We start from the raw sequence: 56,533 nt of genomic DNA on the forward strand, positions 1-56,533 counted from the left end.
TGGATGGGACTTCAAAATCAGCGGGTTGCAATGGCCAGCCTGGCTGCTGGCCTTAAGTACTTACCTATGTCATTGAAATACTAATGGATATCATATCCATATGACCGGGCGGCAATTAGCATCGGTGGTGACATCAATCAACCGAGCAGGTAACAACGATGCCGTTGTCACGTATTTCTCTGTGTGCAGGCACGACCAGAGCTTATCGTCAGGCGATCTGCGACAGCGTGAACGATGCACTGTCGGCCACCTTCGACGTGCCGGCGGACGATAAGTTCACACTGGTCCACGAGCACGAGGCCGAGAACTTTCATTACAGCGGGGATTATCTCGGCGTCAGCAGGAGCGGTGCGCTTGTGGTGATCCAGGTGATTGCAAACAACACACGGCCCCTGGATCAGAAGAAGAGGTTGTACAGACGCATTACGGAATTACTCGGGGAAAATCCCGGTGTTAGACCGGAAGACGTCTTCATCAATTTGATCGAGGTACCTCGAGAAAACTGGTCTCTCGGGTACGGCCTCGCGCAGTATGCTTGAGGCGGCGGGTTCGTGGCGAGATACCATCGAGCCACACGGCGCCGCCGCGAATGGGGCATTTATGCGCCCGCGCGGCGGGCGGCTGTGAATGGCGAGGCCCTGGTCCTGGTGCGGCGAGGCCAGGAAAAGCCCCGGTCGATCGGCCGGGGCTTGATGGCGTTGCGGGATTCTGACGGCGATCAGGCGAGCTTGCGGTGCTTGGCCTTGGCCGAGCCTTCGGAGGCGCTGCCGAGTCGACGCTTGCGATCGGCTTCGTAGTCCTGATAGTTGCCTTCCAGGAACACCACGTCGTCTTCCTCGAACGCCAGGATGTGGGTGGCGATGCGGTCCAGGAACCAGCGGTCATGGGAGATGACCAGCACCGCGCCCGGGAATTCCAGCAGCGCTTCTTCCAGCGCGCGCAGGGTCTCGACGTCCAGATCGTTGGTCGGCTCGTCGAGCAGCAGGGTGTTGCCGCCTTTCTGCAGCAGCTTGGCCAGCTGCAGCCGGTTGCGCTCGCCGCCCGAGAGCTCGGACACGCGTTTCTGCTGATCGGAGCCCTTGAAGTTGAAGCGGCCGATGTAGGCCCGGGACGGGATCTCGTAGTTGCCGATGGTCAGGATGTCCTGTTCGTTGGAGACTTCCTGCCAGACGGTCTTGTCCGAGTTCAGTTCCTCGCGCGACTGGGTGACATAGGCCAGATCGACCGTGTCGCCGACGCGGATCTCGCCGGAATCCGGTTCCTCTTCGCCGTTGAGCATGCGGAACAGGGTGGTCTTGCCGGCGCCGTTGGGGCCGACGATGCCCACGATGGCGCCCTGGGGCACCTTGAGCGAGACGTTTTCATACAGCGTGCGATCACCGTACGACTTGGTGACGTCGTTCATCTCGAACACGAGATCGCCCAGGCGTGGGCCCGGCGGGATGTAGATCTCGTTGGTCTCGCTGCGCTTCTGGTATTCGCGCGATTGCAGTTCCTCGAACTGGCGCAGGCGGGCCTTGGACTTGGACTGTCGGCCCTTGGCGTTGCTGCGTACCCATTCCAGCTCCGACTTGATCGCCTTCTGGTGCGCGTCCTCGGATTTTTGTTCCTGCTCAAGCCGTTTTTCCTTCTGCTCCAGCCAGGAGGAATAGTTGCCCTGCCAGGGGATGCCGTGGCCGCGGTCGAGTTCGAGGATCCAGCCGGCGACATTATCCAGGAAGTAGCGATCATGGGTCACCGCCACCACGGTGCCGTCGAAGTCCTTCAAAAAGCGTTCCAGCCAGGCCACCGATTCGGCGTCCAGATGGTTGGTCGGCTCGTCGAGCAGCAGCATGTCGGGCTTGGACAACAGCAGGCGGCACAGCGCCACGCGCCGGCGCTCGCCGCCGGAGAGATTGTCGACGTGCGCATCCCAGGGCGGCAGGTTGAGGGCTTCGCCGGCGCGATCCAGCGTGTTGTTGATCTCCCAGCCGTCGGCGGCGTCGATCGCTTCCTGCAGCTCGGCCTGTTCGGCCAACAGGGCTTCGAAGTCGGCATCCGGGTCCGCGAAGGCTTCGCTGATTTCGTTGAAGCGCTTGAGTTTTCCCGCGATGTCGCCGAGGCCTTCCATGACGTTGCCGCGCACGTCCTTGGCCGAATCCAGCTCCGGCTCCTGCGGCAGATAGCCGATATGGATACCGGGCATGGGGCGGGCTTCGCCTTCGTATTCCTTGTCGACCCCGGCCATGATGCGCAGCAGCGTCGACTTGCCCGCGCCGTTGTAGCCCAGCACGCCGATCTTGGCGCCGGGGAAGAACGACAGCGAAATGTCGCGCAGGATGTGCTTTTTCGGCGGGACGACCTTGCCCACGCCGTTCATGGTGTAGATGTACTGGGCCATAGGAAGCGCGTGCACTCGATAGAAGTAGACCCCCAAGTGTAGCCAAGTTTGCAGCCCGATACACGGGGCGGCGCATGCACGCGGGCGCGATGCTAAGAATATAACTAAACGATATTGAAAAGGCCCTTCAAAATAACCGAATAGATCTTAAAATCGGCGCCAAGCCATTCGAGACCGAGTGATCGGCTCGCTCTTCTCCAAGTGAGGTTTTGTCTTATGGACATCGATACCGCCCAAGCCAACGCCGAACTCGCCGGCCGGCACCCGCAGGAGATCGTGAACTGGGCCGCCGAGCTCGACGGTCGCACGATCGTGACCACCAACTTCGGCCCCTACGAGGCCGTGATCCTGCACATGGCCGTGCGCGCCCAGCCGGACATGGATGTTGTGTGGATCGATTCCGGCTACGCCACGCGCAAGACCTATCTGTTCGCCGAGAAGCTGATCGCAGAGCTCGGCCTGAACATCCACGTATTCAATCCGCTGATGTCGGCGGCGCGGCGTGACGCCATCATGGGTATTCCCGATGTGGATGACCCGCAGCACGAGGAATTCACCCGTCAGGTGAAGCTCGAGCCGTTCGGCCGCGCCATGCGCGAAATGAGCCCGGATGTCTGGTTGACCGCAGTGCGTCGTGACCAGACCGCGTTCCGCCAGGGCATGGAGACCGTGTCGCAGGACAAGCCCGGTGGCGTGGTCAAGGTCGCCCCGGTGCTGGAATGGACCGAGATCGATATGGAGCGCTACCTGATCGAGCACGGTCTGCCGAACGAAAACAATTATTACGATCCGACCAAGGTGCTGGGCAACCGCGAATGCGGTCTGCATAACCGTTTCTCGGCCTGATCCGGCCCAGTCTCGCACGCATAGAGCGCATGGACCGCATGCGCTTTTTTTGTCCGACGCGCATTGAGCTCCCGGCGCCCGGGGCGTGGCGTACTGGACTCGCGATACCCGTGGTTTCGGGGCGCCGCAGGACTTCTTTCTCCGTTCCTTTAAGGCATTTGTCCGCAGATCGACGCAGATTAACGCGAATTAACGCGAATTAACGCGAATTAACGCGGATGGCGGTTAATTGTTGGACGTGCCAGGTCTGATCGTGCCGCGAATCGCCTTTGACTCTTCGTTCCCAAGGAGCCTTCGAGTTCGGCGTTCCGGTCGACTCCGTCTCCGGTTAGCGCCTCGAGCCCGCTACGCCGCGAGAGCAGAGCCGCATCTGCGTGTATCTGCGTTGATCTGCGGACAGTTTTCTTCGCTGAACGAAGCCCGAAAAGCACAACGGCGCCGCTCATCCGTCCGGTCGAAATGCCAGTCCGCCATTGGCGTACTTCGCCTTCATTTGCGGACCGGATTTTGCGACATCCATGGCTTCGGGGCGCCGCGTGACCTGTCACTTCGTTCCTTAAAGCATCTATCCGCAGATCGACGCAGATTCACGCAGATGGCGGTTAGTCGTTAGGGACGCTAGCTCGATCTGGGCGCGAACGGCTGCCTGCGCTTTGTTCCCAAGGATGGCCTTCGAGTTCGGCGTACTGGCCGACGCCGTCGTCGGTTCGCGCCTCGAATCTGCTATGCCGCGAAAGTACAACCGCATCTGCGTGAATCGGCGTTGATCTGCGGACAGTTTTCTTCGCTGAACGAAGCCCGAAAAGCACAACGGCGCCGCTCATCCGTCCGGTCGAAATGCCAGTCCGCCATTGGCGTACTTCGCCTTCATTTGCGGACCGGATTTTGTGACATTCGTAGCTTCGGGGCGCCGCTTGACCTTTCGCTCCGTTCCTTAAGGCATTTGTCCGCAGATCGACACAGATTTACGCAGATGGCGGTTAGTCGTTAGGGGTGATCATTCGATCGTGGCGCGAATCGCCGTCGACGCTTCGTTCGCAAAGAGAGCCTTCGAGTGAGGCGTCCTGTCCGACTCTGTCGCTCGTTCGCGCCTCGAATCTGCTATGCCGCGAAAGTACAACCGCATCTGCGTGAATCGGCGTTGATCTGCGGACAGTTTTCTTCGCTGAGCGAAGTCCGAAAAGCACAACGGCGCCGCTCATCCGTCAGGTCGAAATGCCAGTCCGCCATTGGCGTACTCCGCGTTCATTGGCGGACTGGGTTGGCGACCGACCTGGTTTCGGGCGCCGGGTGACCTGTCTCTTCGTTCCTTAAGGCATTTATCCGCAGATCGACGCCGATACACGCAGATGGCGGTTGGTCGTTGGAGGCCTTGGTTCGATCGTGGCGCGAATGACCGCCTGCCCGTTGTTCTGCGCCGGGTTTGTTGACTTGGCGTCTGTTCGCGCCTCGAATCCGCCATGCCGCGAAAGCAGAACCGCATCTGCGTCGATCTGCGTGAATCTGCGGATCGTTTTCTTCAAGGAGCCGCGTCCGGGGCCTGGCAGTCACGATGCGGTCCTCCGCGCCTTGCCGGACGAAGCTTTCAAGCGCCAGAAACCGTTATCAGAAAGCGGGTGACGTGATGCTGATATCCGGCGGCGTGTTCTTGTCGTCGCCCTGGTCCGCGCCGCTGGCCGAGGGTTGTTCATCCAGTGCCGCCGGTTTGTGCTGACGCTTTTTGTCGCTGGTCATCCACCTCAGGATGTCGTAGTAGGCGCGAATGTCGCTGACGTAGGCGACGGCCTCCTTGCCCTGGGCATAACCGTAGCGGGTGTGCTGGAGATAGCGCTTTTCCGACAGCCAGCCCAGCGCATCGCGCAGATTCACCCAGGCGTTCGGATTGCGCCCGGCCCGCTTGAGCAGGTGCCGGGCGTCGAGCACATGACCGAGCCCGAGGTTATAGGCGGCCAGCGCAAACCAGGTGCGATCCGGCGGCTTTACGGCCTTGGGCAGGCGTTTGCGCAGTTGCAGCAGATAACGGGTACCGCCGTCGATCGATTGCTGCGGGTTACTGCGGTTGTCGACGTTCATGCGCTGCGCGGTATTCCGGGTCAGCATCATGATGCCGCGAACGTGGGTCGGGCTGGCGGCCTTCGCGTTCCAGCGCGATTCCTGATATCCGATGGCCGCCAGCAGCCGCCAGTCCACGCCGTATTCCCGGCCGGCTTTCTTGAAATAGTGCTTCCAGCGCGGCAGCCGTTTTTTGACCTGGCGCGCGAACTCGGCGCCGCCGACGAATCCCAGGCGCGCGGCATGACCGAAGTAGCGGTTGTGCAGGATCTTGATTCGGCCCTTGGATCGCGCCTGTACGAGGTAGGCGATCGCCTTGTTGTAGAGCCCCTCCCGCCGGTGGCCAAGCGCGGTGCCGGCGAACGCCCAGGCCATCTGCTGGCGCACGCCTTTCAATGTGAACCCAACGCGTAACTTCGGGTAATAGCGCTGGTTCATGGCCACCAGGTCGGCGTTGGCCACGGTGGCATCGATATCGCCATGGGCGATCCGGGCCATGAGTTCCTCGGTGTTCGCGGTCCGGTCGACGGTAAATTGCAGGTCGGGATGGCGCCGGCGCAGCCAGGCCGCCAGCGCGGTGTTATCCGGCAGCACGAGCCGTCCCGACAGGTCGGCGAGCTTGGTGGGCTTGCTCGCGTGCTGGCGATAGACCGCGTCCAGCGGGGTGCTGAGATAGGGCGGGGTGAAGCGCACGCGGGCATCGCGGCCGGGGCTGATCGCCAGCCCCGCACCGATCTGTGCCCGACCGCTGTTCACCGCCTGGATGATGGCGGCGCGATCCGGCACGATGATCATCTGGAGCTTTACGCCCAGTGATTGGGCGAAGCCGCGCGCCAGATCGTATTCGAAACCCTTGGGGCCGTGCGGGCCGAGATAATAAGTGCGGGCTGAATTGATCGTGGCCACGCGCAACACGCCGCTGCGCTGGACCTGGGTCAGGGCATCGGGACGATGGACGCAGGTGGTCAACAACGCGCCGGCCCCGATCAATACGATCAGCGCGAACAGCGGGCCGAAGCGGCGTCCTGGAAATAGTGTCGAGGCCCTGCGCCGCGAACCGGCACCCGGCCCGCGGATTGTATCGGGCACGTTTATGTAAGAATTATCGAATCAAGTGTTGGGAAAGCGATCCGTATCGTTTAAGATACGCGACTTCGCAGCCGGGGTCAGTCGCGATCTGCAGCTGCGGACAAGCAACGGAGAGGTACCGAAGCGGTCATAACGGCACCGACTCGAAATCGGTTGGGGGCTAACCGCCCCACGTGGGTTCGAATCCCACCCTCTCCGCCATTTCTCTACCCGATCATCGATCGAATCGCCCCATGGCCAACGCCGATTCCCATCGCAGGTTGTATCGCGTGGCGTTCTACAATCAGGGCGAAGTCTACGAAGTCTATGCGCGCTCGGTCGCCCAGGGTGGCCTGTTCGGTTTCGTCGAGATCGAGGAACTGGTCTTCGGCGAGCGCACCACGCTCGTGATCGACCCGGCCGAGGAGAAGCTCGCCGACGAGTTCGCCGAGGTCAAGCGCAGTTACATCCCCATGCACGTGATCATCCGCATCGACGAGGTCGAGCGGCGCGGTACGGCGAAGATCACGCCGGCCGATGGCGAATCCAAGGTGCGTCCGTTTCCGGTCTACACCCGACAGGGGCCCGGCTCGGGGGGCCACGGCTCCGGCAGCCACTCCTGAGCATGACGGCCATGCGCTTCGCCCTGTTGGGCAGCGGCAGCAAGGGCAACGCGCTGGTGGTCGAGCAGGGCGCCACGCGGCTTCTGGTCGATTGCGGTTTTTCCGCCCGCGAGACCGAGAAACGCCTGGCACGGCTGGCACTCGTGCCCGCCGATATCGATGCCCTCGTGATTACCCACGAACACGACGACCACTGGAAGGGCGTATCGCGCTTCTCGCGTGCGCATGACCTGCCGGTCTGGCTTACGCCGGGCACACACGCGGCGACGCTCGGCAGCGAGCTCGCGGCCACCGAGTTGTATTCCCCGCACGAACCCTTCGCCATCGGCGATCTCGAATTATTCCCGTATCCGGTGCCGCATGACGCGCGCGAACCCGCGCAGCTTGTCATCGGCAACGGCGCGCAGCGGCTGGGCGTGTTGTCGGATATCGGCCACGTGACGCCGCATGTCCGGGCCATGGTCGATGCCTGCGACGCACTCATCATCGAATCCAATCATGATCCCGACATGCTGGCGGGCGGGCCGTATCCGGCCAGCCTCAAGGCCCGCGTGGCCGGCCGGCTCGGCCACCTGAGCAACGCCGACGCCGCCGCACTGGTAGCGGATATCGATACCCGGGCGCTGCAGCATGTCGTGGTCGCGCATCTGTCCGAATCCAACAATCGCCCGGAACTGGCCCGGGCCGCGCTGGCACAAGCGCTGGCCTGCACGTCGGACTGGGTGCATGTCGCCAACCAAAACGAGGGTCTGTCGTGGCGAAGTCTGGTGAATCGATAACGACGGTCGAAATCTATGCCGGCGAGACCGCGCTGGCCGATTTCGAGCGTGAGCGTCTGGTGGCCGGCCTGGCCCGGGCCGGGCTTGGGGTCGACAGGATCGCCGTGCAGGCAATCTATATCGCTGCGTTTTCCGCCGAGCCGGACGATGCCACGCAAGAGCGCTTGCATCGTCTGCTGGCGGTCGACGGCGATGCGCCGCGGGCGCAGGGCGTGGTTGTCGTGCCGCGCCTGGGTACGGTCTCGGCCTGGTCGACCAAGGCCCAGGACATCGCCCGCAACAGCGGCGTGAAGACGCTGGTCCGGCTTGAGCGCGCGCTGGTCTATCGTTTCGGCGACAACGCGCCGAGCGCGGCGGCGCTGGCTGCTTCCGGGACACTGCACGATCCGATGACCGAATCGATCGTCGACGATTGGGCACTGCTGAACACATTGTTCACCGTACCGGAGCGGCGCCGGCTGCGGCGTGTTCCCCTCGCCCGCAAGGGTATGGAAGCCCTGCGCACGGCCAACCGCGACTGGGGGCTGGCGCTGGCCGACGAGGAGCTGGAATATCTCGCCGAGCAGTATGCGGCGCTCGACCGCGATCCGACCGATGTCGAGCTCATGATGTTCGGCCAGATCAATTCCGAGCACTGTCGCCACAAGATTTTCAACGCCGAATTCACCCTCGATGGCGAGCCGCGGGCGGCCTCGCTGTTCGACATGATCCGCAGTTCGTACCGGGCCGCGCCCGAGGGCGTGCTATCGGCCTATCGCGACAATGCCGCGGTGGTCGCCGGCCCGGCCGCGAGCCGGATGACGGTGGATCGTGATCGCGTCTATCGCCTGGTCGACGAAGACGTGCATCTGTTGATGAAAGTGGAAACGCACAACCACCCGACTGCGATCGCCCCGGCGCCGGGCGCGGCCACCGGCGCCGGCGGCGAGATCCGCGACGAGGCCGCCACCGGCCGCGGCGGCAAGCCCAAGGCCGGGTTGGCCGGTTTCTCGGTCGCCGATCTGCGCATCCCCGGCGCGCTGCAGCCCTGGGAAACCGATGCCGATGCGCCGGCGCATCTGGCCAGTGCGCTGGATATCATGCTCGAAGGCCCGATCGGGGCGGCGCGCTACAACAACGAGTTCGGCCGGCCGGCGCTGGGCGGCTATTTCCGGACCTTCCAGTATGAATCGGCGGCCACGGGCCTGCGCGGTTTCGCCAAGCCGATCATGATCGCCGGCGGCATGGGCAATGTGCGCCCGGGTCACGTCGAAAAGCACGAAGTGCCGGTCGAGGCCTGCCTGATCGTGTTGGGCGGCCCGGCCATGCTGATCGGCCTGGGTGGGGGCGCGGCCTCGTCCATGGCCAGCGGCTCGGCGTCCGCCGAGCTCGATTTCGCCTCGGTCCAGCGGGCCAACCCGGAAATGCAGCGGCGCGCCCAGGAAGTGATCGAGGGCTGCATTGCACTGGGCGAGAGCAACCCCATCGCCTCGATTCATGACGTGGGGGCGGGCGGTTTGTCCAACGCGCTGCCCGAGATCATCGATGCCGATGGTCGGGGCGGCTCGATCCGCCTGCGGGACATCCAGTCGGCCGATCCGAGTCTGTCGCCGATGGAAATCTGGTGCAACGAATCGCAGGAGCGCTATGTCGTGGCGATTCCGGCGGATGCGCTGGATGTGTTCGAGGCCCTCGCCGAGCGCGAGCGTTGCCCCTATGCCGTGGTGGGCCGGGCGACCGCCGAGCCGAACCTGGTGGTCGAGGACGGCGAAGCCGCCACCGCCGAGACCGCACGCCCGGTCGACATGCCGATGGACGTGCTGCTGGGCCGGACGCCGCGCATGCAGCGCGAGGCCGCGCACGCTAAGAGCGAGCTGCCGGCCTGGGATCGCGACGGCATCGATATCGCCGACGCCTTCGAGCGCGTGCTCGGGCTGCCGACGGTCGCCAGCAAGTCGTTTTTGATCACCATCGGCGATCGCAGCGTCGGCGGCATGACCGCGCGCGATCAGATGGTGGGACCGTGGCAGGTGCCGGTGGCCGACGTGGCGGTGACCACGACCGCCTTCACCGGCGATACCGGGGAGGCGATGGCCATGGGCGAGCGCAGCCCGGTCGCGCTGATCGATGCGCCGGCGTCCGGCCGTATGGCGGTCGGCGAGGCCATCACCAATCTGGCGGCGGCGCGCATCGACCGGCTGGCCGACGTGCGGCTGTCCGCGAACTGGATGGCCGCCTGCGGCGATCCGGCGGAGGACGCACGGCTGTACGACACCGTGCGTGCCGTGGGCGAACAACTCTGCAGCACGCTCGGGCTGGCGATCCCGGTCGGCAAGGACTCATTGTCGATGCGGGCGAGCTGGGCGGGCGCGGCCGGCGCGCGCACGATGAGTGCGCCGGTGTCGCTGGTGGTTTCGGCGTTTGCGCCGACGGTATCGGCGCGCGCTACGCTGACACCGCAGCTGGTGCCGCCGGAAGCGACCGAAAGCCGCCTGATTCTGGCGGATCTGGGCGCCGGCCGTAATCGTCTGGGCGGATCGGCCGTGGCCCAGGTCTACGGCGCGCTGGGCAACCGGGCGCCCGATCTCGATGCGCCGGCCACGCTGGGCGGTTTCTTCGCGGCGGTGCAGGCCCTGGCCGCGGATGGCCGGATTCTGGCCTATCACGATCGCAGCGACGGTGGCCTGGCCGCGTGCCTGGCCGAGATGTGCTTTGCCGCGCGGCTGGGCGTGGATGTGACGCTGGATGAGCTCGATGGTGATCCGCTGGCGGCGTTGTTCGCCGAGGAACTGGGCGCGGTGATCCAGGTCGCGGCGGCCGATGTCGAGACCGCGCTCGCAACGCTGCGCGATGCCGGCGTGGCGGCCACCGATATCGGTGGCGTCAACACGACCGATCGCATCGTGGCGCGCCACGGCGGGGCCGAGGTGTTGTCGGTTGCACGCCTGGCGGCCCAGCGTATTTGGGCCGCGACCAGTCATGCCATGGCCGCGCTGCGCGACGATCCGGCCTGCGCCGACGCCGAGTACGATGCGCTGCTGGATACCAGCGACCCGGGCCTGCCGGCCGAACCGGTCTTCGATCCGGCGGTGGATGTGGCCGCGCCGTACGTCAACACCGAGCGGCCGAAGGTCGCGATCCTGCGCGAGCAGGGCGTCAATGGCCATAACGAGATGGCGTTCGCCTTCACGCGCGCCGGTTTCGACGCCATCGACGTGCACATGTCGGAAGTGGTCTCCGGCAAGGTCCGGTTCACCGACATGCAGGGCGTGGCGGCCTGTGGCGGGTTTTCCTACGGCGACGTGCTGGGTGCGGGCCAGGGCTGGGCCAAGTCGATCCTGTTCAATCGCAACGCGCGCAAGGCGTTCGCCGATTTCTTCGCGCGCGACGACACGTTCGCGCTGGGCGTATGCAACGGCTGCCAGATGCTGTCGGCCCTGTCGGAACTCATCCCGGGCACCGAGGGCTGGCCGGAATTCGTGGCCAATGCGTCGCGCCAGTTCGAAGCCCGTACCAGCGCGGTGGAAATCCTGGAATCGAACGCGATACTGCTGGACGGCATGGCCGGCTCGCGGATGCCGATCGCGGTCGCGCACGGCGAGGGCTATGCCCGTTTCGCCCGGGCCGAGGATATCGAGCGTCTGGGCGCGGCCGGACAGATCGGCATGCGCTATACCGCGAACGCCGGCGGTGCGGCCGAATCCTATCCGGCCAACCCGAACGGGTCGCCGCAGGGGGTGACCGGCCTGTCCAATGCCGACGGGCGCGTATTCATCTGCATGCCGCACCCGGAGCGCGTCACGCGTACGGTCAATCTATCGTGGGCACCGGATTCCTGGGGCGAGGCCAGCCCCTGGGCGCGGCTGTTCGCCAACGCGCGGCGATTCGTCGGCTGACCCCGGCCGCGGGCGGCATGAACGCTGATCGCGCGGGCCGGGCTGACGTCGGCGTGGGACGCCGATGCCGGGTCCTTGATAATCTGAGTGCCCAATCCAAATGGCGGACCGCGGCAATGGGCGGACAATCGATGGGCTATCGGCTGGGATGGATTATCGTGACGGTGCTCGCGTTGATCGGCAGCGCTCAGGCCGAGGCGGCGCTGGCGATCCAATCCCCGGCCTTCGACAACGGCCAGCCCATCCCCGAGCGTTTCAGTTGCAGCGGCGGCAACACCTCGCCGCCACTGACCTTTTCTGGTGTGCCCGCGCGCGCGAAAAGCCTGGCCTTGATCGTGGACGACCCGGATGCGCCCGGTGGGCTGTTCACGCACTGGGTGTTGTACAACCTGGCGACGGATGTCGTGGTACTGGCGCCGGGCGCCAGCGACCAGCCGCTACCGGGCCCGGCGGCTACAGCTGACAACAGCACCCATCACGCGGATTACCATGGTATGTGCCCGCCGCCGGGCGACGGCGTGCATCATTATCATTTCCAGCTCTTCGCGCTGGATGAGCGGCTGCCGTCGCACCTGACGGATCGCGCCGCGGTGATGAAGGCGATGAAGGGCCATGTGATCGCGCATGCGCAACTGGTGGGAACCTATCAGCGGAAATAGCGCGCCGAGCCGCCCCGTCGCAGGGCGATTGTCCGGCTGCCCCGGGTGCCGGTGTATTGTTTCCGCATATTCGATTTTGTGAGTGCCTGCATGAGCGTTGATCCTGAACACCCGATTGTTTACCAGCCGTCGCGCGAAGCGATCGAGGGCAGTCGCCTGGCCGATTACCTGCGCTGGCTGGCCCGGCGCGAGGGCGGACGTGAGTTTGCCGTTGACGATTATGCGGCGCTGCACCGGTGGTCGATCGATGAGCCGGATTCGTTCTGGTCCAGTCTCTGGGATTATTTCGGTTTCATCGGCGATCGCGGCGCCGGCGCGGTGCTCGATACGCTGGAGATGCCCGGCGCGCGTTGGTTCACCGGGGCGCGTTTCAATTTCGCCGAGAATCTGCTGCGTGAGGCTATCGAGGGCGATGCCGGCCGCCGGGCCGTCACCGCGCTATCCGAGGCGCGCGAGCCGATAACACTGACCTACGGTGAGCTGTATCGTCAGGTCGGCGCCTTCGAGGCATTTCTGCGTTCGGTGGGCGTACAAGCCGGTGACCGCGTCGCGGGCGTGGTGGCTCATACGCACGAGCCGATCGTGGCGCTGCTGGCCTGTGCCAGCCTGGGGGCGATCTGGTCGTCGGCGTCGCCGGATTTCGGCGTGTCCGGCATCGTCGATCGCTTCGCTCAGATCGAGCCGCGCGTGCTCGTCACCGTCGATGGCTACCGGTATGGCGGCAAGTCATTCGATCGACTCGACCGCATCGCGGCGTTGCGTGAGCGGATTCCGTCGCTCGAGCATGTCGTGGTCACGGACAATACGGGCGCGGCGCAGCCGTTGCCCGACGACCGCGGGATGACGCCGTGGTCCGTTGCCCTGGCCGACCACGACGGCACACCGCCGAGCTTCGAGCGCGGGGCGTTCGATCGACCGGTCTATATCCTGTTTTCCTCGGGCACGACCGGCGTGCCCAAGTGCATCGTACACGGGGCCGGCGGGGCGTTGATCCAGCACGTCAAGGAACAGGTGCTGCACGGCGATCTCAAGCGCGACGATGTGTTTTTCTACTTCACCACCTGTGGCTGGATGATGTGGAACTGGCACGTCTCCGGCCTGTTTGCCGGGGCCGAGCTGATCACCTACGACGGCAACCCGGCTTATCCCGATCTCGACGCGCTCTGGGCGATGGCCGCCGCGCGTGGCGTGACGCATTTCGGTACCAGCGCCAAGTGGATCGGTGCCTGCCGCAATGCCGGGCTTACGCCCGGAACGGCCCATGATCTCGCCGCGCTGCGGGTGATCTTCTCGACCGGCTCGCCGCTGCTGGATGCCGATTACGATTGGGTCTACGAGCAGGTCAAGGCCGAGGTATTGCTGGGCTCGATCTCCGGCGGCACCGATATCGTGTCCTGCTTCGTCGGTTGCTGCCCGACGCTGCCCGTGCGCCGCGGCGAAATCCAGTGCCGGCTGCTGGGGGTGGCCGCCGCGGCGTTCAACGAAGCCGGTGACGCGGTGCTCGATGAATGCGGCGAGCTGGTCTGCACCCAGCCGATTCCGTCCATGCCGGTCGCGTTCTGGAGCGACCCGGATGGTGCGCGCTATCGCGCGGCGTATTTCGAGCGGTTTCCCGGCGTGTGGGCGCACGGCGATTTCATTTCCTTCAGCAGCACCTCGGGCGGGGCGGTGATCCACGGACGCAGCGATGCCACGCTCAACGTGGGCGGCGTGCGTATCGGCACGGCGGAGATTTATCGTCAGATCGAGCCGATGCCGGAGATCGCGGACTGCCTGGTCGCCGCCCAATCGACCGGAGAAGACGACCGCATCGTCATGCTGGTGGTGCCGGCCGCGGGCTACGCGGTAGACGATGCGCTGCGTGACGCGATCCGGCGTCGCCTGCGCGAACAGGCCAGCCCGCGGCACGTGCCGAAAGTGATCGTCGGCGTCGAGGCACTGCCGTACACACGCAGCGGCAAGAAGGTGGAAGTGGCGGTCGCGCGGCTGCTCAACGGGCGTGAGGTCGAGCAGTCCAGCGCCATCGCCAACCCCGAGTCGTTGGCGGCGATCGCCGAGCATCCCGCGCTGCGCCGGTCGTAACGCGTGACCGGGCCGGCGCGAAGTCGGCCCGGCGCCGGGGGGGGGCAGGCGCGCGGTCTGCGCCGCGCGCTCAACGCATGGGAATCACGTCGTTGAGCGCGCAGAAGTCGATGATCGCGCGCATCTGCGCCGGCGCATTGGCGAAATGCAGCGTGGCCCCGGCCTTGTCCGCCTCGCGGGTCCATTCCAGTAGCAGGGCGACGCCGGCACTATCGGCCCGGGTCACGCCGCCCAGGTCGACCACCGTCTCGCGCCCGGGATTGAACCATGCCGCCGACTTGCGCAGGCGGGCGGGCACGTTGTCGACATCGAGTTCACCGTCGACCCGCACGGTGTGAACATCGGCGTTGCCGGCAGGGCTCACCGGGGCGTCCTAGGCGTTGCCGCTGTAGCGTTTTTCCAGCTGCTCGATGAAATGATCGAGCCCCTCGCGGCGAATTGCCGAATTGAACTGGCCGCGGTAATTGGTCACGAACGATAGATTGCCGATGCTGCCGTCATAGACCTTCCAGTGGCCGTCGACTTTGTGCAGTTTCAGGCTGACGCGCGTGTCCTGGCCGTTGCGCGAATGGATCACGGCGTTGAAGGTGACGTCCTTGGCATCCTTGGCCGCGCGCACCGGCATGTAGTCGATCTTCACGTTGTTGTTTAAGCCGAGCAGGGCGCTGCCATAGGTGCGGATCAGCATGTTCTTGAAGGCTTTCTGGAAGTGTTGACGCTGGGCCGGCGACGCCTGGCGCCAGTAGCGGCCGAGCACCAGCTGCGACATATAAGGCAGGTCGATCAACGGCACCAGATCGCGATTGATCAGGGCATACAGTTTCTGCGGGTTTTTGCGCAGTTCGGCGCGGTGGCCGTCGAGGTCGTTGAGGACCTTCTGCACGGTCTGCTTCGCGAGCTGTTGCGGCGGTGTCGGCGCGGCACTGGCCAGAGCCGGCGCCATGAGCGCTACCGTGATGAAGGGGATGAAAACGCGAGTCCAACGCATAATGAAAGACCTTGGCTTAGAGATCGTCGAATTTCAGGGAGTTTGTACGGTCGCCCTGAATCGGTCCTGAAGGTAATGCATGATTCGAACACACCCTGTGTGCCGTATGATACGACGCGACACGCAGCGGGGTCAGTTGCCCGAGCCGCCACCCCCGCCGCCACCGGAGGATTGGTCGTTCGACATCCGGGTCATAAACTGGCCGATCAGGTTCTCCAGCACGATCGCGGACTGGGTGATGATGAACTTGTCGCCGTTTTTCATGTTCTGGGTCGAACCGCCGGGGCCGACGCCGATGTACTGATCGCCGAGCAGGCCGGAGGTCAGAATCGAGGCGTCGGAATCCTTGGGAATTTTGTACTGATCCTGGATCCGCATGGTGGCGACCGCACGGTAAGTGGTCTGGTTCAGTTTGATGTCGGTTACGCGGCCGATGCGAACCCCGGCCAGGTCGACCGGCGCGCCCACCTTCAGGCCGCCGATGTTGTTGAACGCGGCGGTGACGGTATAGCCCTGGACATTCCCGGTGTGCGCCAGATCGCTCACCCGCATGGTCAGGATGAAGATGGCGGCGATCCCGAGGCAGACGAATAATCCGACCAGAAACTCGACGGCTCTTGATTGCATAGCGTCTTTCCTTCAACTAACCGCTGAACATCACGGCGGTCAGCATGAGATTGGCGGCCAGAATGGCCAGCGAGGCGATGACCACCGTATTGGTCGTCGCGCGCGATACCCCTTCCGAGGTCGGCGGTGCATGATAGCCCTGGAACACGGCGACCCAGGTGATGATGGCGCCGAACACGCCGCTCTTGATGAATACGTTGAGGATGTCGCGGTTGAATTCGACGCTCGACTGGATGCCGTTCCAGTAGGCTCCGGCATCCACGCCGAGCATGTCCACGCCGACGAAATAGCCGCCGCCGGCACCGATCGCCATAACACAGAAGATCGTGGTGAGCAGTGGCATGGCGATGACGCCCGCCAGGAAGCGGGGCGCGATGATACGGCGCACCGGGTCGACCGCCATCATTTCCATGCCGGAGAGCTGGTCCGTGGCCTTCATCAAGCCGATTTCGGCCGCCAGCGCACTGCCGGCGCGGCCCGCGAACAGCAGGCCGGTCACGACCGGGCCGAGCTCGCGAACCACGACCAGCGCGACCGACGTGCCCAGCGCGTTCTCGGCGCCGAAATCGGCCAGGGCGCGATAGCCCGACAGCGCCAGTACCATGCCCACGAAGATGCCGGCCACCACGACGATCAGCAGCGATAATACGCCGACCGAATAGATCTGTTCGACCACCAGCCGCGGTTTGGCGGCAAGCGACGGGATGGCGGCGAGCACGCGGCCCAGGAACAGGGCGCTGCGGCCCAGATCCGCCAGCCAGCCGAACAGGGGGTTCAGAATCCGCATGATTCGGTTCACGCCCGATCTCCGCCGAGTAGATCTTCGCCGTAGGGTGTGTCGGCATAATGGAAGGGCACCGGCCCGTCCGGCGACGCCGTGATGAACTGCTGCACCCAGGCCGAATCGGAATGCCGGATATGCGCCGGGTCGCCGTGATCCACCACTTCGCCATCGGAGATGACATAGACGTAATCGGCGATGCCGAGCGTTTCCTTGACGTCGTGGCTGACCACGATGGCGGTCAGGCCCAGAATATCGTTAAGCCGCCGGATCAGGCGCAGCAGTACGCCCATCGAGATCGGATCCTGTCCGGCGAACGGCTCGTCGTACATGATCATTTCGGGATCGAGCGCGATCGCCCGGGCGAGCGCCACGCGCCGCGCCATGCCGCCCGACAACTGGGCCGGCGCGAGATCGCGGGCGCCGCGCAGGCCGACCGCTTCGAGTTTCATCAGTACGATGTCGCGGATCAGGCGTTCCGGGAGTTTCGAGTGTTCCCGGAGCGGAAACGCCACGTTGTCGAACACCGACAAATCCGTGAGCAGGGCGCCGGACTGGAACAGCATGCCCATGCGCTTTCGTTGTTCGAACAGGGTCTTCTGCGACATACCGGCGATGGACTGGCCATCGAAACGCACACGGCCCGAGTCGGCGCGCCACTGACCGCTGATCAGGCGCAGCAGCGTCGTCTTGCCGGTGCCGGACGGCCCCATGATGGCGGTGATCCGGCCGCGCGCGATATCGATATCGACCCCCTTGTAGATGACGCGGGAGCCGAGCCGGAAATGCAGATCGCGCACCTCGACCAGGTTGTCGGCCGTGTTTTTCGTCGCAATTGAATCGGTCATGGGCGAGATTCGGCCTCGGGTGCGCGCCAGCCTATCAGATCGCCGGTGATGTCCGGCGCGTCGGCGGCGATCAACCCGAGTTCGGTGCAAAGATGAGCGCTGAGGTCCGCGGCGACCCGGTCCAGGTCCGAGGGACCACCAAGGTCGGCGATCTGGGTCATGACGAGGCCGTGATAGCCACAGGGATCGATGCGCGAGAAGGGCTCGAGGTCCATGTTCACGTTCAGCGCCAGGCCGTGATAGCTGTTCGAGCGTGACACGCGCAGCCCGACCGATCCGATCTTGGCGTCGCCGACATAGACGCCGGGCGCGTCGCGCCGGGCATGGGCATCGATGTCGTACCCGGCCAGCGTGGCCACCATGGCGTTTTCCAGCGCGCTGACCATGCTGCGGATGCCGATGCCGAGTCTTTTAAGATCGAGCATGACATAGGCCATGAGCTGGCCCGGTCCGTGATAGGTGACCTGGCCGCCCCGATCGATGGGCACGACCTCGATATCGCCCGGCGCGAGGATATGCTCGGCGCGGCCGTTTCGGCCCTGGGTGAAGACCGGCTCGTGATTGAGCAGCCACAGGGCGTCCGCATCGGCCGGGCCCCGCTCGGCGGTGAAGCGCTGCATGGCCTGCCAGACCGGGCGGTAGGGTTGTGGCCGCCAGCCGAAACGGCGGACGGCGATCGGGGGCGTGCTCACAGCGACATCAGCACCTGATCGTGGTCGGTCAGGTCCTTGTAGATGGCGTCGAGCTGCGCCTTGCTCTTGGCATTGATCGACGCGGTCACCGCGATGTAACGCCCGCCGCTGGACTCACGGCTGCGCAGATCGTCGGTGGTCAGCTCCGGTGCATGCGCCTTGACCAGGGTGTAGACGGTCTGCTCGAAGGCGGTGCCGTGACGACCGAACGCCTTGATCGCGAACTCACAGGGGAATTCGAGCAGGGTTTCATCGTTGGATTCGGGCATGGCGGTACTGTGCTCCCGGGCCGGTGTCGGCGTCCAGCGGCCCGCGACAAAGCGAGCCGCCGGCGCGCAATCTACTGGAACATCATAAGAATATCGTCGATGAATTGCGTGACGTAGCCGCCCTTCGCGATGGACTTGCCGGCATACAGCGGCTCTTCCTTGAGCGTCTTGCCGTTGTACTTGATCGACAGCGTGCCCAGGCGTTCGCCCTTCTTGACCGGGGCTGTGAGGTTTCCCGGCAGCTTGGCGCTGGTCGACAGCGCGTCGCGCTGGCCGCGGGGGTAGGCGACGGAGACCGGGCCGTGGGCCACCACGGGGAGTTCGCTTTGCGCGCCTTTCCAGACCCGGATCTGGGAAATTTCCTTGCCGTTATCGAACAGTTTGGTGTCGTTGTAGAAACGAAAGCCGTAGTTGAGCAACGCCTCGCACTGATTGGCGCGGGCCCGGGCCGAGTCGGTGCCGGTGACCACGCAGATCAGGCGCTGGCCGTTGCTGACCCCTGAGGCGGCCAGGTTATAGCCGGCCTTTTCGGTATGGCCTGTCTTGCCACCGTCGACCCGGGGATCGGACCACAGCAGCGTGTTGCGGTTGTACTGCTTGATGCCACCGTAGGTAAAGCTCTTGATGTTGAAATACCTTTGGTAGAGCTTGGGGAATTTGCGAACGATGGCGGCATAAAGCGTCGCGATGTCGCGCGCGCTCATGTAATGGTCGGCGATCGGCAGCCCCTCGACATCGGAAAAATGACTGTTCGTCATGCCCAGGTGCTTGGCGTACTGGTTCATGTAGTTGACGAAGGTCGATGTGCTGCCGGCGATGTATTGGGCCAGTTGGACCGCGGCATCGTTACCGGAGTCAGTGATCAGGCCGTCGAGCAGCTGGTTGACCGTGACTTTTTCGTTGATTTTGAGAAACATCTGCGAGCCGTGCATCTCCCAGGCCTTCTTGCTGACCGTGACCTTGTCCTTGGTCGAGAGATTGCCGTGCTTTATCTCGTCGAAGGTGATGTAGCAGGTCATGAGTTTGGTGATGCTGGCCGGCTTGATGTGCATGTCCGGGTTCTTGGCCGCCAGCACCTGCCCGGAGTTGTAGTCCACCAGGATGTAGCTTTTCGCCCCCAGGGAGGGCGCGCTCGGAATCGGCAGGCTGTTGTCGGCCGCCGACGCGGCGACACTGACCAGCAGGACCGCGACAAACAAGAACAGGCGTTGGGCGTGGTGCATCAGGCTCGAACTCTTGGCGGACATGTAAGGCATTGGATGACAGGAAAGTTTAGCGTCTCGTCGCGGACGCGGCTAACGTTTGATCTCGCGCACGGGCAATCCCGCATCGGCCAGTTGCTGTTTCGCCCGCGCCTGGGCGGCCAGCGAACTGAACGGCCCCACCCGGACACGATACAGCTTCATCCTGGACGAGGGTGGGATCACCGCCACCGGCCCGACCCCGGCGGCGCGGGCCCGGGCCTTCGCCCGGCTTGCGTGAGCGGCGCTCGAGAAGGCACCGATCTGCAGTGGCGCGGCCTTGGCGGCAGGATTCGACGAGCGCGCCGGTGCGCCCGACGAGGCGGGGCTGTCGGAGGTGTGATCCGCGACGCGCGACGGGCCGGCATGGTGCGCAGGCTTGCCATCCGCGGGCGGGTTTTCGGCCCGGCGCAGCGGAGGCGACGGCTGCGCGCTGTCCGACGAGCCGTTGTCGGTATCGGGCTGGTCGATGGTCGCCGGAGTCACGGTATGGATACGCACCGGCGCGCTGCCTTCGCCGACGATGCCCAGGCGGCGCGCGGCGACATAGGACAGATCGATGATCCGGCCTTTGTGGAAGGGGCCGCGGTCGTTGATCTTCACCACCACCTGCTTGTGGTTGTCCAGATTGGTCACCCGAACCCAGGTCGGGATCGGCAGGCGCTTGTGGGCTGCGGTCATGGCGAACATGTTGTACGGCTGGCCCGAGGACGTCTGCTGGCCGTTGAACTGGCGGCCGTACCAGCTCGCGCGCCCGGTCTGGGTAAAGCCCTTGGCGCTTTTGAGTACGTAGTAACGCTTGCCGAGGGCGGTATAACTGGTTGGGTTGCCGTGCTTGGACGGCGGTACGTTGCGGGGCACCGCATCGTGCACCTTGGACCAGTCGATGTGCGTGTCGGACGGCGGGCCGTCGTTCTGGTAGTAGCCCCCGCCGTGCGATTTTTGCGGCTTGTGTGCCGGCCCGCTGGCACAGCCGGCGAGCGCGAGTATGCCGCCGGCAACGAGCAGGCGGCCGAGCCGGCGTGGCGCGGGCTTCACGAGCCCACCGCCGGATGCGTGAATGCCTCGATCTCCCGGTCCAACTGGTAAACCGCCATCGCATACAGCGGACTGCTGTTGTAGGTGGTGATCACGAAGAAATTATGCCGGGCCAGCCAGTATTCGGGGCCGTGGGGCCCGGTGAACCGGAGCAGGCCGACGCGGGCATCCGGGGGCGGGGCATTCGCCACCTTGACGCCCTTGGTCTTGAGTTCGGCCCAGCGGTAGCGCGGCTGGCGGGTACTGGTATGGATATCGTGGATGGCTTTGGGTTTTGCCAGCGTTGCGGGCTGGGCGATTGACTCGCCCCGCTGCCAGCCGTTCTGGGCCAGGTAATTGGCGACCGAGTCGATGATGTCGGCCGGTTCGTGCCAGAGATCGCGCCGGCCGTCGCCGTTGCCATCGACCGCGTAGGCGGCATAGCTCGACGGCATGAACTGGGCGAGCCCCATGGCGCCGGCGTAGGAGCCGACATCGTGGGTGCAGTCGAGTTTATTCTTGACGCAGAGGGCGATGAATTCACCCAGTTCCTTGGTGAAGAAGGTTGAGCGCTCGGGATAGTCGAAGGCCAGCGTGGACAGCGCATCGAGTACGCGATCCTTGCCGATGTAGCGGCCGTAGCGTGTTTCCACACCCAGGATGGCCGCGATCATATAGGCGGGCACGCCGTACTTTGCCTGCGCTTTTTCGAACAGCTTGCGGTGCGCGTTGATATAGGCTGCCCCCTGGCGGGCGCGCTTGGGCTGGACGAAGATCGGGCGGTAATTGGCCCAGGTCAGCGTCTTCTCCGCCGGCTTGCGCATCTTGGCGATGATCCCGGGTTTGTATTTCGCCTCGGCCAGCAGTTTGCGTGTGGTCGCTTTCGGGATGTTCTTCTCTCGCTTCAAGCGCTCGATCAGTTTGTGACCGGCTGCCGAGTCGGCGTAATCGCCTTTGGGCGTATCCGCATGCGCCGCGGGCCCGACGGTCAGAGCAAGGGTGAAGGTCAGCGCCAAGGCGGCGCTCAGCGCCGGTCCGAGGTTGAGAGTCGTCATGTTGCGAGCAACTTCCGGTGGGTGTGGATCGACATCACGATGCCGAACGAGGCCAGCAGCATGACCATCGACGTGCCGCCGAAGGAAATCAGTGGTAATGGAACGCCGACCACGGGTAGCAGCCCGGCGACCATGCCCATGTTCACGAACGCATAGAAGAAGAAGGTCAGCGACAGGCTGGCCGCGGTCAGGCGCTGGAACGTATCCTGGCTCTTGACTGCGATGAACAGCCCGCGGGCGACGATGAAGCCATAGATCGCCATCAGGCCGAGCACGCCGAACAGGCCGGTCTCTTCGGCATAGACGGCGAACACGAAGTCGGTATCCGATTCCGGCAGGAAATTCAGATGAGCCTGGCTGCCGTTGAGCCAGCCCTTGCCGAATACGCCGCCCGAGCCGATGGCGATCTTGGATTGGGTGATGTGATAACCCGCCCCGAGCGGATCGCGCGCCGGGTTGAGGAAGGTGAGTATCCGTTGTTGCTGGTAGTCGTGGAGGTTGAACCACACCAGCGGGGCGGCGGCCGCGGCGAGTACCAGCAACAGGATGATGATGCGCCAGCGCAGTCCGGCGAAGAACAGCGCGAAGCCGCCGCCGGCCACGATCAGCAGCGCGGTGCCCAGATCCGGTTGTCGCACCACGAGTGCCACCGGCATGGCGATGATGAGACCGGCCTTCGCGATGTCGCTAAGCCTGGGCGGCAGACTGCGATAATGGAAGTATGCGGCGATGGTCAGCGGCACCACCAGCTTCGAGATCTCGGATGGCTGGAAACGCACAACGCCGAGATCGAGCCAGCGCCTGGCGCCCATGGCCGCATCGCCGAGCACCAGGGTCGCGACCAGCAGCACCAGTCCGAGTACATAAACCCAGGGTGCCGCGGCGCGATACCAGTGCGGCGGGACCTGGGCCAGGGCGATCATGGCGGACAGGCCGATGCCCAGGCGTATCGCTTGATCGATCACGACGTTGGCCGAGCGGCCCGAGGCGCTGTACAGCACGAACAGCCCGAGCAGGGCGCAGCAGAGCAGCGCGGCGAACAGCTGTACATCGATGTGCCAGTGGGCCAGCCATTCCGATAGCGTCGCCGGACGTTCACGGGTGGTCGTGCTCATGAGTCGGTGCCTGTCTTGTGGCCCGGCTGGTTGGCTTGCAGTGTCTTGCTGTTCGGCAGGCTGTCCAGGTAACTGTCGATCACGCGCCGGGCGATCGGGCCGGCCACGCTGGAGCCGCCGCCACCGTGCTCGACCACCACCGCGACCGCGATCTTGGGATGCTGGATCGGCGCAAAGGCGATGAACAACGCGTGTTCGCGCAGACGACGCGGAACGCTGTCGAGATCCGGTGCCACTTCATTCTGCGGCAGATCCGCCACCTGGGCACTGCCCGACTTGCCCGCGATCGGGTACTTCAGATGCTGGCCGACGTAGTAATGGGCGGTGCCGTGCGGATTGTCGATCACGCCCTTCATGGCGTTGATGACGATGTTCCAGTGGCGCTTGTCCTTGAGTTCGATCGGCGGCAGCGCCTTCGGCTTGTAGTCGGTGGTGGTATGGGTCTGCGGATCTTTCCAGGCCTTGAGCACGTGCGGCTTGTAGGCGTGCCCGCGTTTGGCGATCTCGCTCACCGCCTGAGCCAGCTGCAGCGGCGTGGCGGTCATGTAGCCCTGGCCGATCACGGTGATCAGCGTCTGGCCCGGGTACCAGGGCAGGTGCCGGTTGGCGTGCTTCCATGCGCGCGAGGGCATGATGCCGGCATTCTCCCGCGGCAGATCGATACCGGTCTTCTGGCCGAAACCGAACATCGAACCGTAGCGATGGATATTGTCAATGCCGAGTTTCATGCCCAGTTTGTAGAAATAGACGTCGGAACTGCGCTCGATCGCCTGGGTCAGATTGATCCAGCCCTGGCCGGAGCGTTTCCAATCGCGATACCGATGCTTCGAACCGGGCAGGGTAATGTAGCCGGGACACCACACTTTCTTGTTCGGATCGATCACCCCGGTTTCCAGTGCGGCAATGGCCATGAACGGCTTGATCGTCGACCCCGGCGGGTACTGGCCCTGCAATGCGCGGTTGTACAGCGGCTTGTGCGGACTGTGGAGCAGCCGCGTGTAGTTGGCGTGGCTGATGCCGTTGACGAACAGGTCGGGGTTGTATCCCGGCTTGCTGACCATGGCGAGTACGCCGCCGGTGTCCGGGTTGAGCGCGACCACCGCGCCGTCCTGGTCGCCCAGGGCGTTGTAGGCGATCTTCTGCAGCGCCGAATCGACCGTGAGCACGAGGCTATCGCCGGCGGTGGCCGGGTGCATGTCGAGCTGGCGCAGGGCGCGCCCGGCGGCGTTGGTCTCGACCACGCGCGAGCCCGGATAGCCGTGCAGCCGCGACTCGTACGACAATTCCACGCCGGCCTTGCCGATATGCGATGAGCCGCGATAGCGCTTTTTGTTCCGGCCGACGAGATCGGAGGCGGTGATGCCGCCGACATAGCCGACCAGGTGCGAGGCGTACTTGCCGAGCGGGTAGTTGCGCGTCAGCCCGGCGCGAATATCCACGCCCGGAAAACGGTCGCGGTTGACTTCGAAGCGGGCGACCTCGGCCTGATTCAGGCTCAGCCGTATCGGCGTGCCACGAAACGACGGTGTCTGCTTCTCGCGCGAATAAAAGCGCTGCTTGTCGGCCTTGCTGATGTCGACGATCTTCGACAGCCTTGCAATGGTCGATTTCACGCTGTCGCTGACTTGTTCGGGCACGATTTCCAGCCGGTACGCCGGTTCGTTGTTGGCCAGCAGGTTGCCGTGACGGTCGTAGATCAGCCCGCGTACCGGCGGCACCGCCTCCACGCGCATGCGATTGTCCTGCGAGCGCGTCTCGTAGTAGCCGTGTTTATACACCTGCAGGTACACGACACGCGCGATCAGCATGCCGATCAAGGTCAGCAGCAGCAGGCTGGCCGCCACCGTGCGAATGAGAAACAGGCGTCGCTCGGCCGCGTGGTTTTTGATTGCGTCGTCCGCGGCCATATCCGCTCGTAATCATCCTGATGTTCGGCATGGGGCCGCCGCGGCGCGTTCGAAGACATGCCGTAGCGGCCCGGTGGTACCCCTTGTGGACTATCCGACCTCTAATTCGGCGATCCGTTCCAGAACAAACGCCCAGATCGGCCAGAGCGCCGCCGAGGACAGTACCGGAAGCCAGCGCCACCACTGGTTTACGTCCAGCCCGGACGCCCCGTCAATCCAGAACAGAACGAACTCGTAGAGGGCGAATACCGGCAGCATCAGCAGGCCCTGCTGGATCAGCGGAAAACTCCACAACAACCCGCGCGCCTTGACCACGACATAGGCGGCGACCGCCATGGCCAGGCCGTGCTCGGAAAACGGCGTGCCGTAGAGCACGTCGATCGCCAGTCCCGCGAACCAGGCCGCGACCGGCCCGAAGCAACGGGGCTGGTTCGCGGTCCAGAACAGCACCGTCATGGTATAGAACGCCGGTCGAGCGGCGGCAATGGCTGCCGGCATCGGCAACAACGTGACCACCAGAGAGACGGCCAGGCTGACCACGATCAGCAGACCACTGACGCGTTGATTGATGATCATTGCCCGGGCGTGCCGCTGGCGCCATCGCCGTTATTCCCGGCGGATTTGCCCGATTTGCCGGCATTATCCGGTGTCGATTGTGTGTGATCAGTCGTGTTCCAGACCAGCAGGGCCTCGCGCCCGCGATCAAGATGGGCCGTTGGCCGGGCCGTCACGGAGAGGAATTCCTGGCCCGGACGATGCACCACACGCGTGACCTTGGCCACCGGATAGTTCGCCGGATAGCGTCCGCCGAGCCCGGAGGACACCAGCAGGTCGCCGACCTTGACGTTGGCGTTGTTGGGCAGAAACGGCAGCGTCAACGCCTCCGAGCTGCCGGTGCCCTGGGCGATGGTCTGCAACCCCGTGCGGTTGATCTGGACCGGGATTCCATTGTTCGGATCGCTGATCAGGATCGCGCGCGAGTCCAGCGGCGTGACATTGGTCACCTGCCCCATGATGCCATGGGCGTCGACCAGGGTCTGGCCGACGAACACGCCGTCCGAACTGCCCTTGTTGAGTTTGACGTACTGGCGATACGGATCGGGACTGACCGACAGTATCCGCGCTATCAGCACGTTCTGATCGATCGAGCTGGCCGAGGCCAGCAGGGCGCGGATGCGTTCGTTCTCCGCCTGCAGCGCCGCCAGCTGCTGCAGTCGGCCCTGAAGCAGCAGCACCTTCTGCGACAGCTGCTTGTTCTTCTGGATCAGGTCGCCGCGATCGAAGTAGTTCTTGAGGTAATTCGAGGCGTCGCCCGGTATTTCGGCCGCCGTCTGGACCGGCTCGAGCGCGACCGCAAGCACGCCGCGCACCGACGACAGACTGTCGTGCGCGTTGTCGACCATCATCAGCACGATGGAAATGATCGTGATCGCCACGAGCTTCAGCCCGGGCGCGATCCGGCGGCCCAGAAAACGTGGTTTGTCGTCGTCGGACAGCCCGAGCACTAGCGCGACTTCCCGGCCGCCGGCCAGCGTTGATCGTCCGCGGCCCGGCGTGGTCGTGCGCGGGCGGGGCGTTCAATCAGGGCAACAACGCGTAACAGTTGGCTCATCGAGTCAAGACGGCTCGTCCCGGGGGAGCGAATGGCGACAGCCGACGGTCCGGCATCGCACCAAAGTTAGGCCCGCAGGGCGGGCCCATGCAACGTCGACTATTCGAGTGCGAACAGTGCGCCCGACTTGCGATCGATCATCTCCAGGAGAATGCCGCCGCCGCGGGCCACGCAGGTCAGCGGGTCGTCGGCGACGATCACCGGCAGGCCCGTCTCCTCCGACAGCAGTTTGTCCAGATCGGCGAGCAGTGCGCCGCCGCCGGTCAGCACGATGCCCCGTTCGGCCACGTCCGAGCCCAGCTCCGGCGGCGTGGACTCCAGCGCTAGTTTGACCGCCGAGACGATGTTGGACAGCGGCTCCTGCAGCGCATCTAGCACTTCGTTGGAATTGAGCGTAAAACTGCGCGGCACGCCGGCCGACATGTGCCGGCCCACCACTTCGATCTCCTTGATCTCGTGGCCCGGGAAGGCGGTGCCGATCTGGTGCTTGATGGATTCCGCGGTGGTTTCGCCGATCAGCATGTTGTATTGCCGGCGCACGTAATTGACGATCGCCTCGTCGAATTTGTCGCCACCGGTGCGCACGGATTCGGCATAGACGATGCCGTTGAGCGAGATCACGGCGACTTCCGACGTGCCGCCGCCGATGTCGAGCACCATCGAGCCGCGCGCCTCGCTGATCGGGATGCCGGCGCCGATGGCCGCGGCCAGGGGCTCGTCGACCAGGTACACGCGCCGCGCGCCGGCATTGGAGGCGGACTCGCGGATGGCACGGCGCTCGACCTGGGTCGAACCGTACGGCACACAGACCAGCACGCGCGTCATCGGCCGCAGGAAGCGCTTGCGGTGCACCTTGCGGATGAAGTGCTGCAGCATCTTCTCGGTGACCGTGAAGTCGGCGATCACACCGTCCTTGAGCGGCCGGATCGTGCTGATGTACGCCGGTGTGCGCCCGAGCATGCGCTTGGCGTCGGTGCCGACCGCCTCGATGCGCTTGCCGCCGCGGGTGTCGGTGCGCACCGCCACCACCGAGGGCTCGTTGAGCACGATGCCCCGATCGCGCGCATAGACCAGGGTATTGGCCGTCCCGAGATCGATCGAGAGATCGTTGACGAACAGGCCGCGAAAGTTTTCCAGCATGAGGCTCACCGAGCACAGCAAATATGACGCGCGTAGCGCGCACCTGACATCGACGGGCGTCGATGCAAACCACCTTCGGCCCCGGATCCGATCGCGAACAGGTCGAAGGTCCCTCTAAAGGTGCGCAATGCTAGCAACGGCGCGCGGGCGCGGCAACGCTCGACCGCTCATATCCCACTGAAAAGGTGGGCGCGGGATGAGCCATGACCGCGGATAGCGTTATTATGCTACGTTCTGCCGCCGCGCGGCCGCCGCGCCCGTAAACGAATCCAAACGACGAGATTACCGCCGTGAGCCTGACCGCCGATGACGTGCGCAAGGTCGCCCGCCTGGCCCGACTGGGGCTGGATGAGGGCGCCATCGCCGAGTACGCGACCCAGTTGTCCAGCATACTGGATGTGGTCGATCATCTGGAATCCGCCGATACCGATAATGTCGAGCCGATGTCCCACCCGCTGGATCTGACCGCGCGCCTGCGCCCGGACGTGGCGCAGGCCACGGTCGATCGCGAGGCGTTTCAGGCCATCGCGCCGGACACCGCCGAAGGGCTGTATCGCGTGCCGAAGGTGATCGAATGATCCACGAACGCTCCATCGCCGAACTGATTGCGGCGCGCGCGGCCGGCGAGCTGAGCGCGGCGGAGATGGCCGAGGCCTATCTCGATCGGATCGAGGCCCATGCCGGGACGCTCAATGCGCTGATCACACGCACCGACGAGGCCGCCCGCGAACGCGCGACGGCGCTTGATGCGAGTGCCGCCGGCGCGCTGGCCGGCCTGCCGATCATTCACAAGGACATCTTCTGCACCCGCGGCGTGAAGACAAGCTGCGCCTCGCGCATGCTCGATAACTTCATCGCACCTTACGATGCCACCGTGGTGGAGAGGTTGCAGGCGGCCGGCACGGTGACGCTGGCCAAGGCGAACATGGACGAATTCGCCATGGGGTCGTCCAACGAGAACAGTTTCTACGGCGCGGTGAAAAACCCGTGGCACCTCGACTATGTGCCCGGCGGCTCGTCGGGCGGCTCGGCCGCCGCGGTGGCCGCGGGCCTGGCGCCGGCGGCCACCGGCACTGACACCGGCGGCTCGATCCGCCAGCCGGCGGCGTTCTGCGGTGTGACCGGGATCAAGCCGACCTACGGACGGGTTTCGCGCTACGGTATGATCGCGTTCGCCTCCAGCCTCGATCAGGGCGGCTGTTTCGCGCGCTCGGCGGCGGACTGCGCGCATGTGCTGGGCGCCATGGCCGGTTTCGACACCCGCGATTCCACCAGTGTCGAGCGTGATGTGCCGGATTACGCCAGCCAGCTTACCGGCGATATCGCCGGCCTGACGATCGGCTTGCCGCGTGAATATTTCGCCGAGGGTCTGGAAGCCGGCAGCCGTGCGGTGATCGAGGCCGCGATTGGCGAGATGAGGGCGCTCGGCGCGCATGTGGTGGAAATCGATATGCCGCATACCGATCTCGCGGTGTCGACCTACTACGTGATCGCACCGGCAGAGGCGTCGTCCAATCTGGCGCGCTTCGACGGCGTGCGCTATGGCTATCGCTGCGCCGATCCGGTCGATCTGGACGATCTGTATACCCGCTCCAGAGCCGAGGGCTTCGGGCCCGAGGTCCAGCGCCGCATCATGATGGGGGCCTACGTGCTGTCGGCCGGCTATTACGATGCGTATTACCTGAAGGCACAGAAGACCCGGCGGCTGATCGCGGGCGACTTCCACGATGCCTTCGCCAAGGTGGATCTGATCGCCGCGCCGGTGACCCAGGCGCCGGCCTTCCCGATCGGCGAAAAGGTCGACGATCCGGTCGCGATGTATCTGAACGATGTCTACACGCTGCCCGCCAGTCTGGCCGGGGTGCCCGGCATGTCGGTGCCGGCCGGCTTCGTCGACGGATTGCCGGTCGGGCTGCAGCTGATCGCGCCTTGGTTCGAGGAAGGTCGTCTGCTGAATGCCGCGCATAGCTACCAGCAGGCCACGGACTGGCACACCCGCCGCCCGCCGGGTTTCGAGTAAGGAAGGCAAGCCATGAACTGGGAAGCCGTGATCGGGCTGGAAGTGCATATCCAGCTCGCGACCGAAAGCAAGATTTTCTCCACCGCGCCCACGGCCTACGGCGCCGAGCCGAACACCCAGGCCAATGCGGTCGACGTGGCCATGCCCGGCGTGCTGCCGGTGATCAACGAACAAGTCATCCGCATGGCGACCCTGTTCGGCCTGGCCATCGACGCCGATATCGCGCCGAGATCGGTGTTCGCGCGCAAGCATTACTTCTATCCCGACCTGCCCAAGGGCTACCAGATCAGCCAGTTCGAACTGCCGATCGTGGCGGGCGGCCATCTGGACATCACGGTGGGCGAGGGTGCGGCCAAGCGCATCGGCATCACCCGGGCGCATCTGGAAGAGGATGCCGGCAAGTCGCTGCACGATGCGTTCGATCGCGCCACCGGCATCGATCTGAACCGTGCGGGCACGCCCCTGGTGGAATGCGTGTCGGAGCCGGAAATGGCGAGCGCCGCCGAGGCCGCAGCCTATGCGCGCAAGCTGCATTCGCTGGTGACCTATCTCGGCATCTGCGACGGCAATATGGCCGAAGGCTCGTTCCGGGTGGATGCGAACGTGTCGGTGCGGCCCGTCGGTTCGACCGAATTCGGTACGCGCACCGAAACCAAGAACGTCAACTCCTTCCGGTTCCTGGAAAAAGCGATCGAGTTCGAGATCGAGCGCCAGATCGACGTGATCGAGGGTGGCGGCACGATCGTGCAGGAAACGCGCCTGTTCGACCCGGATTCCGGCGAGACGCGCTCGATGCGCTCGAAGGAAGAAGCCCACGACTATCGCTACTTCCCCGATCCGGACCTGTTGCCGGTAGCCATCGACGCGGCGTTCATCGAAACGGTGCGTGCCGATATGCCGGAGTTGCCGGGCGCCAAGGCCGAGCGGTTCGAGGCCGAATACGGGCTGTCCACGGCCGATGCGGCCGCGCTCACCGCCTCGCGCGTCTGGGCCGATTATTTCGAGGCGACCGTTGCCGCCGCCGGTTCGGATAAAGCCAAGCTCGGCAAACCCGCGTCCAACTGGATCAGCACCGAACTGGCGGGTGTACTGAACCGCGACGGTCTGTCGATCGGCGAGGCGCCCGTGGGCGCCGCCCAACTCGGCGGGCTGATCGCGCGCGTCGACGATAACACCATCTCCGGCAAGATCGCCAAGCAGGTGTTCGACGCGCTGGTGGCGGGCGAGGGCGACTCGGCCGACGCCATCATCGAAGCCAAGGGCCTGAAGCAGATCACCGACACCGGCGCCATCGAGTCGTTCGTCGACGAAGCGATCGCCAACAATCCCGATCAGGTGCAGCAGTATCTGGACGGCAAGACCAAGGTCGTCGGCTTCCTGGTCGGCCAGGTGATGAAGGCCTCCAAAGGCAAGGCCAATCCCAAGGAAGTCAACCAGATGATGGTCGAGAAACTCAACGCGATGGCTTAGGACGGTCTGTTTGCAGTCCGCAAATGAACGCGAATGAGCGCAAATAAAACATTGAACGAAGCGGTTCGGTGAACGAAAGTTCATATCTAAAAATTATGACTTCATTTGCGTTTTTAGCGTTCATTTGCGGACTTGTCTTACGGAAATTGCACTTTCCAGCGACATTTTCTGCGCGGGAGATAAGAGAGTCGATCCGGCACACAGGATTTGCCGGGCGCGTTAGCCTGTAGCGCAGTATTCTGGAGTCCCTTGAAGCCATGCAACAGACGCTGACCTATGACACGCCTGGCCGTTCGACGCGGGATATCACGCGCGATGTCGACGCCGTCGTGCGCGAGGCGGGCATCGAGACCGGGCTGGCGCATGTGTTCATCAAGCACACCTCGGCCAGCCTGATGATCTGCGAAAATGCCGATCCCACCGTGCGTGAAGATGTCGAGACCTGGATGCGCCGCACCGTGCCGGACGGCGATCCGATGTATGTGCACACCATGGAAGGCCCGGACGATATGCCCGGCCATATCCGCTCGATTCTCACCGGCATGGACGTCACCGTGCCGATCACCGGCGGCCGGCTCAATCTCGGCACCTGGCAGGGCATCTATCTCTACGAACACCGCAGTTCGCGGCATTCGCGTCAGGTCGTTGTCACGCTCACCTCGGCTGGCTAGCCGACGGCTGTTTCACGGCCACTGCGCGCCGTTCTGGGCCACGTAGATCGCATACAGCGAACGACTGGCGGTGATGAACAATCGATTGCGGCGCGGCCCGCCGAATGTCAGGTTGGACACGGTCTCGGGGACGTGGATCTTGCCGAGCAGCCTGCCATCCGGCGCAAAGCACTGCACGCCGTCGCCTGCGCTGGTCCAGATATTGCCGTCGGTATCCACGCGAAAGCCGTCGGACACACCCGGCTCGACCACCGCGAACACGCGCGAATTTTCCAATCGGCGGCCCGCGATCACGTCGAAGGCGCGAATGTGATGATAACCGTTCGGGTCGTGCGAGCGTGACGTATCCGAAATGTAGAGCGTGCCTTCGTCCGGTGAGAAAGCCAGCCCGTTCGGCCGTACGAAATCGTCCGCGACGACCGTCAGTTCGCCCGACTCCGTGTCGAGCCGGAAGACGAAACAGCCCGCTTGTTCCGATTCGGCCTTGTGGCCTTCGTAGTCGCTCAGGATGCCGTAGGGCGGGTCGGTGAACCAGATGCTGTCGTCCGCGGCCACGACCACGTCGTTGGGTGAGTTCAGCCGGCCGCCGTCGTAGCGGTCGGCCAGTACCGTGACGCGCCCGTCGTGCTCGGTACGCGTGACCTGCCGGCCGCCATGTTCACAGCTGATCAGTCGCCCCTGGCGGTCGCGGGTATGGCCGTTGGCATGCCGGCTCGGTTGGCGGAATACGCCGACATCGCCGGCCGGTGTCCAGCGCAGGATGCGGTCGTTGGGAATATCGCTCCAGAGAACGACATCCGTATCGGCGATATAGACCGGCCCTTCGCACCAGAGCGAGCCGGTATGCAGCCGCTCGAGCCGGGCGTTCGGCTGGGTCATATCGTGGAAACGCGGATCGAGATATTCGACCGTATTGCCCATCGCTCGATGTCCTCGGTTTGAATCAGTGGGTGCTGAGTTTCTCGCGGCCATAGAGCAGCAGCAGGATGATGATGATCGAGCCGAAGATGATGTGCTTGCCGGCCTCCTGGATCTGGACGGTCGACAGCACCGATTGCAGCAGCACCACGATCATCGCGCCGGAAATCGAACCCAGATAGCCGCCGGAGCCACCCATGATATTGGTGCCGCCGATGATCACCGCGGCCACCGGCACCAGCAGATAGCCGCTGCCCATGCCGAGATAGGTCTGCGACGAATAGCCGGTGAGCATGATGCCGGCGAGCGCGGCACAGAAGCCGGAGATGGCGTAGGCGCCGAGATAGACCTTGCGGCTGTCCACACCGGACAGGAACAGGGCCGACTCGTTGTTGCCGATGGCATACAGATAGCGGCCGAAGCGTGTCCGGTGGAGTATCACCAGCGCGAATATCGCGGCCACGATCCACACCAGGAGCGGCACCGGAATGCCCCACAGGTTGCCGGCGCCGAGGGCCCTTACGAAGGGCGGCACATTCACCTTGGGCGGCTGGGCATGGGTATAGACCAGCGTCGCGCCCTGCATGAGCGCGTTGGTGCCCAGCGTCCAGACCAGCGAATGGATACGGAATATCGCCGTGCCGATCGAGTTGAACAGGCCGACCAGCGTGCCCGAGGCCAGCGCGGCGGCGATGGCCACCGGGGTGCTGGTGCCGTGGCTCATCAGGGTGGCCATCAGGATCGCCGAGAAGGTCAGATTCCACGGCACTGACAGATCGATCTGGCCGGTGATGATGACCAGCGTCTGGCCGACCGCGATCACGCCGATGAAGGCGCCGATCTGCAGCAGGTTGCGGATGTTGTCCCAGGACGCATAGTGCGGATTGATCGCCGCGGCGACCCCGAACAGCACGACCAGCAGGATGTAGGAGATCGTCACGCCCTGGAACAGCCAGGACGGCAGGGCCACCGCGCGTTTGGATTCGGATGCGTTGTTCATATCGGCCAGTGTCCTGTCATGGGTATTTTGTCGTATTCAGAACGCCTGTGCGGGCCTAGCACAAGGCGCGCGACTGCGCCATAGCGAGCCTATGGCAAAGGAGCGCAACGCGGTGGTGGGCCCGCACAGGCGTTCCCTTCGGGATATGGGGTATGGGGCGAGGCGGCGCGCGCCCGTGGACGGCGTTGCGCCGCTTGGCCAGGGGGATGCCCTGGCCGGCGCGTCGCGCCTTGCCACGAACGCGCGCCGCCTCGCTGAATGCGACAAAATACCCATGACAGGACACTAATTGGACATCACGTTGAGCCAGTGCCGCGTGCGCAGCCGCCAGACATTGGCTGTCGCCAGCACGATGACGAGGATCGCGCCCTGCAGCAGGTTCTGATAGAAGGGCGATACGCCGCTGGCGAACAGCACGCTGATCAGCAGCGAGAGAAAGTAGGCGCCGCAGATCGGGCCGAGGGCGATGCCGCGTCCGCCACCGAGTACTGCGCCGCCGAACACCACGGCGGCCACAGAGTTCAGGGTATAGCTGGTGCCGATGGTCGGATCGCCGGAGGTGGTCTGGGCGGTGAGGAAAATGCCGGCACAGGCCGCGAAGAAGCCGCCGGCGGTATAGGCCCAGAGCTCGGTCCGGGCGACCGAGATGCCGGACACGCGCGCCCCGCTGCGGTTGTCGCCGATGGCCTTGATCGCGCGGCCGAGCCGCGAGCGCATCAGCGGCACCCAGGCAAGGCCGACGACCCCGAGCAGAAGGATCAGCGCGTAGGGCAGGTAGCCCCAGGAACCGGTCAGCGCGTTGGCGAAGCCGCCGGGCACCGTCCCGCCCGGCTGCGGGCGGACCAGCAGCCCGATGCCGGTGTAGATATACAGCGTGGCCAGGGTGACTATGATGGGCTGGATGCGCCCGTAGGCCACGATCAGCCCGTTGACAAAGCCGGCCAGGGTGCCGGCGAACAAGGTGCCGATGAGCACCGCGGTGGCGATCGCCGGGTGGGTGCCCATGTAGGTCGCCGCGATCGCATTGGTCAGTCCCACCATCGCGCCGACCGACAGATCCACACCGCCGGTCAACACCACCACGAGCTGGGCCAGGGCGGCCAGCGCGAGCGTGGTGCCCTGATTGACCGACATGGTCACGCCGAACGGCGACAGGATCATGGGCTGGATATAGGCGAATAGGATGGCCAGCAGCACGAGGCCGATGATGGCGGTCAGGGAACTGTAATAGCGTTCGACGATCACGAGGCGGCTCCGGTATTCCGATGGGCGGCGGCGGACGCAGACTCGGTGCCGGCGTGCTCCCGAACGCCCAGCGAGGCGGCGAGGATGGCGTTTTCCGTAATGTCCGTGCCCTCCAGCGTCTCGGCGATGCGGCGGTCGTTCATGACCAGTACGCGATGACAGACGCCGACCAGTTCGGACAATTCGGTGCTGTAGAGCAGGACCGCCTTGCCGGCCTGCGCCAGTTCGCCGATCAGTTCGTAGAACGCGCGCTTGGTGCCGACATCCACGCCGCGGGTCGGGTCGTAGAACAGAAAGATATCGCCGCCGGTCTCCAGCCACTTGGCGATCACCACCTTCTGCTGGTTGCCGCCGGACAGCGCGGCCACCGGCGTTTCCATGCTGGCGGCCTTGATCTCCATGCGCTGCATGCCTTCCTCGGCGGTACGACGCTCGCGCGCGCGGTCGATCAGGCCGCCACGGCTCAAAACCTTCAGGCTGGCGAGCACGATGTTTTCGCGCAGCGACAGCGGCTGCAGAAGCCCCTGGGTCTTGCGGTCCTCCGGAATCAGCGCGAATCCGGCCCGGATCGCCTTCCAGGGCGAACCCAGATGTACCGGCTTGCCGGCCACCCGCACTTCGCCGGACAGCCGCCGCACCATCCCGAACAGCGCCAGCAGCAGGTCGCCCTGACCCTGACCCTCGAGGCCGGCCACGCCCAGTACCTCACCGCGGCGCAGCTGAAAACTGATGTCGTGGAGCAGTTCGCCGGCACTCAGGTTCGCGACGTCTAGCAGGGGGTCCTTGTCGGCCGGTTGCGGTGCCCGGTCGGGAAAAGACTGCTCGATGCGTTCGCCGAGCATCAGTTCCACCAGATGGCTCTCGTCCATGTCCGCGGCATCGACCGTGCCGACGTTGGTACCGTTGCGGAACACGGTCAGCCGGTCGGCGATCTCGCGGACTTCGGCCATCCGGTGCGAGATGAATATGATCGCCGTGCCGCGTTCACGCAGCCGGCCCAGCAGATCGAACAATCGCCGGACTTCTTCCCGGCCGAGCGCCGAGGTGCCTTCGTCGACGATCAGCGTCTTCGGGTCGTGCGACAGGGCCTTGGCGATTTCGACCAGCTGCTGATCGGCCAGCGTCAGCCGCCCGGTCAGCGTATTGGGTTTGATGTGATCGATGCCGATCTGTTCGAACAGATCGGTCACGCGGCGACGGAGTTCGCGGCCACGGATCTGGCCGAGCGGCCCGGTCGGTTCGTGCGCGAGCATGATGTTTTCGGCCACGGTCAGATGCGGAGCCAGCGACAGCTCCTGGAACACGGCGGCCACTCCGAGTTCGGCGGCCCGGATCGGGTTGCGGAGCTGCACCGGCTCGCCGGACAGACGAATCGTGCCGGCGTCGGGCGGCTGCACCCCGCACAGGATCTTGACCAGGGTGCTCTTGCCGGCGCCGTTGGCGCCGAGCAGCACATGGACTTCGCCGCGACGACAGCTGAAGTCGGCGTCGTCGAGGGCGATGGTGCCGGCGAAATGTTTGGCGATGCCGCTCGCTTCGAGGGCCGGCGCGTCGTGGGACGCACCGGGTCCGGATGAATCGGCCATGGGGGCGCTCACAGTCGGTTACACAAAAAACCGCGAAGGGCGGGCGGGACACTCGGGGCCCGCCCGCAATACAGGCGATCGCCGGATCAGCCGATGCCGTGATAGACCTGCTTGGCGTCGAAGTGCAGGCCGCAGTCCGGCACGCTCACCGCGTCGAAGAAACTGTCCGGCACCCCGGTGAAGTAGTTCTTGCCTTTCTCGAGGTTGTGGTTGGTCACCACGTTCAACGGCGACTGGATCGACTGCGGCACCTTTTCGCCCTGCAGGACGCTGAGCGCGACCTTCATCGACAGCGCGACCAGGCCGGCCGATTGGCCGATCGAGAGCATGGGGAAACCATCCTTGGCGGCGGCGAGCCGGAAACCGTTCTCGGCTTCGCCGGCAATCGGCGGCATCTTGCGGTTGTGCTGCTTGAAGGCGTTGACCACGCCGCTGTCGCCGCCCTCGCTCCAGACCGCATCGAACTGGGCTCCGGAGGCGATGGCATTGGCCGTGACCTTCTGCGCGGTGCCGTTATCCCAGTTGCCGTAGACCTCGGTGGTCTTGATACCGGAATGCTTGTCGAACACCGACTTGCCGCCCTTGTAGCGCTGCTGATCGACGAAGGTGCCGGCCACGCCGCGAACCACGAGCACATGGCCCTTGCCGCCGGTGTGCTTGATCACGAAATCGGCCCAGCGCTTGCCCATGTCGAACTGGTCCTGATTGATCGTGATCGCCTTGTCGGTGGTCACCACGTTGTCGAAGGACACCACCAGCACGCCGGCGCTGGCGGCTTTCTCGATGGTCGAATTCAACCCGGTCGGGCTAGCGGCATCGAGCACGATGGCGTCCACGCCGCTCAGGATCATCTGGTTGATCTGGGCGATCTGAGCGTTGACGTCGTTGCCGGCACTGGAGCTCTTGAAGTCCTTGATCAGCTTCTTGACTGCCGGACGATTGGCATACATTTTCGCGATCGTCGCCATCTCGGCGCGCCATTCGTTGCCGATGTACGAATTGCTCAGCGCGATCCGATAGGGAGGCTTCTTGGTATGCGGCCAGGAAAACGTCTGGGTGCTGCCGCTCCAGGCCTTGTAGCAGCTCGAGTTGTCGGCCCAGGCCAGCGAGGGAAGCGAGCCCATGAGCATGGCTGAGCCAAGGCCGCCCGCAGCCTGTTTAAGAAGATCCCTGCGTTTCATGAGTCGCTCCTCTGGTGTGACCGAGTCTTTGTTCTAATCCACGACTGGCGTAGCGGGCGCAGGCTTGAAGATATCCTGTCAACCTTTTATACCAGTCTCAATAGATTTATCAGCGCGACCGAGTATGCGCAACATACGCTTTCGTCGAAGATCGATACGGGGCAGAGGGACAGGCGCGTGATCGAGCCGGTTGGTCGCAAGCGGCTGTGCATGGTCGTCTCAACTGGGTGGTACAGGCGCGGATGCCGGGCTCGAATATGACCTCGGTCACGGGCAGTCCTGTGCACGGGCACCCGCCTGGGCCGGGGCGCACGCATCGGCAAGGCGATTGTTAATTCGGCATCAAAGCAGCTGACTTCATCAGCTGCTTTCAACGCCTTCAAAAATAAAAGCCGGCGCCTGCCCGTCTTTTATTTTCAAAGTCTTCGCGGCCAATGGTCGCGGCGAGCACGCGGTCGCATACTCGCGCTATTAACCCGAAAAATCATCTATTTTTGTGCCAGGTTAATAGAATAACCGGCTGAACATACCCACAGTGCAGCATCGGTTGTCCGGCGCTGCCGTTTGGAACGCCAATGGCTCGCTACCAAATCGAACGGACCAAACTATCCGATCAGGTCATCCGCCAACTCGAACACGACATCGTTTCCGAGTATTTCAAACCGGGCGATCGCCTGCCCTCGGAACGGGCGCTCATGGAACAGTTCGGTGTGGGACGGCCGACCATTCGGGAGGCGCTGTTCTCGTTGGAGAAGATGGGGCTGGTCGCGCTGGCCAGTGGGTCGCGGGCCCGGGTGATCCGGCCTACCCCGGCCGTGGTGCTGAACGGCCTGTCCGGTGTCATGGGCCATCTGTTGTCGAACGTGGATGGCCAGCACCATTTCCAGGAGGCGCGGGCGCTGTTCGAGGCGGCGATGGCACGACACGCCGCTGCACATGCAGGCCCGGACGATATCGCGGCGCTGCACACGGCGTTGTCAGCCAATGCCGAAACGCTCGGTGACGAAGCCGAATTCAAGCGAACCGATATCGCATTCCATCGCGTGCTGGCCACAATTCCGGACAACCCGGTCTATACCGCAGTCCACGACGCCATGGCCCAATGGTTGGACGATCGTCGCGCGGTAGCGCTGGAGCAGCCCGGCCAGGATCGCATCGCGCTCGCTGCGCACGAACGCATCCTGGAAGCGATCACGCGGGGTGATCCCGAAGCTGCGGACCGGGCGATGCGCGTGCATCTCGACCAGCACTACGGCGTTTATCGACGCATGCGCGCCGGCGAGCGGGAATAGCGCCGGCCGAGCCGGCGGTCTTACATGGTCGCACCCAGCTGCCAGGGCACGAACTCGTTGTCGCCGTAGCCGAATTCTTCACTCTTGCTGGACTTGCCCGAGGCCACTTCGAGCATGCGAGCGAAGATGCGCTCGCCGCACTCGGCCAGCGTCTCGTCGCCGGTCGCCAGAGTGCCGCAGTTGAGGTCCATGTCTTCGCGCTGCTGTTCGTAGAGCGTCGTGTTGGTGGCGAGCTTGATCGAGGGCGAGGGCTTGGCGCCGAACGCCGAGCCGCGACCGGTGGTGAAACAGACCAGATTGGCCCCGCCCGCGATCTGCCCGGTGGCCGCCACCGGGTCGTAGCCCGGTGTGTCCATATAGACCAAGCCCCGGGCGGTCACGCGCTCGGCATACTGGTACACATCCACCAGATTCGTGGTGCCACCCTTGGCGACCGCACCCAATGATTTTTCCAGAATCGTGGTGATGCCGCCCGCCTTGTTGCCGGGCGACGGATTGTTGTTCATTTCCGCGCCTTCGCGGCGGGTATAGGCCTCCCACCAGCGAATACGGGCGAGCAGCTTCTCGGCCACTTCCGGCGATACGGCGCGGCGGGTGAGCAGATGCTCGGCCCCGTAGATCTCCGGCGTTTCCGACAGGAGCGCCGTGCCACCGTGTTCGACCAGCCGGTCGACCGCATAGCCGAGCGCCGGATTGGCCGTGATCCCGGAATAGCTGTCCGAGCCGCCGCACTGCAGCGCGACACATAACTCGGAGGCCGGGATCGGCTCGCGTGCGGCCTGGTTGATCTCGGGCAGCAGCTCGCGGATCAGTGCGGTGGCCCGCTCGATGGTCTGGCGGGTGCCGCCGCTGGCCTGGATCGTCATCGAGCGTACTGGCTTGATCGCGCGCAATCCCTCGATGCGTTGCAGCCCGCCGACCTGCATCACCTCGCAGCCCAGCCCCAGGAACAGCACGGCAGCCACATTGGGGTGGTCGGCATAGCCCTGTAAAGTGCGCCTGAGCGTTTCGAAGCCTTCGCCCGAGTCCGCCATGCCGCAGCCGCCCGGATGGGTGAGCGCGATCACGCCGTCGACGTCGGGGTAGGCGTCCAGTTCGCCGGAAAAGCGAAACCCGTCGGCGATATGCCGGGCCGCGGTCGCCGAGCAGTTCACGCTGGATATGATCGCGACATAGTTGCGCGTGCCGGCGCGGCCGTCCGCACGACGATAGCCGGCGAAGGTGGCCGGCTGCTCGACAAAGCGGGTGGGCCGGGCGTCCTCGCAGAACGCATAATCGGGACGGATGTCGCCCATGGTCAGGTTGTGCATGTGCACGTGCTCGCCGGCCTCGATCGCGCAAGAGGCGAAACCGATGATCTGGCCGTAGCGCAGCACCGGTTCGCCCGCCACGATCGCGCGCGTGGCGATCTTGTGGCCGGCCGCGATGTTCGAAACCGCGGTCACGCCCGCGGCGCCCAGCGTTTCACCGGCCGTGATCGCGTGGCGCGCAATCGCGACGTCGTCGTCGGCATGGAGTTGAATCGTCGGGCTGTCACTGGCGATGGCTGCGGACATGGTGTGTCCTCTCCTCAGGTCTGCTGTCCCGGACCGCGCAAGCCCGTCTGAAACGTGGGTATAGCTGTTATACCCATGCGTATTCAATAGCGCTATGTTTCAGGCCGTGCGCGATCAGGGCGGACGCTCGAGGGGTCGCGCAGCCGTTGCCCGTGCCGCGACAGTCGCGGCGCTGCGCTGCCAATCGCTCGGCGGGCGCGACGTCGAACCGGGCGCGGGTTGTCGGGTTCGGCCGCATCTTTTCCGGCTTGCGGGTGATCGCCCTCGATCCGCGCCGCCTGTTCGGCGGCGAGACGCTGCCCGATGACGTGGCGCGCATGAACGCGCTCCGAGACGGGTCGCCGGCGCCGTTCAGCCGCGGCCCATGTAGGGCATGCCGTTGGCCATGATCGTCATGAACGGCACATTCGCCTCGGGCGGCAGTTCCGCCATGAAGCAGACCGCGCGCGCGACGTCGTCGACCGCCATCACCGGTTCGGCGGCCAGGTGGCCATCGGCTTGCGGTACGCCTTTTGGCATGGCCTCGGTCATGTCGCTGGCGGCATTGCCGATGTCGATCTGGCCGCAGGTGATGGCGTGCGCCCGGCCGTCGAGGTTGATCGACCGGGTCAGGCCGGTGATGGCGTGCTTGGTCGCGGTGTAGGGCGCCGAGCCGGGGCGCGGTACATGCGCCGAGATCGAGCCGTTGTTGATGATGCGGCCGCCGGCGGGCGCCTGTCGCTTCATCAGGCGATAAGCGGCGCGAGCGCACAGAAACGAACCGGTCAGGTTCACGTCGACCAGGGCGCGCCAGTCGGCCTCGTCGATATCGCCGAATTCAGTGGCGGGTATGTTGCGCCCGGCGTTGTTGAACAGCAGGTCGAGCCGCCCGAAGCGTCGTTCGATCCGTTCGAACAGGGCGTCCACCGATGTCGAATCGGCCACGTCGCTGGGCACGACCAGCGGGTCGCCGCTCAGCTCGGCGGCGACTTCGGCCAGCGGTGCCTGGCGCCGGCCGGTCAGCACCAGTTCGAAACCCGCCGCGTCGAGTGCGATGGCGCAGGCGCGGCCGATGCCGCGCCCCGCGCCGGTGACCAGCGCGATCTTCGTCGTCATATGCGTCCCCACGATGGCTGTTGCGAACCGATCGCCCAGCGTATCGCACTCACGGCCACGAACGCGCGACCGCGCGGGCCCCGGTCAGTGCCGGAAATGCCGCATGCCGGTGAACAGCATGGCGATGCCTGCCTCGTCGGCGGCCGCGATGACTTCCTCGTCGCGAATCGAGCCGCCCGGCTGGATTACGGCGGCCACGCCCGCCTCGGCGGCGGTGTCGATCCCGTCGCGGAACGGGAAGAAGGCGTCCGACGCCATCACCGAACCGGCCACGTCCAGTTCGGCGTCGGCCGCCTTCTGGCGCGCGATGCGGGCCGAATCCACGCGGCTCATCTGGCCCGCGCCCACGCCTACGGTCGCCCCGTCGCGGGCATAGACGATCGCATTGGACTTGACGTATTTCGCCACGCGCCAGGCAAACAGCATGTCCTGCAGTTGTTCGCCGGTGGGCTCGATCCGGGTCACGGCCTTGAGTTGGCGGCGGTCGAGCAGTTGGTCGTCGTTGTCCTGCACCAGCAGGCCGCCGGCGATCTGCTTGATGGCGAGACCGGCATTGTCGGTTTTTCGCCAGGGTCCGGTGATCAACACGCGCAGGTTCTTCTTGCCAGCGAACACGGCCAGTGCGTCTTCGGTGATCGCGGGGGCCAGAATGACCTCGGCGAACTGGTTGGAGGTGATCGCCTCGGCGGTATCGGCGCCGAGTTCGGCGTTGAACGCGATGATGCCGCCGAAGGAGGAGACCGGATCGGTGGCGAAGGCGCGTCGATAGGCGGACGTGAGATCGGGCGCCACGGCCACGCCGCAGGGGTTGGCGTGCTTGACGATCACGCAGGCCGGCGCCTGATCGAAGGCTTTGACGCAGGCCAGGGCGGCGTCGGCATCGGCCAGGTTGTTGTAGGACAGCGGCTTGCCCTGGGCGACGCGGGCATCGACCAGGCTCGCTTCGGTACGCCGACCGTCGGCATAGAGCGCGGCGCGCTGGTGTGGATTCTCGCCGTAGCGCAGATCGGCGCGCTTGCTGTAGACCGGCGCATGGCGCGCGGGCAGGACGTCGGACGTGCCGGCGCCGGCTGGCTGGTCTTCGCCCGCGAGGTAGGCCGCGATGGCGCGGTCATAGGCCGCGGTGTGGGCGAATCCCTTGGCCGCTAGGCGTTGCCGGGTCGCCTCGAGCGTGCCGCCATGCGCGGCCAGGTCGTCGAGTACGGCGGCATAATCGGCGCCGTCGACCACCAGCGTGACATCGGCGTGATTCTTCGCCGCGGCCCGCAGCATGGCCGGCCCGCCGATATCGATGGTCTCGATCGCGGTGGCGCGGTCGGTGCCGGGCTTGGCGATGGTCTGTTCGAACGGGTAGAGATTGACCACGACCAGGTCGATCGGTGCGATGTCCTGTTCGGCCATCACGGGGTCGTCGGTGCCGCGCCGGCCCAGGATGCCGCCGTGAATCTTCGGGTGCAGCGTCTTGACGCGACCGTCCATGATCTCGGGTGCGCCGGTATGGGTGGCGACATCGGTCACCATCACGCCGGCTTCGCGCAACATGCGCGCGGTGCCCCCGGTCGACAGGATTTCCACGCCGTGATTGTCGACCAGCGCGCGGGCGAAATCGGCCACGCCGGTCTTGTCGGAGACGCTGATCAAGGCGCGGCGGATGGGGGCGACGAAAGGGGTCGAAGTCATGGCGTGGCGATGGTGGCAAACAAAAAACCCGCGGCGCGGGTCGTCGGACGAGGCGCGCCGCGAGGCGGATTATTGATCGAGATTGTAACTGCGCAGTTTCTTGCGCAGGGTGCCGCGATTGAGGCCGAGCATGGCGGCGGCACGGGACTGGTTGCCGCGGTTGTAGTCCAGCACCCGTTCGAGCAACGGGCGCTCCACCTGCTCGAGCACCATGCGATAGAGATCCGTGGGCGGCGCGCCGCCGTTGAGCGACTCGAGATAACGGTCGAGGCTCGCCCCGACGTAGTGACTCAGCGGCTGTGCGTTGTCATCGTCGGCGTCGGAATGGCGCATCCGGATCATCAGCCTGGTGGGAACAGCGCGAAACTATAACGGCAATCGGCGTCCAGCAAAAGGCGACTATCGGTGGTGTCGGGATGCGGCGACAGCACGCTGCCCGACCAGCCTTGCCCAGCCGTCCTCCAGGACGGGTTGCGCGAACGTGAAGCTTGCTTCGTAGGCGGCCCGGACATCCTCGATCTGGCGCGCCAGCAGGCCGGCCAACACGACCGGCGCGCCGGGGGCGGCCAGCGCTGTCAGCGTGGGGGCCAGTTCGATCAGCGGCTTGGCCAGGATGTTGGCCAGCACGATATCGAACGGCTCGCCTTCGATCGCGTCCATGGGCGGGGTTGCGATGCGGTCGGATACCGCATTGCGGATCGCGTTCTCGCGCGTTGCCCGCACCGCCTGGTCGTCGATGTCGACCGCGACCACTTCGGTCGCGCCGAGGCGTGCCGCGGCGATCGCGAGAATACCGGAGCCGCAGCCGTAATCGATCACCCGTTTGCCCACCAGGTCCTGGCGGGCAAGCCAATGCAGGCAAAGGCGGGTCGTGGGATGCGTTCCGGTGCCGAAGGCCAGGCCCGGGTCGAGCCGGACCACGACGGCGTCCTCGTCGGCATCGACCGCCGCGCTGTGCGGCGCGATCCACAGGCGCTCGCCGAAGATCAGCGGCGGGTGCTCGGCCAGCCAGGCGCTGGCCCAGTCCTGGTTGTCGAGGGTGTCGGTTTCGATCGCTGCGTCGTCGCCCAGCGCCTCGCCGAGCGCAGCCACGATGGGTTCGGCCGGAGTGTCCTGGGCGAACAGGCCGATCACGCGCGCGCGCTGAAACGCGGGCTGGCTGTTCGGTATTTCCTCCACGGTCAGCTCGTCGCCGGCATCGAGTTCGGTGATCGCGTCGGCGCCGAAGCGCTCGAAGACGGCCTCCGCGAGTTGCGTGCGATGCGTGGTCGCGGTGATCTGAAGCCAGGCTATTGCCATGTCGTGCCTCAGACCTTGCCCAGACGCTCGCGGATCTTCTTTTCCAGCCAGTGGATGGACACACCGCCGGCCGCGAAATCCGGATCGTTCAGAATCCATTCGTGCAGGGCGAGATTGGTATGGATGCCGTCCACCACCATCTCGGACAGCGCCATATCCATGCGCGCCCGCGCCGCGTCGCGCGTATCGCCATGGGCGATCAGCTTGCCGATCAGCGAGTCGTAGTAGGGCGGCACGGTATAGCCGGCGTACATGTGGCTGTCCATGCGGATGCCGGGCCCGCCGGGCGCGTGGTATTGCGTGATCTTGCCGGGCGACGGGGCGAATGTTTCCGGGTGCTCGGCGTTGACGCGACACTCGATCGCGTGTCCGCGCATGACGATATCGTCCTGGGTGTAGCGCAGCTTCTCGCCGGCGGCCACGCGCAGCTGCTCGGCGACCAGGTCCACACCGGTGACCATCTCGGTGACCGGATGCTCGACCTGGATACGCGTGTTCATTTCGATGAAATGGAACTCGCCGTTTTCGTACAGGAACTCGAATGTGCCCGCGCCGCGATAGCCGATGCGCTTGCAGGCCTCCACGCAGAGGCTGCCGATATGCTCGCGCTGCTCGGGCGTGATGCCCGGTGCCGGCGACTCCTCGATCACCTTCTGGTGGCGACGTTGCGGCGAACAGTCGCGCTCGCCCAGATGGATCGCGTTGCCGTGTGTGTCGCACAACACCTGAACCTCGACGTGGCGCGGCAGCTCCAGGTATTTCTCCATGTAGACCTGCGGATTGCCAAACGCACTGGCGGCCTCGCGCCGCGCCATGTCGACCGCGCCGGCCAGGTCGTCCGGCTCGTAGACCACGTGCATGCCGCGGCCGCCGCCGCCGCCCACGGCCTTGATGATCACCGGGTAGCCGATGCGATCGGCGATCTCGCGGTTCTCGACATCATCGGCGGTCAGCGGTTTGCCCGAGCCGGGCACGCAGGGCACCCCGGCCGCCATCATTTCCTGGATGGCGGATGTCTTGTCGCCCATCAGGCGGATGGTTTCGGCTCGCGGGCCGATGAAGGTGAAGCCGGATTGCTCGACGGATTCGGCAAAGTCGGCATTTTCCGACAGAAAGCCGTAGCCCGGATGAATCGCGGACGCGCCCGCCACCTCGGCCGTACTCATGAGCACGGCCATGTTCAGATAACTGGCCGTGGCCGACGGCGGGCCGATGCAGACCGCTTCCTCGGCCAGCAGCACGTGCTTCTGGTCGCGGTCGGCCGTGGAATAGGCCGCGATCACGGGAATACCGAGCTGACGACAGGCGCGCAGGATACGCAGCGCGATTTCGCCGCGGTTGGCGATGAGAACCTTGTCCAGCATGAGTGAACCTCGGGTCAGGTCGTCGCGCGGATCGGGCTGCGACCCGGCGCCGACGCGGTGATGGGGTGGGCGTGGGCGTTTGCTCGCGCGCGGCGCCTCAACAGCGCGCCGCGCCACGTGATCATTTGATCACGAACAACGGCTGATCGTATTCGACCGGCTGACCGTTCTCGACCAGGATCTCGCTGACGATGCCGGAAGTCTCGGCCTCGATCTGGTTGAGCATCTTCATGGCTTCGATGATGCATACCGTATCGCTCGGGCCGACACTGTCGCCGACTTCGACGAAGGACTTGGCATCCGGTGCCGGCGCGCGGTAGAAGGTGCCGACCATCGGCGAACGGATGATATGGCCCTCGGCCACGGCGTCGCCGCTGCCGGCCGGCGCACTCGTGCCGGCCGCTGGCGCGGTATCCGGGGCAGCGGCCGGCGGCGGCGCGGCCGCGTACGCCGCCGGCGGGGCGCTCGGCTGGCTACCTGCCGGTGGGTAGCGGCCAATGCGGACCGATTCCTCACCCTCGGTGATCTCCAGCTCGGCGATGCCGGAATCCTCGACCAGCTCGATGAGTTTCTTCAGTTTTCGGATATCCATGGCGTGTCGATTCGCTCCTGTCGGCGCGGCGAGCCGATCGGGCCAGCGACCCGACTGCGACGCAAAGCGGCTGCCGTGCGCGTTCCCGCGTGTGTCTGGGAGCAAAGTGTGCCGCATGGCAGGGCGTGGCACAACTAGCGCAAGGTCGATCGCCGCCGTTCGCCGCCGTATTGTCGGCGAATCGCCGACGTTCGGGCATTTTGCACTGCATCATCACGGCCGTTGCCAGCGCCGCCCCAGCGCGTTCGCGACCCCGGGGCGTGTTGTCGGCGGTCGATGTTGCATGATCGCGGCAGGCTCGGGCCATGAGGCGGTCCCCGCGCCGAATCGCGGCAAGATGGCGTTTTTTCGGCGCTGAATCGCCCGCGGGGGCGAAAGGCACGGCTCCCTGCCCCCGCGGCCATGGGTCGGGACACTCAGGTGCCGGGTTTCGCCGCGATCTTGTCGAGCGCATGCAAAACAGTGGCGGCATCGACGGCGCCGACCAGGCGCTGCCAGGGCCTCTCGTTTTCGGCCGATGCGGGATAGAACAGCAGTGTGGGGGGGCCGAAAACGTTCAGCCGCTGCATCAGGCGCTGTTGCCGGGTGTCGTAGGCGGTGACATCGAACTCGATCGCGGTGACCCGTGACAGGGCCCGCCGCACGCGGGCATCGGCGAACACGGTGCGTTTCATGCGCGCACAGTCCACGCACCAGTCGGCATAGAAATCGACCATGGCCGGGCGCCCGGCGCGACGCGCGGCCGCCAGTGCGTGCGACAGCCCGGCGGCCGTGGTCACGCGATCGAATACCGCGGATTTCGCGCCCGCCCGGCCGGCGCCGGACGCGGGCGGCGTGGCGAGCCCGGCCAGCGGCGCCATGGCGCGCCCGCCGCCGATCGCAAGGCCGGCGCCCGCGAGTGCGGCATAGCCGACAAGTACGCCCACGACGATCCGTTTGAGCACGGTCGCGGGGATCGAAGGCGTGGCCCGTGTCGACAGATAGGCGCCATAGACCAGCGCCAGTGCGCCCCAGGCTGCGAGCGCCTGGCCGGGCGAGGCCAGCCGTGTCGCCAGCCATACCCCGACGCCAACCAGCAACACGCCGAAAAGGACCCGGACCTCGCCCATCCAGGGGCCGCTGCGCGGAAGCACGCCGACACCGAATACCGCGAGCGCGATCAACGGCGCGCCGATCCCCAGGCCCAGCGCGAACAACGCGAGTGCGCCGGTGAGCAGGTCGCCGCTCGACGAGATGTACAGCAGGGCGCCGGCAAGCGGCGGGGCCAGGCATGGCCCGGCGATCAGGGCGGCGAGAAAGCCGAGCGCGGCAGCGCCGGCGACACCACGCGCCGGCCGGCCCGGCCCGGCCAGCCGCGATTGCATGCGGACGGGCACATGGAACGAAAACCAGCCGAAACTCGCCGCTGCCAGAACGAAAAACACCGCGGCGAACGGCAACAGCACGCTCGGGCGCTGCAGCAGGGCCTGCAGGTTGGTGCCGAAATAGCCGGCGATCAGCCCGGACAGGGCGTAGGCCACGGCCATGGCCACGACATAGGCGCCGCTGAGTGCCGCGGCCCGGCGGCGGGAATGATCGCGCGTCCCGAGCATGCCGGCGACGAGGGGTATCATCGGCAGGATACAGGGGGTGAACGCCAGCCCGAGGCCCAGCACGAAGAACAGGCCGACCGTGTACCACAGGCCGGTCCGGCCGAGCCCGGCCGCGATTGCCACGCCGGAATGGCCCGATGCGAGGTCGTCGTCGGTGGCCCCGGATGGCCCCGGCGATGTCGACCCCGAAGCGCGCGCCGGCAGGGCCAGCGTGTTCTGCTGCGGTGGATAGCACAGACCGGCATCGGCGCAGCACTGATATTTCACCACCAGTCGGGCGCCGCCCGGCGGCGTGCCCATGACCGGAATGCTGACCTGCAGCCGGTGGCGATAAGTCTCCACTGCGCCGAAATAAGGGTCGCGGTGTCGATTGCCGGGCGGGATCTGCGGTGTGCCGAGCCGGGCATCGCCGCCATCGGCGAGATGAAACGCCAATGCATGACGATACAGATAATAGCCGTCGGCAATGCGCCACGACACGACCAGCCGATGCGGGCCGGGCTGCGTGAGCTGCGGGCTGAAGGCCTGGGCGGCCGGCAGCGGCGAGTTATCGGCGCGCGCGGTGTGCGTTGCCAGTCCGGTGAGCAGGATGGCGGCGACAAGCAGTGCCCGCATGGCCGGCGCCGGATGCGCGCCCGGCATCAGCGGGTCTGTTCGATCAGCCAGCTCATGTAGGCGGGCGCGCCATCGACGATCGGCAGCGCGATGCGCTCGGGCACATCGTCCGGATGCAGTTCAGCCAGACGTGCATCGATCGCCGCCAGTCGCCCGGCCCGGGTCTTGATCACCAGCAGCCATTCGGCGTCGATCTCCACCTTGCCCTGCCAGCGATACACGGACTCCACGCCGGAGACGATATTCACGCAGGCGGCCTCGCGATGCTCGATCAGCGCGGCGGCGATGGCGCGGGCGGTCTCGACGTCGGGCGTGGTGACGTAAACCACGCGTGGCTCGTGGTCGGCGGCGTCGTTCATGGCATTGATTCCGTGATCTTGTACCGGCGCGGGTTCGTGACCATATACCACGCATCGAGCGCGGTCGATGACCGCGCCGATGCAGCGGGGCCATGCGCCGTTGCCGCTGCTACACTCGCATCGACGCAATCGAAGGAGAATGTCATGGGTTTGAGACTGGGCGATACCGCGCCGAATTTCACCGCGGATACCACCGAAGGCGAGATCGATTTCCACGCCTGGCTCGGCGACAGCTGGGGCGTGCTGATGTCGCATCCGGCGGATTTCACGCCGGTGTGCACTACCGAGATCGGGGCCACGGCCAAGCTGTCCGACCAGTTTGCCAAGCGCAACGTCAAGCCGATTGTCGTGTCGGTCGATTCGGTCGAGGATCACAAGGCCTGGTCGAAGGACATCGAGGAAACCCAGGGGTCGGCGCCCGACTTCCCGATCATCGGCGACACCGATCGCAAGGTGGCCGAACTCTACGACATGATTCATCCCAACGAAGGCGACACGTCCACGGTGCGCAGCGTGTTCGTGATCGATCCGAACAAGAAGATCCGGATGACGCTGACCTATCCGAAGAGCGCCGGGCGCAATTTCGCCGAGATCCTGCGCGTGATCGATTCGCTGCAGCTGACCGACAATTACAAGGTCACCACGCCGGCCGACTGGCAGAACGGCGACGACGTGATCATCTCGCCGGCATTGTCGAACGAGGAAGCGAAGAAGCACTTCCCGGACGGCTGGAATGAGCTCAAGCCTTACCTGCGCATGACCAGGCAGCCCAATCGTTGATCGATCCGCGCCATGCCGCGTAAGCGAAAACGGCGTCTTCGGGCGCCGTTTTTTTGTGCGCGGTCGCCGCGCGGCTGCATAATGATCCGCCATTCAACAGCCGCGAATTCCCATGGCCGTCGACGACAACCAGCCCCAGCCGAAGCCCCGCCGCAGCCAGATCATCACCCAGGGGACGTCGCGTGCGCCCAACCGCGCGATGCTGCGCGCGATGGGTTACACCGACGAGGACTTCAACAAGCCCATCGTCGGCATCGCCAACGGCTACTCCACCATCACGCCCTGCAACATGGGCCTGAACACGCTCGCCGGCCGCGCCGAGGAGGCCCTGGAAACCGGCGGCGCCAAGTCGCAGATGTTCGGCACGGTCACTGTGTCCGACGGCATCTCGATGGGTACGCCCGGCATGAAGTACTCACTGGTCTCGCGCGAAGTGATCGCCGACGCGGTCGAGACCGCGGTCCAGGCCGAGGCCATGGACGGCGTCATGGCCATCGGCGGCTGCGACAAGAACATGCCGGGCGCGATGATCGGCATCGCGCGCATGAACGTGCCGGCCATCTTCGTCTACGGCGGCACGATCAAGCCGGGACATCTCGACGGCGAGGATCTCAACCTGGTGTCGGCGTTCGAGGCGGTGGGCCAGTACGCGGCCGGCCAGATCGACGAACAACGCCTGTACCAGGTCGAATGCAACGCCTGCCCGGGCGCCGGCTCCTGCGGCGGCATGTATACCGCCAACAGCATGTCCTCGGCATTCGAGGCGATGGGCATGAGCCTGCCGTATTCCTCGACCATGGCGGCCGAGGATGCCGAGAAGGCCGACAGCGCGGCCGAATCCGCGCGCGTGCTGATCCGGGCGATCGAGCAGGACATCAGGCCGCGTGATCTGCTCACGAAGAAGGCGTTCGAAAACGCGATCACGTTGATGATGGCCGTGGGTGGCTCGACCAACGCTGTGCTGCACCTGCTGGCCATCGCCCGGGCGGCCGAGGTCGATCTCTCGCTCGACGATTTCGAGCGTATCCGGGCGAAGGTGCCGGTGTTCTGTGACCTCAAGCCCTCCGGCCGATTCGTGGTCACGCAGCTGCACGGCGCGGGCGGCATCCCCCAGGTGATGAAGATGCTGCTCAACGCCGGCCTGCTGCACGGCGATACCCTGACCATCACCGGCGCCACACTCGCCGAGACGCTGGTCGACGTGCCGGATCAGCCGCCGACCTATCAGAAAGTGATCCTGCCGATGGATCAGGCGCTCTACGAATCCGGCCATCTGGCGATTCTGCGCGGCAACCTCGCCGAGGAGGGCGCGGTGGCCAAGATCACGGGCCTCAAGAAGCCGGCGATCACCGGGCCGGCGCGGGTGTTCGATTCCGAGGAGGAGGCCATGGCGGCCATCCTCGACGAATCGATCGTGGCCGGCGATGTGGTCGTGATTCGCTACGAGGGCCCGAAGGGCGGGCCGGGCATGCGTGAGATGCTGTCACCCACGTCGGCCCTGATCGGTCGTGGCCTGGGCGAGAAAGTCGGCCTGATCACCGATGGCCGATTCTCCGGCGGTACCTACGGCATGGTAGTGGGCCATGTCGCCCCGGAGGCCGCTGTCGGTGGCGGCATCGCCCTGATCGAAGAGGGCGACACGATCGTCATCGATGCGCGCGAGCGCAAGCTGCACCTCGAGGTCGACGACGACGAACTGCAGCGTCGCCGGGCGGCCTGGGCGCCGCGGCCGCCGAAGGCCAGTCGCGGGGTGCTGGCCAAATACATGCGCCTGGTCGGCAGTGCGGCGAAAGGCGCGGTCACCGATGAGCCGTTCGCGGAATAGACGCGCCGCCGTGCCCGAAGGCTCGGGTGCGGCTGTTCGTTGGCGCGCAAAGCAGGGCGCCCGGCCGTAACCGGGCGCTTATTTTCAGGCTATCGATCCGTCAGGTCTTGCATCGCTTGCATGGCCTTGCGGGTGATCAACGGCCGGGCGGCGTCGTAGATCAACCGGCGCATGCCCGGGCTGGCCGCCAGCACGACCCCGGCCGACAGGGCCCCGACCATGGTGATGCCGGGGTTGGCCTTGGCCCATTCCGTCGCCCGGTCGCCGATGACGGGACGCAGCTGCTCCTCGATTCGGCTATCCGGAGTGCGGTGCACCGCCACCGCCTTCGTCCTGCGGCTTGCCGTGGCAATAAGCAGCCCGGCCAGCGTGACCAGCAGGATCAAGCACAGCAGGCCGCCGCCGACGATCAGGGCCGCGATGCCCGGACCCAGCGGCGGGGCGATCAGCCAGAACACGCCCAGGGCGAGAAACACGATGCCGGCCAGCGCGATCAGCATGGCCAGCCAGGCCAGCATGTGCAGCGACACGGCAGCCGCTATCTTGCTCTTGAGGCTCAACGTGGGCGCCTAGCGGAGCAGCTTGCCCAGCACCAGGCCGATACCGAAGGCGGCAAATATGCTGGTGAACGGGCGGGCTTCGATTTCGGCGCCGACTTCCTTGCTGCGCCTGCTGGCTTCGCGGCGCAGGTCTTCGTAGCCATGGCGGGCCTGGTCAAGGCCTTCCTGGTAACGTTTTTCACCGCTGGTACGCACGCTTTCGGCCAGCTCGCGCAGGTCCTTGCGCAGGGCGTCCATATCCTTCCTGAGGGCGTCGGTTTCGCTCATGGGCCAATCCTGTCATGTCACAGCCGTATGGGAATTGTCAGCATAACGGCCTGATGCGGGCGGCGCCATACGTTGCATCCCCGAGGTCTCTATCGGCCGGCCGCGGGGCCCGCTGCCTCAGGTGAGGGCGAAGAAACGCGCTGCGTTGGCGGTGGTGATGCGCTCGATGTGATCCGGGGCGACGCCGCGGGCGGTTGCCACGCTGTCGCGCACCCAGGGTAGATAGGCCGGCTCATTACGCCGGCTCTTGGGTTTCGGGCGGATCGTGCGTGGCATGAGATAGGGGCAGTCCGTTTCGATCATCAACCGATGGTCGGGAATGTCGGCCGCCGCTGCGTACAGATCGGCGCCGCGGCGTTCGTCGCAGATCCAGCCGGTGATGCCGACATGCAGGTCCGCGGCCAGATAATCGGCGAGCACATCCGGGCCATCGGTGAAGCAGTGGACCACGGCCCGTGGCAGATTCGGCAGGTATTCGCGCAGTATGGCGAAGAAGTCGGCGTGGGCGTTGCGCTGATGCAGGAACACCGGCATGTCGTGTTCGGCGGCGATCGCGAGCTGCGCGGCGAACACGCGCATTTGCACGTCGCGCGGGCTGATGTCGCGAAAATAATCCAGCCCGGTCTCGCCGATGGCCACGATCTCGCCGGCCGTGGCCGCGCGGCGCATGAGCCCGGCCAGTTCGTCGCCCCAGTCGCTGGCGTGATGCGGATGCAGGCCGGCCGTGGCGAAGCCGCGCCCCGGGTGGGCCCGGGCGATAGCGATGGCGCCGTGGCTGCTGGCGAGATCGCTGCCGGTGACCACGAACCGTGTGACACCGGCCTCGGCGGCGCGCGCGATCACGCGGTCGCGGTCGTCGTCGAAGCTGTCGTGGGCCAGATTGGCGCCGATGTCGATCAGGGCCATGAGCGCATTGCCGATCAGGAAAATCAGCGCCGTAGTGTAGCGCGGCCAGCAAGTATGACCGGGCCGTGGCCCGGGCTTTGCTACACTTTTGCATCGCCGGCACGGGGCGACCGGAACCCGCCAACATCAATTCGAGGGATTCAATGGGCTATCGATACGCGCGGATGCGTGGATTCGGCGCCGTCCTGATCGCAATGACCCTGTTGTATGCAGTCACGGCCAGTGCTGCGACGCAGTATGTGAGCGATCAGTTGTCGATCAACATGCGCAGCGGGCCGGGTACGAATTATCGGATCGAGAAATTGCTGGATGCCGGCGATAAGCTCGATACGCTGGGCTCGTCTTCCAGCGGCTGGACGCACGTGCGCACGTCGTCGGGCGAAACCGGTTATGTACTGACCCGTTTCCTGTCCGATCAGCCGGCCGCACGCGAGCAGTTGGCCAGCCTCAAGCAACAGGTCAGCCAGCTGAAGTCGGACAATGCCGATCTCAAGAAGGAGCTGTCGCAGGCGCTGCACGGCTCGGACAAGCTGGGCGAGCTCAAGCGGAATCTGGTCGCCGAGAACAAGAAGCTCAAATCGCGGTTGCAGAACATCCGCGAGACATCCGCCGACGCGATCCGCATCGGCAAGGAGAACGAAAAGTACCGCAAGCAGCTGATGAGCCTGCGCTCGGACGTGGATCGGCTCAAGCACCAGAATCAGGCGTTGCAGTCGCGCCGTGACGGCATGAAGATCGGCGCGCTGATCCTGTTCGGCGGCGTCCTGCTTGGCCTGCTGCTGCCGCTGTTCCGGCGCCGTCGCAAGGGCAATTGGGATTCGCTCTGAGACTGCCCGGACGCGGCCGTCCCGCGCTGTCCATCTGAAATCAGCCTGACGCGATGGCACACCATCTCTCGCTGTTGTTGATTTCGATCATCGCGCTGGGCGTGTTCTCGCAGTGGCTCGCCTGGTGGCTGCGCATGCCGGCGATCGTACTGTTCCTGGTCTCTGGCGTGATCGCCGGGCCGGTGCTCGGGTGGATCAATCCATCCGAGGATATCGGCCCGGTGCTGTCGCCCATCGTGGGGCTGGCGGTGGCGGTGATCCTGTTCGAGGGCGGCCTCTCGCTGCGACTGCACGAGTTCAAGGAAGCGGCCTCGGGCGTGCGCCGTCTGGTCACGCTGGGCTCGATGTTGGCCTGGGGTCTGTACTCGGTCGCGGCCTATTTCATCGGCGATCTCAGCCTGCCGGTGTCGCTGCTGTTCGGCGCAATCCTGATCGTCACCGGCCCGACGGTGATCATTCCCATGCTGCGCCAGGCGGGGCTCAACCGCCGCACGGCGTCGTATCTGAAGTGGGAAGGCATCATCAACGACCCGATCGGCGCGCTGCTCGCGGTGCTGGTGTTCCAGTATTTCGTGTTCGCCGGCGCCTATCCCGGCGGTGGTACGCAGGTCTTCGTGGAGCTGGGCCTGGCGATCCTGATTTCGCTGGCGCTCGGCGGCGGCGTCGGCTGGCTGTTGGGCTGGGCCTTCAACCACATCTGGGTGCCGGAATATCTCAAGGCGCCGCTGACCGTTGCCTGCGTGCTGGTGATCTACGGTCTGGCCAGCGAGATCTTCGCCGAGGCCGGGCTGCTCGCGGTCACCGTCATGGGTATGGTCATGGGTAACATGAGCATCGCTGGCATGGCGGAACTGCGGCGGTTCAAGGAATACGTCACCATTCTGCTCGTTTCGTCCGTGTTCATCGTGCTGACGGCCGACCTCGATCCCAAGGTGCTGCGGCATCTGGACTGGCATGCCGCGGCCCTGGTGGCCGTGGTGTTGTTCGTGGCGCGTCCGGTGGCGGTGTGGCTGGCCACGAGCTTCACCGACATGGAATGGCGCGATCGCCTGCTGGTGGGTTGGATCGCACCGCGCGGCATCGTGGCCGCCGCCGTGGCCGGGGTGTTCTCGCCCACGCTGATCGAGGCCGGCTACGGCGGCGCGCAGGAACTGCTGCCGCTGATCTTTGCCGTGGTGTTCGCGTCGGTGATCCTGCACGGTTTCTCGCTGGGCCGGCTGGCGCGCTGGCTGCGGCTGTCGGTCGAACCCAACGGCGTGCTCATCGTCGGTGCGTCGCCGTGGTCGACCGAGTTGGCGCGGGCGTTGTCGAACGAGCTGCACGTTCAGGTGTTGCTGGTGGACTCGTCCTGGCATCGGCTGCGTACCGCACGCCTGGCCGGCGTCCGCGTGCTGTACGGCGAAGTGTTGTCGGAGACAATTCAGCAGTCGCTGGAGCTCAACGAGATCGCCTGCATGCTGGCGGCGACCAGCAACGATGCCTACAACGCCCTGGTCTGCTCGCATTTCTCCAACAGCCTGGAACACGATCGCGTGTTCCAGCTGCCGATGTACGCGGCCGACGAAAACAACGACGCCAAGGTCGTGGCCCGGCCGCTACGGGGCCGGCCGGCGTTCGACGAGTCGGCCCAGTATGAAGAACTCTGGCGTCATCATTTCCAGAGCTGGCAGTTCTACAAGACCCGGCTCACCGAGAATTACGGCTACGAGGATCTCAAGCGCGACCGGCCGCCGGAAGCCATCCCCATCGCCGTGTTGCACGATGACCGGACGTTGCTGCTGTCGCCCGCGGCGGGCGGCACGCGGCCGGATATCGGCGATACCATCATTTACTACGCCCCCAAGCGCACCGACGAGGATCGGCGCCGGGCCCGCGCCGAACGTGCCGAGGCCGCAAGCGCGCGTTCGGCATCGGCCGGCGACGGGGCATCCGAGGAACAGGACAAGGAGTCTTGATGAACAGTCTCAATTGGCCGGGCCAGGACAGCGCGAGTGGATTCATCGAGGGTCCGGACGGCGCACTCGAGGTCGACGTCGAACTGCCGGGGCGCGAGCCGCGCGGTTTCATTGTCGTCGCCCATCCGCACCCGCAGCAGGGCGGCACCAAGGACAACAAGGTGGTCTACATGACGGCCCGCGGCGCGCGCGAGGCGGGTTTCGCCACCCTGCGATTCAACT

General features: G+C 65.3%; 53 protein-coding genes and 1 tRNA gene (1 of these 54 cut by a window edge). 18 read left to right on the forward strand and 36 right to left on the reverse strand.

Annotated features, from left to right (window positions below):
- The first annotated feature begins 158 nt into the window (after nt 1-158).
- Nucleotides 159-539, forward strand: a complete 381-nt coding sequence (locus tag ACS8Y6_RS14830) for a tautomerase family protein (RefSeq protein WP_440855880.1) — start codon at nt 159-161, stop codon at nt 537-539.
- Between the two features lie 179 nt (nt 540-718).
- Here the strand turns inward: ACS8Y6_RS14830 and ettA are convergent, their stop codons facing one another.
- A complete protein-coding gene (ettA, locus tag ACS8Y6_RS14835; protein WP_440855881.1) occupies nt 719-2,380 on the reverse strand; it encodes an energy-dependent translational throttle protein EttA in 1,662 nt (553 codons plus the stop codon).
- 216 nt (nt 2,381-2,596) lie between these two features.
- Here ettA and ACS8Y6_RS14840 point away from each other — a divergent pair, with 216 nt between their 5' ends.
- On the forward strand, nt 2,597-3,226 hold the full coding sequence (locus ACS8Y6_RS14840; protein WP_440855882.1) for a phosphoadenosine phosphosulfate reductase domain-containing protein: 630 nt from the start codon (nt 2,597-2,599) through the stop codon (nt 3,224-3,226).
- A 1,319-nt stretch (nt 3,227-4,545) separates the two neighbouring features.
- On the opposite strand, the gene ACS8Y6_RS14845 is transcribed toward ACS8Y6_RS14840, so the two are convergent.
- Nucleotides 4,546-4,749: a hypothetical protein gene (locus tag ACS8Y6_RS14845; protein ID WP_440855883.1), complete on the reverse strand. Its 204-nt coding sequence runs from the start codon at nt 4,747-4,749 to the stop codon at nt 4,546-4,548.
- An 82-nt stretch (nt 4,750-4,831) separates the two neighbouring features.
- On the reverse strand, nt 4,832-6,367 hold the full coding sequence (mltF, locus tag ACS8Y6_RS14850; protein ID WP_440855884.1) for a membrane-bound lytic murein transglycosylase MltF: 1,536 nt from the start codon (nt 6,365-6,367) through the stop codon (nt 4,832-4,834).
- Nucleotides 6,368-6,476: 109 nt separating this feature from the next.
- On the opposite strand from mltF, the gene ACS8Y6_RS14855 reads away from it, so the two are divergent.
- The 6 genes from ACS8Y6_RS14855 to ACS8Y6_RS14880 all read left to right on the forward strand — a co-directional run bounded on the left by ACS8Y6_RS14855 (nt 6,477) and on the right by ACS8Y6_RS14880 (nt 14,364).
- Nucleotides 6,477-6,568: transfer RNA gene (locus ACS8Y6_RS14855), tRNA-Ser, on the forward strand.
- 32 nt (nt 6,569-6,600) lie between these two features.
- Nucleotides 6,601-6,969, forward strand: coding sequence for a DUF1820 family protein (locus ACS8Y6_RS14860; RefSeq protein ID WP_440855885.1), 369 nt, complete (start codon nt 6,601-6,603; stop codon nt 6,967-6,969).
- 11 nt (nt 6,970-6,980) lie between these two features.
- A complete protein-coding gene (locus ACS8Y6_RS14865; RefSeq protein ID WP_440855886.1) occupies nt 6,981-7,748 on the forward strand; it encodes an MBL fold metallo-hydrolase in 768 nt (255 codons plus the stop codon).
- Complete coding sequence (purL, locus tag ACS8Y6_RS14870) at nt 7,724-11,623, forward strand: phosphoribosylformylglycinamidine synthase (protein ID WP_440855887.1); 3,900 nt, start codon at nt 7,724-7,726, stop codon at nt 11,621-11,623. The genes ACS8Y6_RS14865 and purL overlap by 25 nt, the downstream gene beginning before the upstream one ends.
- 116 nt (nt 11,624-11,739) lie before the next feature.
- Nucleotides 11,740-12,282, forward strand: a complete 543-nt coding sequence (locus tag ACS8Y6_RS14875) for a YbhB/YbcL family Raf kinase inhibitor-like protein (RefSeq protein ID WP_440855888.1) — start codon at nt 11,740-11,742, stop codon at nt 12,280-12,282.
- Nucleotides 12,283-12,372: 90 nt separating this feature from the next.
- Nucleotides 12,373-14,364 (forward strand): acetoacetate--CoA ligase, encoded by a 1,992-nt coding sequence (locus ACS8Y6_RS14880; protein ID WP_440855889.1) that lies wholly within the window; start codon nt 12,373-12,375, stop codon nt 14,362-14,364.
- Nucleotides 14,365-14,434: 70 nt separating this feature from the next.
- On the opposite strand, the gene ACS8Y6_RS14885 is transcribed toward ACS8Y6_RS14880, so the two are convergent.
- From ACS8Y6_RS14885 to ACS8Y6_RS14955, 15 genes are all read right to left on the reverse strand, one after another.
- The gene (locus ACS8Y6_RS14885; protein WP_440855890.1) at nt 14,435-14,728 is read right to left on the reverse strand and encodes an STAS domain-containing protein; all 294 of its coding nucleotides are present in this window, start codon (nt 14,726-14,728) and stop codon (nt 14,435-14,437) included.
- 9 nt (nt 14,729-14,737) lie between these two features.
- Nucleotides 14,738-15,352 (reverse strand): MlaC/ttg2D family ABC transporter substrate-binding protein, encoded by a 615-nt coding sequence (locus ACS8Y6_RS14890; protein ID WP_440855891.1) that lies wholly within the window; start codon nt 15,350-15,352, stop codon nt 14,738-14,740.
- A 132-nt stretch (nt 15,353-15,484) separates the two neighbouring features.
- On the reverse strand, nt 15,485-15,979 hold the full coding sequence (gene mlaD / locus ACS8Y6_RS14895) for an outer membrane lipid asymmetry maintenance protein MlaD (protein ID WP_109992141.1): 495 nt from the start codon (nt 15,977-15,979) through the stop codon (nt 15,485-15,487).
- A 16-nt stretch (nt 15,980-15,995) separates the two neighbouring features.
- Nucleotides 15,996-16,766, reverse strand: coding sequence for a lipid asymmetry maintenance ABC transporter permease subunit MlaE (mlaE, locus tag ACS8Y6_RS14900; RefSeq protein WP_440855923.1), 771 nt, complete (start codon nt 16,764-16,766; stop codon nt 15,996-15,998).
- 8 nt (nt 16,767-16,774) lie between these two features.
- A complete protein-coding gene (locus tag ACS8Y6_RS14905) occupies nt 16,775-17,608 on the reverse strand; it encodes an ABC transporter ATP-binding protein (RefSeq protein ID WP_440855892.1) in 834 nt (277 codons plus the stop codon).
- Complete coding sequence (lipB, locus tag ACS8Y6_RS14910; RefSeq protein ID WP_440855893.1) at nt 17,605-18,300, reverse strand: lipoyl(octanoyl) transferase LipB; 696 nt, start codon at nt 18,298-18,300, stop codon at nt 17,605-17,607. Before lipB ends, ACS8Y6_RS14905 begins: the two co-directional genes overlap by 4 nt.
- Nucleotides 18,297-18,569 carry a YbeD family protein gene (locus ACS8Y6_RS14915; protein ID WP_440849169.1) on the reverse strand — a complete coding sequence of 91 codons (273 nt, stop codon included), beginning with the start codon at nt 18,567-18,569 and terminating at the stop codon, nt 18,297-18,299. The genes lipB and ACS8Y6_RS14915 overlap by 4 nt, the downstream gene beginning before the upstream one ends.
- A 71-nt stretch (nt 18,570-18,640) precedes the next feature.
- Nucleotides 18,641-19,816 carry a D-alanyl-D-alanine carboxypeptidase family protein gene (locus tag ACS8Y6_RS14920; protein ID WP_440855894.1) on the reverse strand — a complete coding sequence of 392 codons (1,176 nt, stop codon included), beginning with the start codon at nt 19,814-19,816 and terminating at the stop codon, nt 18,641-18,643.
- Between the two features lie 48 nt (nt 19,817-19,864).
- Nucleotides 19,865-20,848 (reverse strand): septal ring lytic transglycosylase RlpA family protein, encoded by a 984-nt coding sequence (locus ACS8Y6_RS14925; protein ID WP_440855895.1) that lies wholly within the window; start codon nt 20,846-20,848, stop codon nt 19,865-19,867.
- Nucleotides 20,845-21,882 (reverse strand): lytic murein transglycosylase B, encoded by a 1,038-nt coding sequence (gene mltB / locus ACS8Y6_RS14930; protein ID WP_440855896.1) that lies wholly within the window; start codon nt 21,880-21,882, stop codon nt 20,845-20,847. The genes ACS8Y6_RS14925 and mltB overlap by 4 nt, the downstream gene beginning before the upstream one ends.
- The gene (gene rodA, locus ACS8Y6_RS14935; RefSeq protein ID WP_440855897.1) at nt 21,879-22,997 is read right to left on the reverse strand and encodes a rod shape-determining protein RodA; all 1,119 of its coding nucleotides are present in this window, start codon (nt 22,995-22,997) and stop codon (nt 21,879-21,881) included. Before rodA ends, mltB begins: the two co-directional genes overlap by 4 nt.
- Nucleotides 22,994-24,904: a penicillin-binding protein 2 gene (mrdA, locus tag ACS8Y6_RS14940; RefSeq protein ID WP_440855898.1), complete on the reverse strand. Its 1,911-nt coding sequence runs from the start codon at nt 24,902-24,904 to the stop codon at nt 22,994-22,996. Before mrdA ends, rodA begins: the two co-directional genes overlap by 4 nt.
- A 90-nt stretch (nt 24,905-24,994) precedes the next feature.
- Entirely contained in the window at nt 24,995-25,480 is a 486-nt protein-coding gene (gene mreD / locus ACS8Y6_RS14945; protein WP_440855899.1) for a rod shape-determining protein MreD, read from the reverse strand.
- Nucleotides 25,477-26,409, reverse strand: a complete 933-nt coding sequence (mreC, locus tag ACS8Y6_RS14950; protein WP_440855900.1) for a rod shape-determining protein MreC — start codon at nt 26,407-26,409, stop codon at nt 25,477-25,479. The genes mreD and mreC overlap by 4 nt, the downstream gene beginning before the upstream one ends.
- A 206-nt stretch (nt 26,410-26,615) precedes the next feature.
- Nucleotides 26,616-27,656, reverse strand: a complete 1,041-nt coding sequence (locus tag ACS8Y6_RS14955; RefSeq protein WP_440849177.1) for a rod shape-determining protein — start codon at nt 27,654-27,656, stop codon at nt 26,616-26,618.
- 290 nt (nt 27,657-27,946) lie between these two features.
- On the opposite strand from ACS8Y6_RS14955, the gene gatC reads away from it, so the two are divergent.
- The 4 genes from gatC to ACS8Y6_RS14975 all read left to right on the forward strand — a co-directional run bounded on the left by gatC (nt 27,947) and on the right by ACS8Y6_RS14975 (nt 31,817).
- Nucleotides 27,947-28,234: an Asp-tRNA(Asn)/Glu-tRNA(Gln) amidotransferase subunit GatC gene (gene gatC / locus ACS8Y6_RS14960; protein ID WP_424821714.1), complete on the forward strand. Its 288-nt coding sequence runs from the start codon at nt 27,947-27,949 to the stop codon at nt 28,232-28,234.
- Nucleotides 28,234-29,676 (forward strand): Asp-tRNA(Asn)/Glu-tRNA(Gln) amidotransferase subunit GatA, encoded by a 1,443-nt coding sequence (gatA, locus tag ACS8Y6_RS14965; protein ID WP_440855924.1) that lies wholly within the window; start codon nt 28,234-28,236, stop codon nt 29,674-29,676. Before gatC ends, gatA begins: the two co-directional genes overlap by 1 nt.
- A gap of 12 nt (nt 29,677-29,688) precedes the next feature.
- The gene (gene gatB / locus ACS8Y6_RS14970; RefSeq protein WP_440855901.1) at nt 29,689-31,146 is read left to right on the forward strand and encodes an Asp-tRNA(Asn)/Glu-tRNA(Gln) amidotransferase subunit GatB; all 1,458 of its coding nucleotides are present in this window, start codon (nt 29,689-29,691) and stop codon (nt 31,144-31,146) included.
- A gap of 257 nt (nt 31,147-31,403) precedes the next feature.
- Nucleotides 31,404-31,817 carry a secondary thiamine-phosphate synthase enzyme YjbQ gene (locus tag ACS8Y6_RS14975; RefSeq protein ID WP_440855902.1) on the forward strand — a complete coding sequence of 138 codons (414 nt, stop codon included), beginning with the start codon at nt 31,404-31,406 and terminating at the stop codon, nt 31,815-31,817.
- A 12-nt stretch (nt 31,818-31,829) separates the two neighbouring features.
- Here the strand turns inward: ACS8Y6_RS14975 and ACS8Y6_RS14980 are convergent, their stop codons facing one another.
- The 5 genes from ACS8Y6_RS14980 to ACS8Y6_RS15000 form a co-directional block, all read right to left on the reverse strand.
- A complete protein-coding gene (locus ACS8Y6_RS14980; protein WP_440855903.1) occupies nt 31,830-32,738 on the reverse strand; it encodes an SMP-30/gluconolactonase/LRE family protein in 909 nt (302 codons plus the stop codon).
- A gap of 22 nt (nt 32,739-32,760) precedes the next feature.
- Entirely contained in the window at nt 32,761-33,735 is a 975-nt protein-coding gene (locus tag ACS8Y6_RS14985; RefSeq protein ID WP_440855904.1) for an ABC transporter permease, read from the reverse strand.
- A gap of 285 nt (nt 33,736-34,020) precedes the next feature.
- Nucleotides 34,021-34,980, reverse strand: coding sequence for an ABC transporter permease (locus ACS8Y6_RS14990; RefSeq protein ID WP_440855905.1), 960 nt, complete (start codon nt 34,978-34,980; stop codon nt 34,021-34,023).
- Complete coding sequence (locus ACS8Y6_RS14995) at nt 34,977-36,566, reverse strand: sugar ABC transporter ATP-binding protein (RefSeq protein ID WP_440855906.1); 1,590 nt, start codon at nt 36,564-36,566, stop codon at nt 34,977-34,979. Before ACS8Y6_RS14995 ends, ACS8Y6_RS14990 begins: the two co-directional genes overlap by 4 nt.
- Before the next feature lie 86 nt (nt 36,567-36,652).
- Complete coding sequence (locus tag ACS8Y6_RS15000) at nt 36,653-37,747, reverse strand: sugar ABC transporter substrate-binding protein (protein ID WP_440855907.1); 1,095 nt, start codon at nt 37,745-37,747, stop codon at nt 36,653-36,655.
- Nucleotides 37,748-38,322: 575 nt separating this feature from the next.
- Here ACS8Y6_RS15000 and nanR point away from each other — a divergent pair.
- Complete coding sequence (nanR, locus tag ACS8Y6_RS15005; protein ID WP_440855908.1) at nt 38,323-39,039, forward strand: transcriptional regulator NanR; 717 nt, start codon at nt 38,323-38,325, stop codon at nt 39,037-39,039.
- Between the two features lie 20 nt (nt 39,040-39,059).
- Here nanR and ACS8Y6_RS15010 read toward each other — a convergent pair whose 3' ends face one another.
- The 10 genes from ACS8Y6_RS15010 to cutA all read right to left on the reverse strand — a co-directional run bounded on the left by ACS8Y6_RS15010 (nt 39,060) and on the right by cutA (nt 49,191).
- Nucleotides 39,060-40,595 (reverse strand): UxaA family hydrolase, encoded by a 1,536-nt coding sequence (locus tag ACS8Y6_RS15010; protein WP_440855909.1) that lies wholly within the window; start codon nt 40,593-40,595, stop codon nt 39,060-39,062.
- A gap of 67 nt (nt 40,596-40,662) precedes the next feature.
- The gene (locus ACS8Y6_RS15015; RefSeq protein WP_440855910.1) at nt 40,663-40,914 is read right to left on the reverse strand and encodes a hypothetical protein; all 252 of its coding nucleotides are present in this window, start codon (nt 40,912-40,914) and stop codon (nt 40,663-40,665) included.
- Nucleotides 40,915-40,946: 32 nt separating this feature from the next.
- Nucleotides 40,947-41,690 carry an SDR family oxidoreductase gene (locus tag ACS8Y6_RS15020; RefSeq protein WP_440849189.1) on the reverse strand — a complete coding sequence of 248 codons (744 nt, stop codon included), beginning with the start codon at nt 41,688-41,690 and terminating at the stop codon, nt 40,947-40,949.
- A gap of 84 nt (nt 41,691-41,774) precedes the next feature.
- Nucleotides 41,775-43,370 (reverse strand): bifunctional phosphoribosylaminoimidazolecarboxamide formyltransferase/IMP cyclohydrolase, encoded by a 1,596-nt coding sequence (gene purH / locus ACS8Y6_RS15025; RefSeq protein WP_440849190.1) that lies wholly within the window; start codon nt 43,368-43,370, stop codon nt 41,775-41,777.
- A gap of 69 nt (nt 43,371-43,439) precedes the next feature.
- Complete coding sequence (gene fis / locus ACS8Y6_RS15030; RefSeq protein WP_440849191.1) at nt 43,440-43,703, reverse strand: DNA-binding transcriptional regulator Fis; 264 nt, start codon at nt 43,701-43,703, stop codon at nt 43,440-43,442.
- Nucleotides 43,704-43,769: 66 nt separating this feature from the next.
- Nucleotides 43,770-44,669 (reverse strand): 50S ribosomal protein L11 methyltransferase, encoded by a 900-nt coding sequence (gene prmA, locus ACS8Y6_RS15035; RefSeq protein ID WP_440849192.1) that lies wholly within the window; start codon nt 44,667-44,669, stop codon nt 43,770-43,772.
- An 8-nt stretch (nt 44,670-44,677) separates the two neighbouring features.
- On the reverse strand, nt 44,678-46,033 hold the full coding sequence (accC, locus tag ACS8Y6_RS15040; protein ID WP_440849193.1) for an acetyl-CoA carboxylase biotin carboxylase subunit: 1,356 nt from the start codon (nt 46,031-46,033) through the stop codon (nt 44,678-44,680).
- Nucleotides 46,034-46,154: 121 nt separating this feature from the next.
- Nucleotides 46,155-46,625 (reverse strand): acetyl-CoA carboxylase biotin carboxyl carrier protein, encoded by a 471-nt coding sequence (gene accB / locus ACS8Y6_RS15045; RefSeq protein WP_440849194.1) that lies wholly within the window; start codon nt 46,623-46,625, stop codon nt 46,155-46,157.
- A 416-nt stretch (nt 46,626-47,041) separates the two neighbouring features.
- A complete protein-coding gene (gene dsbD / locus ACS8Y6_RS15050; RefSeq protein ID WP_440855911.1) occupies nt 47,042-48,832 on the reverse strand; it encodes a protein-disulfide reductase DsbD in 1,791 nt (596 codons plus the stop codon).
- A 26-nt stretch (nt 48,833-48,858) separates the two neighbouring features.
- Nucleotides 48,859-49,191, reverse strand: coding sequence for a divalent-cation tolerance protein CutA (cutA, locus tag ACS8Y6_RS15055; RefSeq protein ID WP_440849634.1), 333 nt, complete (start codon nt 49,189-49,191; stop codon nt 48,859-48,861).
- Between the two features lie 144 nt (nt 49,192-49,335).
- On the opposite strand from cutA, the gene ACS8Y6_RS15060 reads away from it, so the two are divergent.
- Together ACS8Y6_RS15060 and ilvD are read left to right on the forward strand one after the other, a co-directional pair.
- Nucleotides 49,336-49,971: a peroxiredoxin gene (locus tag ACS8Y6_RS15060; RefSeq protein ID WP_440849635.1), complete on the forward strand. Its 636-nt coding sequence runs from the start codon at nt 49,336-49,338 to the stop codon at nt 49,969-49,971.
- Between the two features lie 112 nt (nt 49,972-50,083).
- Nucleotides 50,084-51,796 (forward strand): dihydroxy-acid dehydratase, encoded by a 1,713-nt coding sequence (ilvD, locus tag ACS8Y6_RS15065; RefSeq protein ID WP_440849636.1) that lies wholly within the window; start codon nt 50,084-50,086, stop codon nt 51,794-51,796.
- An 89-nt stretch (nt 51,797-51,885) separates the two neighbouring features.
- On the opposite strand, the gene ACS8Y6_RS15070 is transcribed toward ilvD, so the two are convergent.
- The 3 genes from ACS8Y6_RS15070 to ACS8Y6_RS15080 all read right to left on the reverse strand — a co-directional run bounded on the left by ACS8Y6_RS15070 (nt 51,886) and on the right by ACS8Y6_RS15080 (nt 53,529).
- Complete coding sequence (locus tag ACS8Y6_RS15070; RefSeq protein ID WP_440855912.1) at nt 51,886-52,356, reverse strand: hypothetical protein; 471 nt, start codon at nt 52,354-52,356, stop codon at nt 51,886-51,888.
- Nucleotides 52,357-52,365: 9 nt separating this feature from the next.
- Nucleotides 52,366-52,623, reverse strand: coding sequence for a DUF883 family protein (locus tag ACS8Y6_RS15075; protein WP_440855913.1), 258 nt, complete (start codon nt 52,621-52,623; stop codon nt 52,366-52,368).
- A gap of 117 nt (nt 52,624-52,740) precedes the next feature.
- Nucleotides 52,741-53,529 carry a TatD family hydrolase gene (locus tag ACS8Y6_RS15080; protein WP_440855914.1) on the reverse strand — a complete coding sequence of 263 codons (789 nt, stop codon included), beginning with the start codon at nt 53,527-53,529 and terminating at the stop codon, nt 52,741-52,743.
- 143 nt (nt 53,530-53,672) lie between these two features.
- On the opposite strand from ACS8Y6_RS15080, the gene ACS8Y6_RS15085 reads away from it, so the two are divergent.
- The 3 genes in view from ACS8Y6_RS15085 to ACS8Y6_RS15095 are tightly spaced (at most 53 nt apart) and all read left to right on the forward strand, a layout consistent with a single transcriptional unit that may run on beyond the window.
- Nucleotides 53,673-54,356, forward strand: coding sequence for a TIGR04211 family SH3 domain-containing protein (locus ACS8Y6_RS15085; protein WP_440849640.1), 684 nt, complete (start codon nt 53,673-53,675; stop codon nt 54,354-54,356).
- A 53-nt stretch (nt 54,357-54,409) separates the two neighbouring features.
- Nucleotides 54,410-56,311 carry a cation:proton antiporter gene (locus ACS8Y6_RS15090; protein WP_440855915.1) on the forward strand — a complete coding sequence of 634 codons (1,902 nt, stop codon included), beginning with the start codon at nt 54,410-54,412 and terminating at the stop codon, nt 56,309-56,311.
- Nucleotides 56,311-56,533 carry the beginning of an alpha/beta hydrolase gene (locus ACS8Y6_RS15095; protein WP_440849642.1) on the forward strand. It continues 419 nt past the right edge of the window, so the window shows 223 of its 642 coding nt (coding positions 1-223); the start codon lies at nt 56,311-56,313; its stop codon lies off the right edge, out of view. The genes ACS8Y6_RS15090 and ACS8Y6_RS15095 overlap by 1 nt, the downstream gene beginning before the upstream one ends.

Origin of the sequence: Salinisphaera sp. RV14, assembly GCF_052044135.1 — a bacterium.
Taxonomy (GTDB): Bacteria; Pseudomonadota; Gammaproteobacteria; order Nevskiales; family Salinisphaeraceae; genus Salinisphaera.

Excerpts from the sequence above, each read along its gene's own strand:
- ACS8Y6_RS14865 (WP_440855886.1), top strand. The coding sequence starts at position 6,981 with ATGCGCTTCGCCCTGTTGGGCAGCGGCAGCAAGGGCAACGCGCTGGTG.
- fis (WP_440849191.1), bottom strand. The coding sequence starts at position 43,703 with ATGCGCCATTCCGACGCCGACGATGACAACGCACAGCCGCTGAGTCAC.
- ACS8Y6_RS14840 (WP_440855882.1), top strand. The coding sequence starts at position 2,597 with ATGGACATCGATACCGCCCAAGCCAACGCCGAACTCGCCGGCCGGCAC.
- ACS8Y6_RS14875 (WP_440855888.1), top strand. The coding sequence starts at position 11,740 with ATGGGCGGACAATCGATGGGCTATCGGCTGGGATGGATTATCGTGACG.
- ACS8Y6_RS14985 (WP_440855904.1), bottom strand. The coding sequence starts at position 33,735 with ATGAACAACGCATCCGAATCCAAACGCGCGGTGGCCCTGCCGTCCTGG.
- ACS8Y6_RS14830 (WP_440855880.1), top strand. The coding sequence starts at position 159 with ATGCCGTTGTCACGTATTTCTCTGTGTGCAGGCACGACCAGAGCTTAT.
- nanR (WP_440855908.1), top strand. The coding sequence starts at position 38,323 with ATGGCTCGCTACCAAATCGAACGGACCAAACTATCCGATCAGGTCATC.
- ACS8Y6_RS14860 (WP_440855885.1), top strand. The coding sequence starts at position 6,601 with ATGGCCAACGCCGATTCCCATCGCAGGTTGTATCGCGTGGCGTTCTAC.
- ACS8Y6_RS15075 (WP_440855913.1), bottom strand. The coding sequence starts at position 52,623 with ATGAGCGAAACCGACGCCCTCAGGAAGGATATGGACGCCCTGCGCAAG.
- ACS8Y6_RS15080 (WP_440855914.1), bottom strand. The coding sequence starts at position 53,529 with ATGGCCCTGATCGACATCGGCGCCAATCTGGCCCACGACAGCTTCGAC.
- ACS8Y6_RS15090 (WP_440855915.1), top strand. The coding sequence starts at position 54,410 with ATGGCACACCATCTCTCGCTGTTGTTGATTTCGATCATCGCGCTGGGC.
- purH (WP_440849190.1), bottom strand. The coding sequence starts at position 43,370 with ATGACTTCGACCCCTTTCGTCGCCCCCATCCGCCGCGCCTTGATCAGC.
- mrdA (WP_440855898.1), bottom strand. The coding sequence starts at position 24,904 with ATGGCCGCGGACGACGCAATCAAAAACCACGCGGCCGAGCGACGCCTG.
- ACS8Y6_RS15085 (WP_440849640.1), top strand. The coding sequence starts at position 53,673 with ATGGGCTATCGATACGCGCGGATGCGTGGATTCGGCGCCGTCCTGATC.
- cutA (WP_440849634.1), bottom strand. The coding sequence starts at position 49,191 with ATGAACGACGCCGCCGACCACGAGCCACGCGTGGTTTACGTCACCACG.
- ACS8Y6_RS14955 (WP_440849177.1), bottom strand. The coding sequence starts at position 27,656 with ATGCTGGAAAACTTTCGCGGCCTGTTCGTCAACGATCTCTCGATCGAT.
- ACS8Y6_RS14915 (WP_440849169.1), bottom strand. The coding sequence starts at position 18,569 with ATGCCCGAATCCAACGATGAAACCCTGCTCGAATTCCCCTGTGAGTTC.
- mlaD (WP_109992141.1), bottom strand. The coding sequence starts at position 15,979 with ATGCAATCAAGAGCCGTCGAGTTTCTGGTCGGATTATTCGTCTGCCTC.
- ACS8Y6_RS14890 (WP_440855891.1), bottom strand. The coding sequence starts at position 15,352 with ATGCGTTGGACTCGCGTTTTCATCCCCTTCATCACGGTAGCGCTCATG.
- ACS8Y6_RS15060 (WP_440849635.1), top strand. The coding sequence starts at position 49,336 with ATGGGTTTGAGACTGGGCGATACCGCGCCGAATTTCACCGCGGATACC.
- ACS8Y6_RS14995 (WP_440855906.1), bottom strand. The coding sequence starts at position 36,566 with ATGGCCGATTCATCCGGACCCGGTGCGTCCCACGACGCGCCGGCCCTC.
- mlaE (WP_440855923.1), bottom strand. The coding sequence starts at position 16,766 with ATGCGGATTCTGAACCCCCTGTTCGGCTGGCTGGCGGATCTGGGCCGC.
- ACS8Y6_RS14975 (WP_440855902.1), top strand. The coding sequence starts at position 31,404 with ATGCAACAGACGCTGACCTATGACACGCCTGGCCGTTCGACGCGGGAT.
- ACS8Y6_RS14905 (WP_440855892.1), bottom strand. The coding sequence starts at position 17,608 with ATGACCGATTCAATTGCGACGAAAAACACGGCCGACAACCTGGTCGAG.
- ACS8Y6_RS15000 (WP_440855907.1), bottom strand. The coding sequence starts at position 37,747 with ATGAAACGCAGGGATCTTCTTAAACAGGCTGCGGGCGGCCTTGGCTCA.
- ACS8Y6_RS15010 (WP_440855909.1), bottom strand. The coding sequence starts at position 40,595 with ATGTCCGCAGCCATCGCCAGTGACAGCCCGACGATTCAACTCCATGCC.
- ettA (WP_440855881.1), bottom strand. The coding sequence starts at position 2,380 with ATGGCCCAGTACATCTACACCATGAACGGCGTGGGCAAGGTCGTCCCG.
- ACS8Y6_RS14920 (WP_440855894.1), bottom strand. The coding sequence starts at position 19,816 with ATGTCCGCCAAGAGTTCGAGCCTGATGCACCACGCCCAACGCCTGTTC.
- gatB (WP_440855901.1), top strand. The coding sequence starts at position 29,689 with ATGAACTGGGAAGCCGTGATCGGGCTGGAAGTGCATATCCAGCTCGCG.
- mreD (WP_440855899.1), bottom strand. The coding sequence starts at position 25,480 with ATGATCATCAATCAACGCGTCAGTGGTCTGCTGATCGTGGTCAGCCTG.
- ACS8Y6_RS14880 (WP_440855889.1), top strand. The coding sequence starts at position 12,373 with ATGAGCGTTGATCCTGAACACCCGATTGTTTACCAGCCGTCGCGCGAA.
- ACS8Y6_RS15015 (WP_440855910.1), bottom strand. The coding sequence starts at position 40,914 with ATGCGCGCCACGTCATCGGGCAGCGTCTCGCCGCCGAACAGGCGGCGC.
- ACS8Y6_RS14980 (WP_440855903.1), bottom strand. The coding sequence starts at position 32,738 with ATGGGCAATACGGTCGAATATCTCGATCCGCGTTTCCACGATATGACC.
- ilvD (WP_440849636.1), top strand. The coding sequence starts at position 50,084 with ATGGCCGTCGACGACAACCAGCCCCAGCCGAAGCCCCGCCGCAGCCAG.
- accB (WP_440849194.1), bottom strand. The coding sequence starts at position 46,625 with ATGGATATCCGAAAACTGAAGAAACTCATCGAGCTGGTCGAGGATTCC.
- rodA (WP_440855897.1), bottom strand. The coding sequence starts at position 22,997 with ATGAGCACGACCACCCGTGAACGTCCGGCGACGCTATCGGAATGGCTG.
- dsbD (WP_440855911.1), bottom strand. The coding sequence starts at position 48,832 with ATGCGGGCACTGCTTGTCGCCGCCATCCTGCTCACCGGACTGGCAACG.
- ACS8Y6_RS15020 (WP_440849189.1), bottom strand. The coding sequence starts at position 41,690 with ATGACGACGAAGATCGCGCTGGTCACCGGCGCGGGGCGCGGCATCGGC.
- accC (WP_440849193.1), bottom strand. The coding sequence starts at position 46,033 with ATGCTGGACAAGGTTCTCATCGCCAACCGCGGCGAAATCGCGCTGCGT.
- prmA (WP_440849192.1), bottom strand. The coding sequence starts at position 44,669 with ATGGCAATAGCCTGGCTTCAGATCACCGCGACCACGCATCGCACGCAA.
- mltB (WP_440855896.1), bottom strand. The coding sequence starts at position 21,882 with ATGACGACTCTCAACCTCGGACCGGCGCTGAGCGCCGCCTTGGCGCTG.